This is a genomic window from Luteolibacter flavescens, assembly GCF_025950085.1.
Lineage (GTDB): Bacteria > Verrucomicrobiota > Verrucomicrobiia > Verrucomicrobiales > Akkermansiaceae > Haloferula > Haloferula flavescens.
Genome location: NZ_JAPDDS010000004.1, coordinates 285,427 through 343,097 on the forward strand (window position 1 = coordinate 285,427; position 57,671 = coordinate 343,097).

General features: G+C 65.1%; 47 protein-coding genes (2 of these 47 only partly in view). 21 read left to right on the top strand and 26 right to left on the bottom strand.

From position 1 onward, the window contains the following. From OKA04_RS09190 to OKA04_RS09235, 10 genes are all read left to right on the top strand, one after another. Window positions 1–1,810, top strand: the 3' portion of a protein-coding gene (locus OKA04_RS09190; protein WP_264500855.1) for a polysaccharide biosynthesis tyrosine autokinase. 374 nt of this gene lie to the left of the window's left edge; only the last 1,810 of its 2,184 coding nucleotides appear in the window; its start codon lies off the left edge, out of view; the stop codon is at window positions 1,808–1,810. Between the two features lie 43 nt (window positions 1,811–1,853). After that, window positions 1,854–2,420, top strand: coding sequence for a polysaccharide biosynthesis/export family protein (locus OKA04_RS09195; RefSeq protein WP_264500856.1), 567 nt, complete (start codon window positions 1,854–1,856; stop codon window positions 2,418–2,420). A 76-nt stretch (window positions 2,421–2,496) separates the two neighbouring features. After that, window positions 2,497–3,195, top strand: coding sequence for a PDZ domain-containing protein (locus OKA04_RS09200; protein ID WP_264500857.1), 699 nt, complete (start codon window positions 2,497–2,499; stop codon window positions 3,193–3,195). An 88-nt stretch (window positions 3,196–3,283) separates the two neighbouring features. Beyond that, a complete protein-coding gene (locus tag OKA04_RS09205; protein WP_264500858.1) occupies window positions 3,284–5,524 on the top strand; it encodes a carboxy terminal-processing peptidase in 2,241 nt (746 codons plus the stop codon). Window positions 5,525–5,544: 20 nt separating this feature from the next. Then, window positions 5,545–6,210: a YggS family pyridoxal phosphate-dependent enzyme gene (locus OKA04_RS09210; protein WP_264500859.1), complete on the top strand. Its 666-nt coding sequence runs from the start codon at window positions 5,545–5,547 to the stop codon at window positions 6,208–6,210. After that, a complete protein-coding gene (locus OKA04_RS09215) occupies window positions 6,207–6,509 on the top strand; it encodes a gamma-butyrobetaine hydroxylase-like domain-containing protein (protein WP_264500860.1) in 303 nt (100 codons plus the stop codon). Before OKA04_RS09210 ends, OKA04_RS09215 begins: the two co-directional genes overlap by 4 nt. Then, window positions 6,506–6,895: a hypothetical protein gene (locus OKA04_RS09220; RefSeq protein WP_264500861.1), complete on the top strand. Its 390-nt coding sequence runs from the start codon at window positions 6,506–6,508 to the stop codon at window positions 6,893–6,895. The genes OKA04_RS09215 and OKA04_RS09220 overlap by 4 nt, the downstream gene beginning before the upstream one ends. A 172-nt stretch (window positions 6,896–7,067) precedes the next feature. Beyond that, entirely contained in the window at window positions 7,068–7,595 is a 528-nt protein-coding gene (locus tag OKA04_RS09225; protein WP_264500862.1) for an RNA polymerase sigma factor, read from the top strand. Next, window positions 7,592–9,682, top strand: a complete 2,091-nt coding sequence (locus tag OKA04_RS09230) for an autotransporter domain-containing protein (protein WP_264500863.1) — start codon at window positions 7,592–7,594, stop codon at window positions 9,680–9,682. The genes OKA04_RS09225 and OKA04_RS09230 overlap by 4 nt, the downstream gene beginning before the upstream one ends. Window positions 9,683–9,750: 68 nt before the next feature. Further along, window positions 9,751–10,323, top strand: a complete 573-nt coding sequence (locus tag OKA04_RS09235; RefSeq protein ID WP_264500864.1) for a Uma2 family endonuclease — start codon at window positions 9,751–9,753, stop codon at window positions 10,321–10,323. An 84-nt stretch (window positions 10,324–10,407) separates the two neighbouring features. Here OKA04_RS09235 and OKA04_RS09240 read toward each other — a convergent pair whose 3' ends face one another. The 3 genes from OKA04_RS09240 to OKA04_RS09250 all read right to left on the bottom strand — a co-directional run bounded on the left by OKA04_RS09240 (window position 10,408) and on the right by OKA04_RS09250 (window position 14,856). Continuing rightward, window positions 10,408–11,850, bottom strand: coding sequence for a WG repeat-containing protein (locus tag OKA04_RS09240; RefSeq protein WP_264500865.1), 1,443 nt, complete (start codon window positions 11,848–11,850; stop codon window positions 10,408–10,410). 117 nt (window positions 11,851–11,967) lie between these two features. Next, window positions 11,968–13,596, bottom strand: a complete 1,629-nt coding sequence (gene abc-f / locus OKA04_RS09245) for a ribosomal protection-like ABC-F family protein (RefSeq protein ID WP_264500866.1) — start codon at window positions 13,594–13,596, stop codon at window positions 11,968–11,970. Window positions 13,597–13,638: 42 nt separating this feature from the next. After that, window positions 13,639–14,856: a hypothetical protein gene (locus tag OKA04_RS09250; protein ID WP_264500867.1), complete on the bottom strand. Its 1,218-nt coding sequence runs from the start codon at window positions 14,854–14,856 to the stop codon at window positions 13,639–13,641. 84 nt (window positions 14,857–14,940) lie between these two features. On the opposite strand from OKA04_RS09250, the gene OKA04_RS09255 reads away from it, so the two are divergent. After that, complete coding sequence (locus OKA04_RS09255; protein WP_264500868.1) at window positions 14,941–15,960, top strand: serine hydrolase; 1,020 nt, start codon at window positions 14,941–14,943, stop codon at window positions 15,958–15,960. 1,336 nt (window positions 15,961–17,296) lie between these two features. Here OKA04_RS09255 and OKA04_RS09260 read toward each other — a convergent pair. From OKA04_RS09260 to OKA04_RS09280, 5 genes are all read right to left on the bottom strand, one after another. Further along, window positions 17,297–18,397 carry a hypothetical protein gene (locus tag OKA04_RS09260; protein WP_264500869.1) on the bottom strand — a complete coding sequence of 367 codons (1,101 nt, stop codon included), beginning with the start codon at window positions 18,395–18,397 and terminating at the stop codon, window positions 17,297–17,299. Then, entirely contained in the window at window positions 18,394–19,692 is a 1,299-nt protein-coding gene (locus tag OKA04_RS09265) for an APC family permease (RefSeq protein ID WP_264500870.1), read from the bottom strand. Before OKA04_RS09265 ends, OKA04_RS09260 begins: the two co-directional genes overlap by 4 nt. Before the next feature lie 118 nt (window positions 19,693–19,810). After that, entirely contained in the window at window positions 19,811–20,356 is a 546-nt protein-coding gene (sufT, locus tag OKA04_RS09270) for a putative Fe-S cluster assembly protein SufT (protein ID WP_264500871.1), read from the bottom strand. A 79-nt stretch (window positions 20,357–20,435) separates the two neighbouring features. Further along, window positions 20,436–20,645 (bottom strand): hypothetical protein, encoded by a 210-nt coding sequence (locus OKA04_RS09275; protein WP_264500872.1) that lies wholly within the window; start codon window positions 20,643–20,645, stop codon window positions 20,436–20,438. Between the two features lie 313 nt (window positions 20,646–20,958). Beyond that, window positions 20,959–21,753 (bottom strand): YwqG family protein, encoded by a 795-nt coding sequence (locus tag OKA04_RS09280; protein WP_264500873.1) that lies wholly within the window; start codon window positions 21,751–21,753, stop codon window positions 20,959–20,961. A gap of 145 nt (window positions 21,754–21,898) precedes the next feature. On the opposite strand from OKA04_RS09280, the gene OKA04_RS09285 reads away from it, so the two are divergent. Further along, complete coding sequence (locus tag OKA04_RS09285; RefSeq protein ID WP_264500874.1) at window positions 21,899–22,819, top strand: magnesium transporter CorA family protein; 921 nt, start codon at window positions 21,899–21,901, stop codon at window positions 22,817–22,819. A gap of 326 nt (window positions 22,820–23,145) precedes the next feature. Here the strand turns inward: OKA04_RS09285 and OKA04_RS09290 are convergent, their stop codons facing one another. Both OKA04_RS09290 and OKA04_RS09295 read right to left on the bottom strand, forming a co-directional pair. Continuing rightward, window positions 23,146–25,386 carry a serine/threonine protein kinase gene (locus OKA04_RS09290; protein WP_264500875.1) on the bottom strand — a complete coding sequence of 747 codons (2,241 nt, stop codon included), beginning with the start codon at window positions 25,384–25,386 and terminating at the stop codon, window positions 23,146–23,148. 16 nt (window positions 25,387–25,402) lie between these two features. Next, the gene (locus tag OKA04_RS09295; RefSeq protein WP_264500876.1) at window positions 25,403–25,951 is read right to left on the bottom strand and encodes an ECF-type sigma factor; all 549 of its coding nucleotides are present in this window, start codon (window positions 25,949–25,951) and stop codon (window positions 25,403–25,405) included. 232 nt (window positions 25,952–26,183) lie between these two features. Here OKA04_RS09295 and OKA04_RS09300 point away from each other — a divergent pair, with 232 nt between their 5' ends. From OKA04_RS09300 to OKA04_RS09310, 3 genes are all read left to right on the top strand, one after another. Then, window positions 26,184–26,996, top strand: a complete 813-nt coding sequence (locus OKA04_RS09300; protein ID WP_264500877.1) for a hypothetical protein — start codon at window positions 26,184–26,186, stop codon at window positions 26,994–26,996. Between the two features lie 109 nt (window positions 26,997–27,105). Next, window positions 27,106–30,366 (top strand): thrombospondin type 3 repeat-containing protein, encoded by a 3,261-nt coding sequence (locus tag OKA04_RS09305; protein WP_264500878.1) that lies wholly within the window; start codon window positions 27,106–27,108, stop codon window positions 30,364–30,366. Between the two features lie 104 nt (window positions 30,367–30,470). After that, a complete protein-coding gene (locus OKA04_RS09310; RefSeq protein ID WP_264500879.1) occupies window positions 30,471–31,010 on the top strand; it encodes a sigma-70 family RNA polymerase sigma factor in 540 nt (179 codons plus the stop codon). A 386-nt stretch (window positions 31,011–31,396) separates the two neighbouring features. Here the strand turns inward: OKA04_RS09310 and OKA04_RS09315 are convergent, their stop codons facing one another. Together OKA04_RS09315 and OKA04_RS09320 are read right to left on the bottom strand one after the other, a co-directional pair. Further along, the gene (locus tag OKA04_RS09315) at window positions 31,397–32,065 is read right to left on the bottom strand and encodes a DR2241 family protein (protein WP_264500880.1); all 669 of its coding nucleotides are present in this window, start codon (window positions 32,063–32,065) and stop codon (window positions 31,397–31,399) included. Between the two features lie 2 nt (window positions 32,066–32,067). Further along, window positions 32,068–32,889 (bottom strand): CbiX/SirB N-terminal domain-containing protein, encoded by an 822-nt coding sequence (locus OKA04_RS09320; protein ID WP_264500881.1) that lies wholly within the window; start codon window positions 32,887–32,889, stop codon window positions 32,068–32,070. A gap of 103 nt (window positions 32,890–32,992) precedes the next feature. Between OKA04_RS09320 and OKA04_RS09325 the strand changes: the two genes are divergently transcribed. Next, the gene (locus OKA04_RS09325) at window positions 32,993–33,661 is read left to right on the top strand and encodes a lipoate--protein ligase family protein (protein ID WP_264500882.1); all 669 of its coding nucleotides are present in this window, start codon (window positions 32,993–32,995) and stop codon (window positions 33,659–33,661) included. 52 nt (window positions 33,662–33,713) lie between these two features. On the opposite strand, the gene OKA04_RS09330 is transcribed toward OKA04_RS09325, so the two are convergent. From OKA04_RS09330 to OKA04_RS09385, 12 genes are all read right to left on the bottom strand, one after another. Continuing rightward, complete coding sequence (locus OKA04_RS09330; RefSeq protein WP_264500883.1) at window positions 33,714–34,370, bottom strand: nitroreductase family protein; 657 nt, start codon at window positions 34,368–34,370, stop codon at window positions 33,714–33,716. Between the two features lie 19 nt (window positions 34,371–34,389). Then, window positions 34,390–35,493 carry an RnfABCDGE type electron transport complex subunit D gene (locus OKA04_RS09335; RefSeq protein ID WP_264500884.1) on the bottom strand — a complete coding sequence of 368 codons (1,104 nt, stop codon included), beginning with the start codon at window positions 35,491–35,493 and terminating at the stop codon, window positions 34,390–34,392. A gap of 6 nt (window positions 35,494–35,499) precedes the next feature. Beyond that, a complete protein-coding gene (locus tag OKA04_RS09340; RefSeq protein ID WP_264500885.1) occupies window positions 35,500–36,768 on the bottom strand; it encodes an RnfC family protein in 1,269 nt (422 codons plus the stop codon). Further along, complete coding sequence (locus tag OKA04_RS09345) at window positions 36,759–37,715, bottom strand: FAD:protein FMN transferase (RefSeq protein WP_264500886.1); 957 nt, start codon at window positions 37,713–37,715, stop codon at window positions 36,759–36,761. Before OKA04_RS09345 ends, OKA04_RS09340 begins: the two co-directional genes overlap by 10 nt. Continuing rightward, entirely contained in the window at window positions 37,696–38,025 is a 330-nt protein-coding gene (locus tag OKA04_RS09350; protein WP_264500887.1) for a hypothetical protein, read from the bottom strand. The genes OKA04_RS09345 and OKA04_RS09350 overlap by 20 nt, the downstream gene beginning before the upstream one ends. 736 nt (window positions 38,026–38,761) lie before the next feature. Next, a complete protein-coding gene (locus OKA04_RS09355) occupies window positions 38,762–39,271 on the bottom strand; it encodes a glycine zipper domain-containing protein (RefSeq protein WP_264500888.1) in 510 nt (169 codons plus the stop codon). A gap of 439 nt (window positions 39,272–39,710) precedes the next feature. After that, the gene (locus tag OKA04_RS09360) at window positions 39,711–40,934 is read right to left on the bottom strand and encodes an alginate export family protein (RefSeq protein ID WP_264500889.1); all 1,224 of its coding nucleotides are present in this window, start codon (window positions 40,932–40,934) and stop codon (window positions 39,711–39,713) included. A 628-nt stretch (window positions 40,935–41,562) separates the two neighbouring features. Further along, complete coding sequence (locus tag OKA04_RS09365; protein WP_264500890.1) at window positions 41,563–43,071, bottom strand: S10 family peptidase; 1,509 nt, start codon at window positions 43,069–43,071, stop codon at window positions 41,563–41,565. Between the two features lie 247 nt (window positions 43,072–43,318). Continuing rightward, complete coding sequence (locus tag OKA04_RS09370) at window positions 43,319–44,167, bottom strand: alpha/beta hydrolase (RefSeq protein WP_264500891.1); 849 nt, start codon at window positions 44,165–44,167, stop codon at window positions 43,319–43,321. 20 nt (window positions 44,168–44,187) lie between these two features. Next, window positions 44,188–45,261 (bottom strand): SGNH/GDSL hydrolase family protein, encoded by a 1,074-nt coding sequence (locus tag OKA04_RS09375; RefSeq protein ID WP_264500892.1) that lies wholly within the window; start codon window positions 45,259–45,261, stop codon window positions 44,188–44,190. A gap of 58 nt (window positions 45,262–45,319) precedes the next feature. Then, a complete protein-coding gene (locus tag OKA04_RS09380; protein ID WP_264500893.1) occupies window positions 45,320–47,533 on the bottom strand; it encodes a sialate O-acetylesterase in 2,214 nt (737 codons plus the stop codon). Window positions 47,534–47,591: 58 nt separating this feature from the next. Continuing rightward, window positions 47,592–48,206: a TetR/AcrR family transcriptional regulator gene (locus OKA04_RS09385; protein ID WP_264500894.1), complete on the bottom strand. Its 615-nt coding sequence runs from the start codon at window positions 48,204–48,206 to the stop codon at window positions 47,592–47,594. Between the two features lie 109 nt (window positions 48,207–48,315). On the opposite strand from OKA04_RS09385, the gene OKA04_RS09390 reads away from it, so the two are divergent. After that, complete coding sequence (locus OKA04_RS09390; RefSeq protein WP_264500895.1) at window positions 48,316–49,059, top strand: SDR family NAD(P)-dependent oxidoreductase; 744 nt, start codon at window positions 48,316–48,318, stop codon at window positions 49,057–49,059. 222 nt (window positions 49,060–49,281) lie between these two features. Here OKA04_RS09390 and OKA04_RS09395 read toward each other — a convergent pair whose 3' ends face one another. Together OKA04_RS09395 and OKA04_RS09400 are read right to left on the bottom strand one after the other, a co-directional pair. Further along, entirely contained in the window at window positions 49,282–49,596 is a 315-nt protein-coding gene (locus OKA04_RS09395) for an EF-hand domain-containing protein (RefSeq protein WP_264500896.1), read from the bottom strand. A 73-nt stretch (window positions 49,597–49,669) separates the two neighbouring features. Then, window positions 49,670–49,993: a hypothetical protein gene (locus OKA04_RS09400; RefSeq protein WP_264500897.1), complete on the bottom strand. Its 324-nt coding sequence runs from the start codon at window positions 49,991–49,993 to the stop codon at window positions 49,670–49,672. Between the two features lie 147 nt (window positions 49,994–50,140). On the opposite strand from OKA04_RS09400, the gene OKA04_RS09405 reads away from it, so the two are divergent. The 4 genes from OKA04_RS09405 to OKA04_RS09420 form a co-directional block, all read left to right on the top strand. After that, window positions 50,141–53,080: a family 43 glycosylhydrolase gene (locus OKA04_RS09405; protein WP_264500898.1), complete on the top strand. Its 2,940-nt coding sequence runs from the start codon at window positions 50,141–50,143 to the stop codon at window positions 53,078–53,080. Window positions 53,081–53,343: 263 nt separating this feature from the next. Continuing rightward, window positions 53,344–55,011: an arylsulfatase gene (locus OKA04_RS09410; protein WP_264500899.1), complete on the top strand. Its 1,668-nt coding sequence runs from the start codon at window positions 53,344–53,346 to the stop codon at window positions 55,009–55,011. Window positions 55,012–55,542: 531 nt separating this feature from the next. Beyond that, window positions 55,543–56,946: a sulfatase family protein gene (locus OKA04_RS09415; protein WP_264500900.1), complete on the top strand. Its 1,404-nt coding sequence runs from the start codon at window positions 55,543–55,545 to the stop codon at window positions 56,944–56,946. Window positions 56,947–57,086: 140 nt separating this feature from the next. Then, window positions 57,087–57,671: the start of a sulfatase family protein gene (locus tag OKA04_RS09420; protein WP_264500901.1), read on the top strand. Its footprint extends 810 nt past the window's final position; the window shows 585 of its 1,395 coding nt (coding positions 1–585); the start codon lies at window positions 57,087–57,089; its stop codon lies off the right edge, out of view.

A 57,671-nucleotide genomic window follows, 5' to 3' on the forward strand; every position in this document is an offset into this window, starting at 1 on the left:
GGGAATCGTGAGTGCACAGGATATCCGCGGTACATCGCTGATCGAGATCCGCGTGCGATACAACGATCCGAAGGACGCCCAGAAGATCGCCAAGGAAGTGGCCGAGGCTTACCGCTCGGGTCGTCTCAAGGAGCAAACCGATCGCTCCCAGCAGACGGTGGAGGAAATGCGGAAGGCCGTGACCGCCCAGCAGGACAAGGTCGAGGACAAGCGCAAGTTCCTCGCGCAGATCATCCGCAGCGAGCGCATCATCTACTCGGGTGACCAGAGCGTTTTCGGTGCATCGAAGGGCGTCAACAAGGCAGACGAGGCGGAGTCCGCCGCCCGTGCATATCTCGAGACCGAGCAGGAGAAGATCAAGCTTGAGAGCCAGATCGAGACCCTGCTGAAGTATACCGGCCCGCAGCTCATGAACTATGCTTCGGGTCTCAGCCTTCCCGACAACATCATCCCCAGGCTGCTTCCCGAGTATCAGGAAGCGAAGCGCGAGTATGATGCGATGGCGAGCCAGGGACGTGGCGAGCGCCACCCGATGATGCTTTCCAATGCCAAGCGGATCGAGGGCATGGACAGGGATTTGATCGAGGCGGTTGCGAATCTCCGCGAGACCCTCAAGGCCCAGCTTGCCTTGGCCGAGGAGCAGTTGGTCCGCCTCAAGGTCCAGATGGATTCGAAGGAAGAGGACGCGCTCAGGGCGGGTATCGCCGCACAGAGCTTCGTGGACGCGAAGAACGAATTCGAGACCGCTCAGGAACTCCTGCAGGAGCTGAAGCTGAAGCTCGTCTCGGAGGAGATGCAGACCAAGATTGCCGAAGAGCCGATCGTGATGCGCGAGGAGCCGGTGGTTTCCAACGTGGCCGTGAGCCCGAATATCACCCTGAACCTGGCCCTCGGCGCCGTGGTCGGCCTGGTCTTCGGCGTGGGTGTCGCCTTCTTCCTCGAATATCTCGATACCTCGGTGAAGTCGCTCGAGGACGTGGAGCGCTACTTGCAAGTGCCAGTGCTCGCCGTGATCCCGAAGGACGTGGGCGTGCTTTACAAGCAGAGCGGCATGAGCCCGGATGCGGAGGCCTACCGTATTTTGCGAACGAACATCGAGTTCAACCGCAAGAACCCGGAAGACAATGCGATCACCGTCGTTTCCGGTGGTGCCGGTGAAGGCAAATCGACCACGCTGGTCAATCTCGCCTACATCTGCGCGCAGGGCGGCTACACCACCCTGATGATCGATGCCGACCTCCGTCGCCCGCGTCTTCACACCTTCTTCGACATCAACAACTCCGTCGGTCTGACCAACTACCTGACCACGGAACTGATGCTGGAAGACGTGATTCTCCAGACCCCGGTGGACAACCTCTACTTCATGCCATCCGGCATCCTGCCTGCGGACGCCGCCGGCATCCTGAACAGCCGCCGCATGTCCGAGCTGATCCAGGACGTGAAGCAGCGCTTCGACCTGGTGCTGGTGGACTCCCCGCCAATCCTCGGCGTCAGCGATGCTTCCGTGCTCGCGAGCGAAGTGGACCTGACCATGATCGTCGTCCAGCACCGCAAGCTCCCCCGCAACATGCTGATGCGCGTGAAGCAGGCCGTGGAAAACGTGGGCGGCCACGTCATCGGCGTGGTGCTGAACAACGTGGATGTCCGCAGCGACAGCCAGTATCAGTACTACACCAGCTACTACACTTACTACGCCCCGGCGGAGTCCCAGCCGATGCCTGCACCTGCCAAGGGTGGCTCACAAGCACCGGCACCCCGCCAGCCGTCCCGCGGAAGTTCCTCGGACGATTCCAAGCAAGACCTGTATTAAGACCTTTGTTGACACCATGAACCATCAATCGAAAATGGGTTTTATGAAGCGACTCTTCCTTTTGCTCGCCTTCCTGTTCGCCTCGATGCCGGGCCTCTTCGCCCAGAATACCATCAGTGCCGGCCGCGCGATCCAGATCCACATCAAGGGCGTCCCGTCCGAGGACTCCACCCTCATCAGCGGGACCTACACCGTCTCCGACGGTGGCACCATCCGGATGCCGCTGCTGACCTCGACGATCCGTGCCGCAGGGCTCAGCGCCAGCTCGCTTGGCCAGAGCATCGAGGCTGCCTACCGTGCAGAGAAGATCTTCACCACTCCCGCGGTGAACGTCGTGTCGAACTCCGAGCAGGACCTTGAAGAGATCCTCGTCACCGTCGGTGGCCAGGTCCAGAGCCCCGGCCCGGTGAAATACTATCGCGGCATGACGATCTGGGAAGCGGTGCAGTCCGCCAAGGGCCCGACGATGTTCGGTGCCATGGGCCGCGTGAAACTGACCCGCGGCAAACAGGTCAAGGAATACGATCTGCGCAAGCCCGAGCACATGAATATCAAGCTCGAGCCGAAGGATAACATCAACGTCCCGCAGAAGGGTCCGCTGGGGAACTGATTTCCAGTCCCTGAGCCGAAGCGCCATGCGCCCGGTCCACATCATTCGTTTGGCCTTCGCCGGAAGCATCGCATGGATGCTTCCGGCGTCGGTTTTTGGTGAGGATGGCTTCCCTGCCGCGGCGCTGGAGCTGCTGGACAGCGAGGAATTCAAGGACCGCGTCCAGGGCGAGCAGGAACTGGTCGGATGGGCGCAGGGGAAGGGCGAGGCGGCGCTGAAACGCCTGATCGCCGAGACTGATGCCGCGACGGAGCCCGAGGTGCGGCTGAGGCTGCGCGACGTGCTGAAGGAGGTGGTGATCTCCACGCATCTCCTGAAGGAGGGCCAGGGCTACGTGGGCATCCAGATGAATGAGATAAATGTCGCGCCGCCCGGAAAGGACGAGCAGCGCGGCGGCATCTGGGTCACGTGGATCCACCCGGAGACCCCGGCGATGAAGGCCGGCCTGCAGGTCAATGATGTCATCATCGGCCTGAATGACATCAAGTGGCCGGCCGGGATCGGTGCCCGAGAGAGTTTTGCCACCGAGATCCGCCGGCTGAAGCTGGGAGACAAGGTGAAGTTGGAGGTGATCCGCGGGGAAGGCGTGCAGGAGATCGAGATGACCCTTGCCGCCCGTCCCCTGAGTGCGGAGCCGCTCGCCCGCCTCGCCCTCATGCGCGGAGGCATGGAAAAGGTGACCCCGGAGGAGGTCGCCAGGCTTGAGAGGGAGGCGCGCGATGCTTTCTTCCATCAATGGCAGGCGGCCCGCCGTGCCGGGGCGACAAAACCGTGAGGTTCTTTCCATCGCTTTTTAAAAAATCGACATTTCGCCCCTTCGTGCGACGCTCTCTCACTTGTTCAGCCCAGAATTGGTTCTCTCCATGAGCATTTCCCGTATTCGCAGAGCCGCCATGGCGGCAGTCGCCGCCGCCACCACGCTCACCGCTTGCGCGCAGCAGGCGAATTTCGACGAGGTCGGGCGCCAGATGGCGATCATGCTGCAAAACAGCCACTTCGCCCGGTTGCCTTTCAATAACCTGAGCCAGCGCTTCCTGGACGATTTCATCGCGGACCTGGACTCGGGCAAGAGCTACTTCACGCAGTCCGACATCGACCGCTTCAACAAGCAGTATGGCAAGGACATCTCCGCCATGTTGCTCCAGGAGAACAGCATGGTCGCCGCGCGTGATATCTACGACACCTTCAAGCAGCGCGTGGAAGCGCGCGTCGCCGAGACGAACCGCCTGCTGAAGGAGAATAACTTCGACTTCGCCAAGGAAGAGAGCATCGAGCGCAGCCGCAAGGGAGCCGCCTGGCCGAAGGACGAGGCGGAGGCCATGGAAAACTGGCGCAAGCAGATCAAGGAGGCCGTGCTCTCCGAGACCCTCCGCCGCGACATGATCGCCCAGATGGCGGAGAAGCAGGGCAAGCCGAATCCGGTCAAGAACGACAAGGATCCGAAGGAAAAGATCGCCCTGCGCTACGAGCGCTTCCTCCACAGCGTGGTGAAGGACGTGGACGACGAGGACGTGGCCGCCATGTTCCTCAGCTCGGTCGCGCGGTCCTTCGACCCGCACACCGACTACATGAGCACCCGCGAGATGGATCGCTTCCGCGATGGCATGCGGAACGAGCTCGTCGGCATCGGCGCCCTGCTGCAGGGCGAGGAAGACGGCGCGACGAAGATCATGGGCATCGTGGTCGGCGGCCCCGCCGACAAGCACGGCGTGCTGAAGCTGAATGACCGCGTGGTGGCCGTGGACCCGGATGCGGATGGCCCCCGCGAGATGGTGGACATCATGTTCATGAAGATCGACAAGGTGGTCGATCTGATCCGCGGCCAGAAGGGCACGCCGGTGCAGATGAAGGTGGAGCCCGCGGGCGGAGCGCCCGGCGAGACCGTCCTCATCAGCATCGTCCGCGACATGGTGGAGCTGAAGGACGAGCAGGCCAGCGCCGAGATCATCGACATGAAGTCCTCCGATGGCGAGAAGACCCGCCTCGGCGTGATCACGCTGCCTTCCTTCTACGCCGACTTTGACGAGGGCAAGACCCGCTGCTCCGTGGACGTGGAGCGCCTGCTGGAGCGCCTGAAGGAAGAGAATATCGACGGCCTCGTGCTCGACCTCCGCAACAACGGCGGCGGTGCGCTGGAGGAAGTCCGCCGCATGACCGGCTTCTTCACCCGCCGCGGCCCCGTGGTGCAGGTCAAGAACACCTTCGGGGAAATCCAGGTGAAGGAGTCCGACGCGAAGGACCCGATCTATGACGGCCCGATGGTGGTGCTGACCGACAAGAGCAGCGCCTCCGCCAGCGAGATCCTCGCCGGTGCGCTGCAGGACAACAACCGCGCCGTCGTGGTGGGCGAGTCCTCGACCTTCGGCAAGGGCACCGTGCAGCAGCCGATGGACATCGGCCGCATGCTTCCCTTCTTCAAGGCCCGCAACAAGGCCGGCACCCTGAAGGTGACCATCCAGAAATTCTACCGCCCGTCCGGCAACTCCACGCAGAACAAGGGCGTGGTGCCGAATGTGGTGCTGCCGAGCCTGACCGACGGGCTGGAAGTCGGCGAGGCCTACCTGGACCACCCGCTGGAGTATGACCGCATCCGCGTCGCTCCCGACTTCGCCCCGCTGAAGAAGGAAGACCTCTTCCTGCCCCGCCTGATGGAGCTCAGCACCGAGCGTGTGAAGGCTTCGAAGGACTTCTCCTACGTCATCGAGGACGTGACGAAGACCAAGGCCCGCATCCGCGAGAATACCGTTTCCCTGAACCTGGCCGAGCGTAAGAAAGAACTCGACGACATCGAGTCCCAGCAGCGCGACCGCAATGCCGAGCGCAAGACCCGCTTCGCCGAGGTGGAGAAGAAGGACAAGGATGTCTTCACCTTCTTCAAGCTCACGCTCGATGATGTGGAAAAAGGTGGCGATCTCCGCCCCTTCGACCCGAGCAAGGAGAACGAGGAAAACATGCGCCGTGCGAAGGACGAAGTCGCCGAGCTGGATGACACGCCGAAGTGGCCGAGCGGACTGGATCCCTACAAGCGCGAAGGCCTGTCGATCGTCGGCGACCTCGTGAAGATCACGCGTAATGCCCGGATGGCCGGGATGCTGGAGCGTTGATGGGCGAGTTGGCCGGACGCTTGGCCGCTTTGCGCGGACGCATTGATGACGCTTGCCGTCGCGCCGGTCGTGAGACCGGCGAGGTGACGCTGCTCGCGGTGTCGAAGACTTTTCCCGCCGAGGCGGTGCAGGAGGCTCATGCAGCCGGCCAGCGCTGCTTCGGCGAGAGCCGCCAGCAGGAGGCCGCGCCGAAGATCGAGGCGCTGCCCGCGGACATCGAGTGGCATTTCATCGGCGGCCTCCAGCGGAACAAGGCGCGGAAGGTGGTGACGGCATTCCCCGTCATCCACAGCGTGGATTCCCTGCGGCTCGCCGAGTATCTCGACCGCGTGGCGGGCGAGGAGGGCCGCCGACCGCGGATCTATCTGGAGGTGAATGTGGCGGGCGAGGAGAGCAAGGGCGGCTTTTCCCCGGAGGAGCTGCTGGCCTCCGCGCAGGAGTTGGCGGCTTTCCGCCACCTGCAGGTCGAGGGCCTGATGGCCATCCCGCCGGACGAGCAGTCGGAGGCGCGCCGCTGGTTTGCCGCCACGCGGGAGCTGCGGGATCGCCTTCGTGCGGAGTCCAGCTTGACCTTGCCCGGCCTGAGCATGGGAATGAGCGCGGATTTCGAGGACGCGGTGCTGGAGGGTTCCTCCATCGTGCGCGTCGGCTCCGCACTCTTCGGTTATCGTTCCTATCCTGCATGAGCCGCCTGCTGAATGTCCTGGTGATTGGCAATGAACTCGCCCTCGCCTTCGAGGATGGCGAGGAGCTTTACCTGCCGCTCGACATGCTGCGGCGCGCCTGCCCGTGTGCCGCGTGTCAGGGCGAGCCGGATGCGCTGGGGCGCGTGCTGCGGCCGGTCCAGCAGATCGGCGCTCGCGGCTTCGAGCTGCGGAAGAGCGAGGTGATCGGCGGCTACGCGATCCAGCTCTTCTGGGCGGACGGTCACTCGACCGGGCTCTACACCTTCGACTACCTGCGCCGGCTCTCCTCGCTGCCGTGAGCGAAAATCCCTACGCCCCGCCGAGCGCAGGTGCCATGCCGACACAGGCAGAGGACCAGCGCCCGGCGCTGAGGGAGATCGTGGTGGCGTGGGAAAAGCTGCGGATCTGGTACAATGCCATCCTGCTCGTCCCGGGGCTGGCGGTGGTGGCGATGTGGACCGGTCAATACGGGATGCCGCTCCTTTTCGGCCTGGTCTCGGCGGTCGTGATCGCGATCGGGGCGAATATCTGCTTCCTGCTCGGCCCCGCGGCGGAGCTCTACCTTCGCGCGATCTTCCGGCAGGGCAGGCCGCTGGGGCGCGGTCGGGCGCTGCTCTTCTGGGCGGGGGTGGTGGTGTCGCTCGGTGTTTTCGTCGTGGCGACCTTCGAGGTCTGGCTGCTCTGAAAGCGGACCGGGGATTTTTTTCGGGAAATTTCCAAGGAAGTGCGGTGAGGCCCGTCATGCACCGCGGCACCGGTGTCCCGGGGCTTCCGTTTTCCTCCCCCGCGATCCTATACTTCCGCCGCCGGTCCATCCCGGCGGCGGGGTTTATTTTCCTCTCCCAGCCTCCCTTCCGATGCCCGCCCTGACTTCCGAGCCTTCCGACGCCTGGCTGTTGGAGACCCTCGAGCGCTATGAAAAGCCGCTCCTGAAGTACGCGCTCGGGCAGTGCGGGGACCGCGAGATGGCGCGGGATGCCGTGCAGGATACCTTCCTCAGCCTGGCGTCCGAGGTGACGAAGGCGCGCCCGCAGAATCTCTCCGCGTGGCTTTTCAGCGTCTGCCGGAACCGCCTGATCGACATCCGCCGGAAGCAATTCCGCCTGGTGCCGCTGGAGGATGATCACTTGGAGCGCGACCTCGACGGTATCCCCGGGCCGTCCGCCCGGATCGAGACCGAGGAGAAGAACAGCGCGCTGCTGCGCATGGTGGAGTCGCTGCCGGAGCGGGAGCGGGAGCTGGTAAGGCTGAAATTCCAGGCCGGGCTCAGCTACCGGGAAATCAGCGAGATCACCGGCATCACGGAGGGCCACGTGGGCTACCTGCTGCACCACGCGGTGAAGGAGCTGCGAGAGCAGTGGCTGAAGGAGGGTCACGAGCGATGAGCGCGCCGGAGGACGATTTCGAAAAGCTGCTCGCCGAGGCATTCGCTTCCGACGGGGGCGAGCTGCCGCCCGGTGAGGCGGAGGCGGCCACGCTGGCGGGCGATGACGATTTCGAGCGGATGCTGGCCGAGGCGCTGGACCCGGGCGAGATCGAGCTGTCGTCGGCACAGCGCGGCGAGCTGCTGGCGGCGTTTGCGACGGCGGGCGCAGCGCCGGATGCTGCCGAGGCGGCAGCGCTGGAGGACTTCACCGCGATGCTGGCCGGAGCGCTGGATCCCGGTGAGATCGCTTTTGAAGATGGGCAACGCCGCGAGCTGATCCGCCAGATGACCGGCGCGGCCGCGGGGGACAATCTGACGGCATGGGCGCTGGGCGAGATGCCGCAGGCGGAGCGCGAGCGGCTGGAGCGGCGCATGGAGGTGAATGCCTCGCTGCGGGAGGAGGCGCTTTCCTACAGCCGGTTTTGCACGCGGCTGAGCGGGGCGCTGCCGGCGCTGGCCCGGCCGGGGTGGTGGGAGCGCGTGCGGCTGCGGAGCGTGGTCTTCGGCTCGCTGGCCCGCCCGGCGTGGGCGGCCGCTGCGGCGGTGGTCGCGCTGCTTCTCACCCTGATGCCCAGGCCGCAGGAAGGCTCCGGCGTGCCGATGGCGACGGGTGGGCAGGGCGGGGAAGCCACGCCGCTGGCCGGGATCGAGCCGCAGCCTGCGGGCGATGGCGATCCCGCACCTGTCGTGGAGGATGCCGGGCCGATGATCGCGCAGGTGGAGCCGGAGGTGTCGCCTGCGGTGCCGGTTTCTCCCGAGATCGCGGAGCCGGTGCCTGCGCCGATGTCGTTGCCGGTATCGGATCGCCCGGACATGCTGCCGGTGGTCGAGCCGGTGGCGCATGAGGTGGAGGCCTATGTTTTCGCGGACCCCGTCCTGCTACCCGAGCGCTCGGCCACGGCGTCCGTCTCGCCGGTGAGCCCGCTCGCGGAGCTGCCGGAGGTGGTGGGCAGCGCCGGGCTGATGGCTTCCTCCACCGGCACGGCATTGTCGGATGCAGGGCTGTCCGTCCCCTTCATGGAAGACGGCGTGCCGGGCGAGATGATGCTGGCCGTGAATGACTCCGCACTGCGCTCGTTCAGCAATAGCGACACGGAGATCGGTCCCGGGGACAGCGGCAGTGGCAGCGGGCCGGTCGTCAATCCGGAGCACGGCAGCGTGACGCTGGCAAACCTGCAGCCCTACATCCTGCCCGGCCTGCTGGGCGGTAGCACTTCCGGTCGGCCAAAGATCTCGGAGAGCGAGGGGAATCGCACCATTTCCGCGGACTTCCGCCTGCTGGATCTGGAGCTATCCCCCGGGAATAGCGTCGATGCGGAATCGTGGAGCGCGAGCGCCGGGATGACCTGGCAGCTCAGCCCGGAGTGGCAGGTCGGGCTGTCCATCGGCGGCATCGACTCGCGGCTCGAGGTCGAGGGATACGGCGATGTGGACGTGACCGGTGCAGCCTTCGGCGCGTCGCTGGATTGGAAGAAGGACGGCTACCACGCCGCGCTGGCGTACGAGGTCGGGCTCTTCGACCAAGAACTCCGCCGCATGAGCAAGGGCATCGCGCAGGCCGCGGACCAGGATGCGACGGTGCACCGGCTGTCCTTCTGGTTCACCCGCGAGTTTGAGGCGGGTGTCTGGCGGCACGGGCCGGTGGCCGGCTTCGATGCTTCATTCGGCACCCTCGACTCGTATCAGGAGGCGTATCCCGGCGGCACCATCATGGGCGAGCGGCAGTTCACCTCGCTGGTCACGCTGGTGGGCTGGCAGGCATGGGGTCGCTTTGAGACGCCGGCCGGTCCGGTCCTGCCGAATTTCGTCGCCGGGTGGCGTCACCGCCCGGTCGTCCCCGACTCGACCATCGGCCAGACGACGGTGGGTCAGAAATTCGCCCTCGATCCACAGGTGCCCGAGCGCGACTCCGTGCTGCTGGAAGGCGGCCTGCGCTGGCTGCCCGGCGATGGTGCCGTCTTCCTCGACCTCACCGGCAGCAGCGAATGGCGCGACGGCGGCGAGTCGGACAAGCGGCTGCTGCTGGAGGTCGGGGTGAGTTTTTGATCGGGCTGCGGGGACAGCAGGGGGGCGCGACCTTGACCGTCACGGATCCCTTCCCTAAGCTACGTGTCATGTCGTCTGCCTCGGTGATGCTTGAGAATCCCGAGATCCGTGCCCGCATTTCGCCGGTCACGGTCGCGCAGTATCATCAGTTCGCCGAGTTCGACGAGCATGGCCACCGGACGGAACTCATCCGCGGCATCCTGATCGAGAAGATGTCCAAGTCGCCCCTGCACGCCTCGGTTGCCCGCCGCTTGTTCCAGATCCTGCAGGACTCGCTGCCTGAGGGACACATCCTGCTGCGGGAGGACCCGCTCACCTTCGCGGATTCAGAGCCGGAGCCGGATCTGGCCATCGTCCGGGGAGTGGAGGAAGACTTCGTCACCCGTCATCCCTCGACCGCCGCGCTGGTGGTGGAGATCGCGGTCACCAGCATCGCCCTCGACCGGGAGAAGGCGGCGATCTATGCAGAGGCCGGGGTCGCGGAATACTGGATCATCCTGCCCGCCGAGCGCCGTGTGGAGATCTACCGCCGCCCGGAGGGCTCATCGTATCGCGAGTCGCGGGTGATGGAGGGAAATGGCTCCATCGCATGTGAGGCGCTGCCTTCGCTCCAGGTGGATCTGGCGGAAATCTTCGGCTAGGGCGTTTCACGCGACGCCGTAGCCGCTTGAGCGGGATGGTTGGGCTCTGTGGGTCGCCCGGGCCCTCGCTCTCCCGCTGCTCGGCTACTCCGGCCCCACTTCCAGGAAGAGAAGCCCGATCACCGCCGGTTGATGCTTTTCCAGAAACATGACCAGGTCCTTGCTCGCGAAGTAAGTGGCGAAATCTTCCGCCTCACCACCCCCTACGTCGCAGACCTGCATGACCACTGAGATTTCCTCGTTGGATAGTCCGAAGTCCATGCAGTCCGGCAGAGGCGCTTCATCCCAGATCCTGAAGCGGTCTCCGAATGCTTCATTGAGCCACGGACCGATCTCCTCGAAAGGATCCATGGTGGCGAAGATGATCGCGTTCACCACATCGCTCCGCTGGAAATCCAGGGGCAGTGCTTCCACGGTGCCGGGAGGCAGGAAATCGGAAAGCGGTGCCTTCACCTTGTAGGAGGGTCCATCCCATCGGTCGGTCTTCCATACGAAATCCCCCCGCCGGTTGATGTAGCCCTGCCAACCGTCCCGTTCGGCGTAGGCCAGCTCGCCATTGAAGTTCTCCGCGCCATCAAACTCGATCGGGATGAGCGGTCGCCCCTCCACGTCCAGAAAGCCCCGCTTCACCCCGCGCTTGACCATCACCATGCCGTCCCTCAGCCACACGACCTCGACGCCGGGCTCCAAATCAAGCTCACGGACGCATTGCCCCGTCCGGTCGATGACATAGGACCTGCCATCCTTGGTTCCGGTGGTGAAGCTCTCGCCCGGACCAAATTCCCAGAGGTGGTCGAACTCCGGCGGGATGACTTCCGCACCGCTGGGATCAATGCATCCCACCTTACCGCCTTTAACCACCCGGGCGAGACCTCCTTCGAAGGATGAGATCGACGTGTAGATACCCGGGGCGACAATGACCTTTCCTTCCCGGTCGATGACTGAATCGGACCACGAGTCGTCGTCACTCGTGGAAGTGATCACGCACCGCCCTTCTGAAAACCCTTGGGCGGAGAATTTACGATCCGGCGGAATGACAAACCCTCCTTCCGGATCGATGAACCCGGCTCGCGTCGGACCACAGGATGAGCCATCGGCACGAGGAAGGCAGACGCAGGCGACCCCTTCGGAAAAATCTTTCACATCCGCAAACTCTGCCGGGATCACGAGTTTCCCGGTGCGATCGACATAGCCTCCGCATCCGGTCGCATCCCCGACCCAGAATGTAGCCCGCCCTTCGTGGAAGTCCCCGTAGCTGTAGAAATTCAGAAACCCGGGGAACTTGAACCCGGGCGGAGCGCCAGGACCGATGACGAAGTCTCCCTTGGCATCGATGAAGCCGCTTTCCTCCCGCCGTTCGCCGTCCGCGGCCAGCATGACGGCCACCAATCCCTCCGAGAATTTTTCCACCCGGGAGAACCGCGGAGGGATCACCACCTCCCCGTCGGCATTGATGAATCCCCAAGTTCTGTCGACGGAGATCTTATAAAGCAAAGGATCCGTCGGCGTCGGGGAGGCGATTTTCATCGCTACCGCGAATAGCGCGAAATCCCCGCGAGCCACAGCCTTTTGTTCGCAGGCGAAAGCGGCAGGAGGGAGGGCACTGCGGGTGCCGGAGAAAGGACACCGCGCCCTCTCTTCCCATCACGCCGTCACCGCGCCGCGGTCGTCGTTCAGGCCGCTCTTCTCGAGGAAGTAGTCGTAGCCGCCGGTGTAGCGGGTGAGGACGCTGCCGGTGTCCGCGGCGTTGCGGTTGATGTGCAGCGTCGTCTCGGCGAGGTGGCGGATGAAGTGGACGTCGTGGGAGATGAAGACGAGCGTGCCTTCATACGCCTTCAGCGCGCTGACCAGCGAGTCGATGGAGAGGATGTCGAGGTGGGTCGTCGGCTCGTCCATCAGCAGCAGGTTCGGCGGATCGACGAGGAATTTCACCAGGTTGAGGCGGGACTTCTCGCCCCCGGAGAGGACGGAGCAGCGCTTCTCCACGTCCGTGCGGCGGAAAAGGAAGGACCCAAGGATCGCGCGGGCGTCTTCCTCGCGCAGCGTGGTGCAGCTCGCGAGCACTTCCTCGAGGACGGTATTGTCCTCATTGAGCGTCTCGGAGCGGTGCTGGGAGTAGTAGCCGAGCTTGGTGGCGTAGCCCACGTCGCGCTTGCCGCCATTGATGGGCAGCACGCCGGCGAGGATCTTGAGCAGGGTGGACTTGCCGGCGCCGTTCGGGCCGACGAGGACGATCTTGTCGCCGCGCTCGATGGTGAGGTCGAGGTCCTTGTAGATCTGCTTCTCGCCGTAGGCCTGGGCGACCTTTTGCAAGTCGATCACCTTCTGGTTCGAGCGGGGTGGCTGCGGGAAGGCGAACTTGAAGGGCTTGCGCGGGGCGCGCGGCTTCTCGATGCGCTCCAGCTTTTCGAGGAACTTGATGCGGGACTGCACCTGCGCGGCCTTCGAGCCGACCTGGCGGAAGCGGTCGATGAAGTCCTGGTGCCCTTCGATCTCCTTGTTCTGGTTCCGGTAGGCCTGCACCTTCTGCTCGTAGCGCGCCTCGCGCTGCTCGAGATAGGCGGAGTAGTTCCCGGTGTAGGAGATGAGTTCGGCGGCGTCCGGGTCGATTTCCACGACGCTCTCGATGATGGCGTCCATGAAGTCGCGATCGTGGGAGATCATCAGGATCGCGCCCGGGTAGTTCATCAGGTAGCGCTGGAACCAGAGGAGCGAGAGAAGGTCGAGGTGGTTCGTCGGCTCGTCCAGCATCAGCAGGTCGGGCTCCATCACCAGCAGGCGGGCGAGGTAGGCGCGCATGATCCAGCCGCCGGAGAATTCGCGGGCGGTCTTGTGGAAGTCCGCTTCCTTGTAGCCCAGGCCGTTGAGGACCTTCTTCGCCTTCGGCTCGAGCTGGTAGCCATTCAGCAGGTTGAATTGGTCCTGGGCGTGGGCGTATTCCGGGTCATCCGTGGTGCCCTTCGCCTCGTGCTCACGCAGGGCGCGCAGGTAGCCGACCATCTCCGGGGTGATGCCCATGGCGATCTCCAGCACGGTCTCGTCGCCCGGGTCGCCCGCTTCCTGGGCGAGGTAGCCGGTGATGGCGTAGTCGTCGCGCTCGATGGTGCCGCCGTCCAGCTCCTCCTGGCCGAGGATCATGCGGAAGAGCGTCGATTTGCCCGCACCGTTCGGTCCGACCAGGGCGATGCGTTCGCCCCAGTTGATCGAAAGCTCGGCGTCGCGGAAGAGCGTGCGGCCGCCGAGGGTCTTGGTGAGCTTGTGGATCGTGAGCACGGCGCGGGTGTAGGGGAGCAGAGCGCCGGGAGCAAGGCGCGATCACTCGAAGGCGCTGCTCAGCATGAAGTCTTTCCACGCCTTGTTCAGCGCGTCGGGGGAGTCATATCCCAGCCCCTTGGCGAAAGTTTCGGCGTCCGGGCACTTCTTGTCCTTCGCGGTGGCCACGAGGATCTTCCCGAAATCCGCGCGCCGGGTGGTGTCGGCGTGGATGAAATGCATCAGCCCCAGCCCGAAGCCCAGGTCGCGCGGTTCGGCCTCCGACCCGCGGGCCTTGAGGAAGGCGTCGATGTCCGGGGAGGCGCCGTCTTTCAGCAGCTTTTTGGTCAGGCCGGCCCAGTTTCGCCCGTTCTTGAAGCCCTCCACCCCGGCACCGCCGAAGCTGACCTCGGACTCGATCTTGCCGCAGATGAGCTCTTCCCGGTGGTAGTTGAAGCTCAGGCAGACCATCGCGAGCGAGTATTCGCCCCTGCTGCCCATATTGACGAGCAGGTGGCGAAGGATGTCGTCGGAGAGGAAGTGGATGCGCTGGGGCCAGGTCTTGCGCTGGGGCGCAGCGTTCTTCGAGTCGGTGCGGAAGATCCGCCCGCAGACCGTCAGGCCCGCCTCCTCCGAAAACTTGTCGTCCAGGATGAAGCCGGCGATGTCGTAGTTCACGAGGTTGAAGTGGACCGGGACGCTCGGGCTGTCGGACGCGTGCTTCTCGTGCCAGGAGGCGAAGACCTTCGCGTCCTTTTCGTCCGTGGCGAGGATGATGGGGAGCTTGCGGCCATCGAAAGCAGCGGCGATCACGGGGAGATCCGTGGCGATGTCCGCCCACAGGCGCTCCCCGGCTTCCGCGTAGGAGAGGAGCATGGCGGGGCGGACCTTCGCGCTGCCGGCGACGATGAAGTGCTCCGTTTCCAGCGTGTTCGGATACAGCACGGTGCCGATCTTGAAGCCCTCCGGCCGTGACTTCCACAGGGACGGATCGATGCGGGCGGTGGCGAAGCGTGCGCCGTTCGAGACCGGTGTAGCGGACGGGGCGGCGGGCTTTGCCGTCTCGAGGTGCTTCTGGTCGTCCGGACTGAGGGTGGCCTTCGGGATGGCCACTTCCTTGCCATCTCCCTTGCGGACCCAGACAGTGGTGGCATCTTGTTTCACGAAAGCTCCTTCCAGCTTGCGTCCTTTGGTGTCGGTCCACGTGCGGGCGTCCTGCGCGGCGGCATAGCCGAGAAAGAGCGCGAGGAGGGAAGGGGTGATCCGGAGGAGGGGAGTCATGGATTGGATCATGCATCATCAACCGCTTGGCACAACACGGAGTTGTGATCTTCACGGCAAATTCACCGTTCGCCTCCTGTGGTCATGACGATTTCCCGCCGCGGATTCCTGGGTGTCCTGACTGCTTCGGCCTGCGCGGGCTGTGCTTCTTCCTCGTCTTCCGCCAGTCATGGCGGGCGGACCATCCGGCTGGACCGTGCCGATGCGCTGGCGAGGCAACACGGGTGCCGGGGCTGGGCGGCGTGGCGGCGCGGCTCGCGGGTGGAGGGCTGGGAGATCTCCTATGAAGGCCCCATCCTCAGCATCACGAAGGCCCTCGCGGCCCTCGCCGTGACCCGCGGCGTGGCGGAGGGCTGGCTGGACCCGGGCGAGCGCGCGGCGGACACGATCCCGGAGTGGAAGGGCGACGCGCGGAAGCAGCGCATCACCCTGCAGATGCTGCTCCAGCAGACCGCGGGGCTGGAGGCCGGGGTGGCCGCGCTCTACCGGAATCCCACGGACAAGGGGCGGAATGCGGTCGCGCTGCGGGCGATCGATGAGCCCGGGAGCTTCTTCCGCTACGGCCCGGCGTGCTCCGAGGTGCTGGCGGAGTTGCTACAGCGGAAGCTTTCCGCGCGCGGCGAGACCTTGGAAAAGTATCTCCACCGCGCCGTGATGCGCCCGATCGGGCTGGGCAGTCCGGATTGGAGATCGGACAAGAAGGGGCGCTTCTATCTTTCCACCGGAGCTGAGCTGAGTGTGGACGAACTGGGGAAGCTGGGGCGCACGATCGCGCGCTTGCTTTCCGGCGATGGCGCGGACGGTTTCGATGCGGGGCACTTCGCCCGCGTGACCCGGGCGTCCGCGGCGAATCCGATGTATGGCGGCGGCCTGTGGCGGAATGCCGGCGGGCGGGAGATCGAGGTGGAAGACGCGCTCGATCCCGCGGCGTCCACGGGATTTTGGCAAGGCGCGGGGCTGTCGCGGAGCCAGCCGCGGGAGTTTTACGCGCTGATCGGCTCGTCCGGCCGGCGGGTCTTCATCTGGCCGCAGGAGCAAGTGGTCATCGCCCGCCACGGGGTCGCCAGATCGTGGCGGGATGGTGCGTTTTTGAGAGCGCTGTGAAGAGATGGCCGGTGATCGACGGTGCGTTATGGTGATCAGGGTCGCGATGGGTGGTCCGAATTTTTAGGGGCATACTGCTGTCCGACTTCTCAGGGCCAACGGCCCGACCATCTCTCAGCCCGGGCCAACGGCCCGGGTATGCGGCACCTGATCGGCGGCCGGAAGGGTCGCGATATGTGTGATCCGGATTTTCAGAACCGTGATGCGCGGTCCGGATTTTTGGGGCCATGATGCGTGGTCCCAATTCTCAGGGCCAACGGCCCGTCCATCCCTCAGCCCGGGCCATCGGCCCGGGTATGCGGCATCGCCTGATCGGCGGCCTATAGGGCCGCGATATGTTTCGGCGGGTCTCACCGGAAGGCCACGAAGCGATGGCCATGCGTGAAGACATTCCGTTCGGGGCACGGGCGGCGTTTTCCGATCCACCAGCCTGCCCCTTATCGCGGCCCTTTAGGCCGCCGACCCGTGTCGATCAGCCAACCCCGGGCGATGCCCGGGGCTGAGGGATGGCCGGGCCGTTGGCCCTGTGGAGCCCAGGGCGAGATCCGCCGTTAGAGGCAGGGCGGGCCACGGGTGAGATCTGCAGCGAAGGGTAGTTCCGTATCGTCACTCGTTAGCCCTGTGGAGGGATGGACGAGATCCGCCGCCAGAGGCCGGGCCAACCAAAGGTGAATTCGCAGCGAAGGGCTGTTCCTTACGATCTAACGGTCGGGCTGCGGTCACCGGTTGGATCATGGTCACCGGTCGGACTACGGTCGAATCTGTGATGCGACGCTTGGTCGTCCGGACATCATTCCGGGATTTCAGGGCCAACGGCCCGGCCATCCCTCAGCCCGGGCCATCGGCCCGGGTATGCGGCACCGTCCGATCGGCGGCCTGTAGGGCCGCGATACGTTTCGGCGGTTTTCACCGGAAGGCCACGAAGCGATGGCCATGCGTGAAGGCATTCCGTTCGGGGCACGGGCGGCGTTTTCCGATCCACCAGCCTGCCCCTTATCGCGGCCCTTCAGGCCGCCGACCTGTGTGGGCCGGCTACCCCGGGCGATGCCCGGGGCTGAGGGATGGCCGGGCCGTTGGCCCTGTGGAGCCCAAGGTGAGATCCGCCGCCAGAGGCAGGGTCAGCCAGAGGTGAATTCGCAGCGAAGGGCTGTTCCGTACGGTCACCAGTGCGACTACCACGAGTGCATACGGAGTTTTGAAGGTCTGACCTGCTTCACCGGACGGGCGCGCCTTCCGTCCAAGCCGGCTGAAGCCAGCACTCCCGGCTGCGCCGAGCCTGTGGCGCATTCTTCGCCGGGCCCCGGCTCTTCCTCCTCCGCCTACCGCTCTTCCCGGCCTACTTCTTCACCGCGATCATCAGGTTCGCCTCGTAGTCGCGCATGTGGTAGCCGGAGCCAAAGGGAATCCCCGTGGTGCTGGCCCCGGCATCATAGGCTGCCTTCAGGTCGGACTGGGCATGCTTGGCGAAGAGCGCGATGGGTGCCTCGTAGTCGCCGAAGAGGCGGACGTCCCACTTGCTGGAGTCATAGTAGCGGTACGGGATGCCGGAGTCGTCCTGCACCACGGCGCGGCAATTCCCCAGCACCCAGTCGCGGGCTCCGGAGAAATTCGAGTCGTGCATGAGATAGGAGGCCGCCTTGAAGTAGGCGACGCTGCCGCTGTAGCTGGAGAGCCAGCTCTTGTAGGAGGCATTGAAGCCGCCATTCGAAAGGTCGCCGGACACATAGATCGCGCGGCGATTCCCCCCTCCAGGCAGGCGGAAACGGATGTCCACGCCGGTGCGGCCGCCGGCATTCAGCGGCTCCACGCTTTGCACGTGCGCGTCCATCAGCGCGAGGCTGGCGAGCAGGATGGGCGTCACGCCGGGCATGGGGCCGCCCGCGAGGTCGTTCCGCATGTCCTTCGTGATGAAGTAGCCGTGTTTGAGCTGGGAATCCATCGCGACACCGAGACGGTTCAGCGAACCCATCACCGCGCCGGGGTCCTGATTGTCCAGATACGGCAGGCCGCCCGCAGGCTCCAGGCCGAGCAGAACGTAATTCGACGCCTGCGGGAAGAGGGCGATGGCGTGCAGCAGGTCCGGCCCGCCAAAGGGGTAGAGCAGCGTGCGCGGATCACCCGTGAGCGGGCGGATATTCGCCGCGGACCAGTCGCGCTGCTTGCCGGTGCGCTTCGAGGCAAAGACGCGCCAGTTCTGCGCCATCAGGTCGGCATGGCCCTGGTAGTTCCCGGTCTGCTGCATCTGGGAAAGCACCGCGCCGCGCTCGACCGGGCGACCGGCCAGGAAGCGGGCGACATCGTCCGGCGTCGCCTCGCCCTGCGCCTGGGTGAAGACCTGCGGGGCCGGGCCGAGCGTCTGGGTCTGCCCGCGCGGCGGCTCGGGCGTGCAGGAGGTGGCGAGGCAGGCAAGCGGCAGGAGGAGCAGCAGTCTTTTCATCTTCGGAGCATTTTGAGCGGGAACCACACAAGCGCAAAGGAAACTGCGAGTCCTACCCCCGCGAGTGTCAGCAGCGGCTCCTTCACGGCGGAGAAGACCACGATGAAAACGGACATCGCGAGGAAGACGAGCGGGGGCAGCGGATAGAGCGGCACCTTCACCGGGCGCGGCAGTTCGGGATGACGCCACCGCAGGACCATGCAGCCGACCACCACCAGCGAGGTGGAGACGGTCAGGCCGACCTGCGTGATGTCCATCAGGTGCCGCAGCTTTCCGGAGAAGAGATACACCAGCACGAGCGCCACCACGATCTGGAAGCCAAGCGCCAGCCGCGGCACCTCGCCCTTTGGCGTGAAGAAGGACAGCGACTGCATGTGGCGGCCCATCGCCGCCAGCACCCGAGGGCCCGCCCAGAGGAGCGCGCTCGCGGAGGCGAAGAGCCCCATGGCAAAGAGCGCCGAGATGATCCGCGCCGCCTGCGGGCCGAAGAGCGACGTGGACGCGATGTGGCCGACCGCTTCCTGGCCTTTCATCTCCTCGACCGGGGCGGCGTGGAGAAAGGAGGCATTCAGGCCGACGTAGAGGACGGTCACCAGCACCGTGCCCCAGAGCAGCGCGCGCTTCACGGTCTGCTGGGGATTGTGCCACTCCTCCAGCCCATAGACCGCGGCATTCCAGCCGGTGTAGGAGTAGGTCACGTAGAGCAGCGAGATGGCGAAGGCGGGTGTGATGAGCGTCGCGAAGTCCTTCCCCGGCTCCACCGTCCAGCGGATGTCACCCTCGCCGGGCAGCATCCACGCGGCGATGATGAAGGTGAGGATGAGCAGCAGCTTCAGGGCGGTGGCGATGACCTGCACCCGCGCGCTGGTGCGTGTGCTCACCGAGTGGGCGGCGGCTCCGGCGAGGATGACGATGGCCGCGGCATGATGGACCTCCATGCCGCCCCACGCCTTGTGCAGGTATTCGCCGAAGGCCAAGGCGGTGATCGCCGTGGGAGCCGCGAATCCCGCGAAGGCCGACAGCATCCCGGCCATGAAGCCGAGGCTGGGGTGATAGATGGAGCGGAGGAAGTGGTACTCGCCCCCGGACTTCGGCAGGAGCGCGGCGACCTCCGCGTAGCAAAAGGCACCGCACAGCGCGATGAGGCCGCCGAGCAGCCACAGCAGCAGGATCTGCGGTCCGGAAGTCAGGTCCGCGAGCTGGAATCCCAGCGACGTAAAGACACCGGTGCCGACCATGCTCGCCACCACCAGCGCGGTGGCGGCGGGGGTTCCGGCGCGATTTTCAGAGGGCACGCCTAACACAAATCACCAATCGGCGATCCTTCAATCACCAATCGGCAGGTGCCAAGAGGAATGCCGCCCGCACGAAGCGGCATTCCGGCGCATGGATGCGGACGGGTAAGGCGATCCGTCAGATCATCCCGAGCTTCATCTTGCCTTCCTCGGAGATCATTTCCTGATTCCAGGCAGGGTCCCAGACGAGCTCCACCTTGGCATCGTCGATGCCCTCGATGGTCATGATCTTCGCCTGTGCATCGGCGGCGATGACCGGGCCCATGCCGCAGCCGGGGGCGGTGAGGGTCATCTTCACGGTGACGACCTTCTTGCCTTCCTCCTCCTCGATGACGCAGTCGTAGACGAGGCCGAGATTCACGATGTCCACGGGGATTTCCGGGTCATAGACGCCCTTGAGCTGGGCCCAGACCTGCTCCTCCACCGGGGCGTCCTTCAGGCGCTCGGCCTCGGCCATCTTTTCCTTTTCCTTCTCGGTATCCACGCCGAGGGCGTCGGCGTCCTTTGAGGAAATCCGGGCGAGACCGGCGGAAGTGGCCACGGTGTAGGTGCCGCCGAGGCGCTGGGTGATGAAAACCGGGGTCCCGGCGGGCAGCGTGATCGCATCGCCGCTGGGGATCTGGATGGCTTCGACTTCGCGTGCCAGGGAGATTTCCTCGTGCATGCGGGGGAGTGTAGGCGGCTCCCCGGGCGGTGCAAGCGGGGAGGGTGGATGCTGCTTCAGTCCGCTTCCCGGGCCGGAGCTAGGCCTGCGGATCTGCCTCCGGAGGGGCGGGGAGCTTCTTGCGAAGGCGCTCGAGTTCCGACGGGGCGAGCCGGTCGGGGTTCTTCAGGTTCCAGCCGGTGCCGGCGCAGTAGTCGCACTTGCTCCCGGCGATCTTGCCCAGCATGTGGCAGGACGGGCAGGGGACTGCGATCCGGAGGTCGGTGCTGGAGCGCGGGAGATCGAGCATGGGTAGCGGGCAGGGCGGAGGGACGGGAGGATTCAAGCCCGGCGGGGAAGAGAGGGAAAGGATTTCAGGAAAGGGATTGGGCGGAGGTGGGAAATGAGGTCGGCCCAAACACACCGAAAGGGGATGAATCGCCACGGGCCGCACCTGGCCGCGGAGTGGCAACCTGGATATGCGGTGCGGTCCCTACTGAATCGGTATTGGGATGCCACTTTTAAAGCGACCTTGCCCGAGTGACTGATGGATAGTGGAAGGCTAGGCCAAGTCGGAACGCGGCTACGCCATTGGCGTCAGCGATGATCTTCCGGGAGACGATTCAGAAGCATTGGAGAATCATCCAAGTCCGGGAAAAGTCGCCTGAACGGGCATCTTCCTCCCGGATCCAAAAATAGACTTTTCCCGAATCGCACCACATCAGGTCGAGTTCTTCATCGGAGTCCACCTGCAGCAGCAGTCGCCAGTCGGATGCTCCCGCGGCAAGTCCTTCGGCGCGGGGATCCTCGTATCCGGAGGGTTCCCCCACGTATATGCCGTTCGAAGCCAACTGGCATTCCAGCTCCATTTCGGCATTCTGGATCGCTTGTGCGTGGGAGCTCATCTGGTGGGCGGGATTCGGCCCAACCAACGACTGGAGATGTTCGTCCAGCCATTCTTCTTGTGAAAAGGTGAATTCGACGTGGTTCAGCGAAGGATGACGCGATGGTGGAGGTAGATTGGCTTTCTCAAAACGCAGGTGCTTCATCGGCAGTCGGCGCTTCTTGGGCAGGGTTGCTGGTGGGGAGGCAAAGCCTTCGCTTCCATCCGCCGTCAGGTGAATCACCCGCCAGCCACCGAGATCGGCGGGGTCAAAGCCCCATGGCGTGTCCTTCAAATCGCAGAAAAACAGGAGTTTTCCCTGCTTCGGCAGCCACGGCAATTCCTTGCTGACATTGGCCAGATGAATGCATGCCAGAAATGCAAGGGGGCGACCTTTCCAGCGTGGCCACTCCCCGGTGAAATCCGCAGGAGGCATCCCTCCCAGATACGATTTGGTCGTTCTTTTGGTATGCCGCAGAAGCAATCCGGGAAGCGAAAGCCGCTCGATCAATTGGTGGAGCTTCTTGTTGGTCATAGGACATTTTCTATCGGGAGCGGATACCGAAGGCAAGATCCGGTCGATTGTCCCGCGGAGCCTGCTCTGATGCGCCGCAGTCCGGGAATTCCCGTCCTCCGGGGCCGTGCGTTGACATTCGCATGGGGCGGGGCTTCTTGGAGGCATGCTCCGGCGCTTGGAAATCGTTGATCGCAGGTTGTGCGAGTCGGTGGCGGAGGATGCGCGTATCCTGCTCTTCATCACGCCGGATGAGGCGGAGCGGAGATTCCTGACGGATGAGCTGGGGATCGATCCTCACACGCTGGCGTCGGCCAGCGATCCGGACGAGCTGGGGCGCGTGGAATTCGAGCCGGGGCATGCGGCGATCATCTTCAAGCGGCCGAAGCAGTACTGCGCGGACGACAACTTCTTCTTCAAGATCAGCTCGGTGGGGATCTTCCTCTTCCGCGAGCGGCTGGTCTTCGTGGTGGCGGAGGATAGCCTGCGCTTCGAGGGGAAGCACTTCCAGCAGATCAATAGCCTGGAGGAACTGCTGCTGAAGGTGGTCTTCCGCTGCATCTGGCACTTCGAGGAACACTTGAAGGTGTTCAACATGATCGCCGAGGAGCTGGAGCACAAAGTGAACCTCTCGATGGAGAACAAGCACCTGCTGCACATGTTCACGCTGGAGAAGAGCCTGGTGTACTACCTGAATGCGATCAGCAGCAACGGGCGGGTGATCGAGAAGCTGAAGGCCTTCGCGACGCGCTTCCGCTTCACGTGCGATGATGTGGAATTCCTCGACGACATCACCATCGAGAACGCGCAGTGCCACGAGATGGCGACGACCTACAGCCAGGTGCTGGCGAGCCTGGTGGGCGCACGGGTGAGCGTGGTGAGCAACAACCTGAACGTGCTGATGAAGCGGCTGATGATCGTGACCATCGGCCTGATGCTGCCGACGGCGGTCTTCAGCATCTTCGGGATGAACGTGCAGCTCCCCATCGATGAAAGCAGCGGCGCATTCGGCTTCTGGATCATCATCGTGCTGGCGATCCTGTCCGGGGCGGCGGTGTTCGTGCTCTACCGGTGGAAGAAGCTTTGAGGATTGTTTCGGTTATTTGTTAGAGTGATTTGTTAGAGGGTTTTTGAGGGGAGGTGTTTTGGTGGGGCGGGCTTTTGATGCACCGCGAGAAACGCGAAAGGGCGCGAAATTTGAGAGGCTAGGAAGAGGTCCTGATTCTAACAGGTCTCGCGGAATTTCGCGTTTTCCGCGGTTCGGTCTTTTCTTGGAAGACGGTGGGATGGCTGCGCTTCTGGGAAGATGTGCTCAAGCGGGCTGGGGGATGATGAAGGGGCGGGACGCCCCTTCAACGGACTGGGGCAAGATGCCCCAGCTACTTTTTTTAATGCCCCGTTTTGGATGCCCGGCTACTTGGGGTGTTCGGGGGATTCGACGGGGCCTTCGATGCGTTGGCCGGCTTCCTTGACGAGGAGTTCGGCGATGACCCAGTCAAACCAGTAGGGGGGGATGGACTTGCCGTTTTCGAAGTCCTTGCCGGCGCACGTTTCGGTGAGGTCGCGGGCGCGCTGGAGTGCGGCCTCGGCGAGGGCGGTGTGGCCGAGGTCGTGGTGGACCATGGCGGCCACGGCTTCAAGGGAGACCTCGCAGGAGCTTTTCCGCGAGGGGATGCGGAGGCCGGTGCCGCAGGCGCGCATGGCCTCGGGGCCATTCCCGTCGCGGAGGTGGAAGAGGGAGAGCGAGAGGGCGGACCAGGGCGGGCAGGGGGTGCGGAGGGGGTCGCCCATGGTGGCCACGTCGCGCCGTAGCCGCTCGATCATGCTGCGGGGTGCAGGGTGGATGAGGCAGACCTTCAGGAGATGCTCGGCCTTCTGGTCGCCATCGGCGGGGGCGTAGAGGGCCATCACCTCGTCGCGGAAGGCGCGGTACTCCACCTCGTCCGCGCGGAGGAGGGCGGCGGCGATTGCCATGAGGTCGTCGCCTTGGAGGATCTTTTGCGGGACGTCGAGGCGGTTCGCCTGGCGGAGGAGCTGGAAGCACTGGTGCGCCTGATCCCAGCTTCCATTCTCGGAGTTCCAGTCGCCGAGGGAGCGGAAGACGGCGGCGGCCTCGAGCGAGGGCTCGATGGAGGAGAGGGGATACTCGCGGCGTAGCGCGTCGGCTTCATCGATGCGGCCCTGGTCGAGGAGGAAGGCGGTGCGGGCGACATTCGAGCGGGCGTCGGCCTGCTTGCGGAGGCGGTTCTCCTGGTTGCGCGCGGCCTGTGCCTCGTTCTTCAGGCGGAGCTGCTCGGTGGCGTTCCTACGTTCGCTCTCGTACTTCGCGGCGGTGATGGCGAGGCTGGTGACGAGCATCGTCACAAGGACGACAGCGGCACCGAAGGCGAGGCGATTCCGCCGGACGAATTTCGCGAGGACATAGACGCGGGATGGCGGTCGGGCGGCGATGGGCTGGTAGCCGAGGAAGCGCTTGATGTCCGTGGCCAGGGCATTCGCCGTCTGGTAGCGGCGTGTGCGGTTCTTCTCCAGAGCCATCATGACGATCCAGTCGAGGTCTCCCTCGACGTAGCTGGCGAGCGAGGAGGGATCGGTGCCGCGCTCGGTGGCGAGCGGGCGCAGGCGGTCCGGCGGGAGCTTCGCGAGGATCTCGGAGGGGCGGAGGGTTTCCCAGGTCAGCAGGGTCTTGCGGATCTCGGAGAAGGTGGGGCCGGAGGTGGTGGTGCGATCGATGGGCGTGGCACCGGTGAGCAACTCGTAGAGGAGGACGCCGAGGCTGAAGATGTCGCTGCGGGTATCCACGTCGATGCCCGTCATGGCGACCTGCTCGGGGCTCATGTAGGCGGGCGTGCCGAAGAATTGATCGTGCGCGGTGATGGCCTCGCGGCGTGCGGTGTCCGAGGACTTCGCGATGCCGAAGTCGATGATCTTCGGGACATTCGCGCCGTCCTGCCGGGTGACGATCACATTCGACGGCTTGATGTCGCGGTGGATGATGCCCTTCTGGTGGGCATGCTGGATGGCATTGCAGACGAGGACGAAGAGCTCGAGTCGCGCGCGGCAGTCGAGCTTGTGGCGATTGCAGTAGGTGGTGATGGGCTCGCCGGTGACGAGCTCCATGGCGAAGTAGGGCTTGCCCGTGGGGGTGGTGCCGGCGTCGAGGACCTTCGCGATATTCGGGTGGTCCATGAGGGCGAGCGCCTGCCGCTCGATGTCGAAGCGGGCGAGGGCATTCGGATTCTCCACCTCCATGCGGACGATCTTCAGCGCGACGCGGCGGCAGATGGGGTGCTCCTGCTCCGCCTCGTAGACAACGCCGCCGCCGCCCTCGCCGAGGCGGGAGATGAGGCGGTAGGGGCCGAGCTTTTCCGGCGGTGCATCGTCATCGATGAAGCGGCGTGCGACGATGGGCCGGCCGTGGTGGGTCTCGGAGAGGATGGTGGCGGTGACGCGGGCGCGCTGCTCGCGGGCCTCCAGGAAGAAGGTGGCGGCACCGTCGGCAGCCTCCAGCAGGCCGGTCATCTCGACCTTCGCGGCCTCGCGGTTTTCGAAGACGCGGTCGAGGAAGACGCGGCGCGAGGCGGGGTCGTCCAGCGAGAGTGCCACCTCCATGATGGCGCTGCTGATTTCCTCGTCGATGTCGGCTGGGTTCATGGGTGCCGGGTGTGAGTCAGCGCTGGTGGTCTTCCTGGATGAGGCGGTAGAGCTTCGCCTTTGCAAACATCCACTGGCGCTCCACGGAGCGCATGCTGCGGCCGGTGACCTGGCTGATCTCCTCGCTGCTGAGGCCGCCGTAAAATTTCAGGAGGACGACCTTCGCGGAGTAGGGGTCGATCTTTTCCAGCTTGGTGAGGCAGTCGTGGATGAGGAGGATGTGGGAGTCGTCCTCGAAGACTCCGGCGTCGAGATTCTCCGGCGGGCGGGTGCGCTTCTGGCGGGTCTGGGCGCGCACGCGGTCCACCAGGATGCGGCGCATGGCCTGGGCGGCGGCATTGAAGAAGTGTTCCTTGCTTTGCCACATCTTCCCATCGATCTCGGAGAGGCGGAGCCATGCCTCGTGGACGAGCGCGGTGGGCTGGAGGGTCTTGCTGGCGCTCTCCCGGTCGAGGCGGAAGGCAGCGAGGCGCCGGAGCTCGTCATAGACGACGGGCATCAACTCCGCGGAAGAAAAGCAGAACTCGTCCGCCCTGATCTCCGGGCATCCGGTGGTCGTTCCCATTCCCTCACGGGTTATGCGGGAGGGAAAGCCGGGGCAAGCGGAAAGGGCGTCTGCAAAGGGGGCGGCGGGGGCGATGTGGGATTTTTGATATCCGGTGAAGTTTTTTGGCGGGTTTGTCGGGCGGACGTCGGAGTGAGGGATGGAGGCGCACCAACCCTGTGCGCCGCCGGGGCGCGTGGAGACACGGCCCGAACCCAGAAATCCAAGACCCAGACCCCGACCCAAACCCACCGTGAAACCTTCGTTTCTCCCCCTGTTTCTCATTTCCGGCCTTCTCCCTTTGGCAAGCCAGGCCGCCCTCATCGCCACCGAGAGATTCGACTACGCGGACGGCTCCGTGGTCGGCCAGACCGGAGGCACGGGCTGGAACTACGAGCGGAATGACGAGCCCGCCGCGCCGCCGCAGTCGCCGTCGAACTGGAACAATGAGTTCGGCACGCACTCGATCGTCTCGTCCGCGCTGGTGACGAATTCCGGCGGCGTGCGCCGTGAATTCGGCGGTGCGACCGAGGGCACGGGCAGCGACAGCAACGAGCGCGAGGGTGCCTTCCGTGCGAGCGGCACCATGTTCTTTTCCGTGAGCTACACGGCGGTGACGGCCGGCCAGTGGAGCGGCGTGAGCTCGTATGACTTCAGCGGCCCCGGCGCGGAGAAGATCTTCTGGGGCGCGCCCGGCGGCGGGAACAACGGCGCTTTCTTCGGCATCGACGTGAATGGCAGCGGCCAGACGATCAGCACCATCCCGGTGGTGACGGGGCAGACTTACACGCTCGTCGGCATGCTGGACTTCGACGCGGACGTGGTGGCGCTGTGGGTGAATCCTGACTCGAACGACACGGCGACCTCCTACGATGTCTCGCGCCCCTACACCGGTGGCAACTGGTCCACCGCGCTGCGCCTCGCCTCCGGGAACCAGGTGCGCTGGGACGACCTGCTGGTGGGAACCAGCTTCTCCGACGTGGTCGCGGTGCCAGAGACCTCCGTGCCATTGCTCGGCCTCGCGGGTGCCGCGCTGCTGCTGAAGCGCCGCCGCCGTGGCTGCTGAGGCGGTCCTAGCTCCCCCACATGACCGCGCGCATCCCGCACCCCAAGTGCGGCGGCGCGCGGTGCTTCATTTCCTTTTCCCCGAATACCCAGACCCAAACCCAAGACCCATGAAACAAACGATCCTCCCGCTCCTGATGACCGGGGCGGCCATCGTTCCCCTCCAGGCTCAACTGGTGGGAACGGAGACCTTCACGTATGCCGATGGACCGCTGGCCGACAAGAACGGCGGCACCGGCTTCGACTTCAACAACATCACCGACATCCACACGGGCACGAAGTCCGACTGGGATGTCACGGGCGGCACGCCGACGGTGACGAATGGTGCCTTCGTGACAAACAACACGGGCGCGAAGCGCGAGTACAACGGCCCGACGGAGGGCTCGGCGGGCGGCGAGGGCGACGATACCGAGCGCTCCGGCGCGGTGCGTGGCACGGGCCGCGTCTTCTACCGTTTCACGATGAAGCGGAATCCGGGGACGCCATGGGCTGGCGCGAGCAGCATGGACTTCGGCACGGAGCGCGCCTTCTTCGGCATGCCGGGCGGCACGGGCGTGACGGGCCAGGTCGAGTGGGGCTGCCAGATCGCGGGCAGCACGACGTATCGCACGGGCATCGCCGCGGATGACCAGACGCACACCTTCGTCGCGCTGCTGGACTTCGACTACGACCGCATCGCGCTGTGGGTGGATCCCTCGGCGACGGATTACTACGATCCGGTGAATGGCTCGCACTCGGCAGATGCGGTGGGTTCCTTCACGGGGAACAACTGGTCCACGGCGGTGCGCCTGGCCTCGGGCGGCGTCACGACTTTCGACGATCTCTCGGTGGCTCTCGATCCGGTGAGCGCGGGCCTGAAGGACTTCACGGATGTGGACCAGGACGGGCTGCCTGCTTCGTGGGAGGAATTCCACGGGCTGGATGACAATGACGACGGCACGGTGGGTGAGACCTCGCCGGGCGCGAAGAACGGCCCGAACGGCGCGCTGGGCGACCCGGACGGCGACACGATCACGAATGCGGTCGAGTTCGCGGACAAGACCTTCCCGACTTCATCCGATACCGATGGCGATGGCCTGGATGACAAGCGCGAGAAGACGCTGGGAACGAACCCGCTGCTCGACGACACGGACGGCGACAATCTGACGGACGGCTCCGAGGTGGACATGCTGCTGACGAACCCGCTGAATGCGGACACGGACGGCGGCGGCACGGCGGACTTCACGGAGACCGCGCTTTCCACAAATCCGCGCGCGGGTCAGGGCGCGGATGATCCGGACACGAATGGCAACATGCAGCTCGTGGGTCTGGAATACTTCGACACCTACGTGGACGGGCCGATCTCGGGCGCGTCCGAGGGCATCGGCTGGGACTATGACAACAGCGCGCTCGGCGAGACCTTCCTCGGCCACACGACGCTGGCGAGCGCGTGGACGAATGTGACGGGCACGCCGGTGGTGCAGGCCGGCACGCTGCTGACGCAGGAGAGCGCGGTGCGCCGTGCCTTCCACGGCGGGACCACGCGGCCCGCGGCAGTGGTGGGCGAGGCGGCGGGCTATTGGCGCGAGGATGCCGCGGGCACCGGCGTGAATGGCAGCGATGTGCTCTACATCAAGGTGAACATCACGCGCCAGGCGGGTGCCACGTGGAGCGGCCTGAGCCTGTATGACTTCGGCGCGGAGAAGGTCTTCCTCGGCGTGCCGAGCGGCCTGAGCCCGCGGGGCGTGCGCGAGTATGCGATCGAGCAGACACCGGGCGGGCCGATCACGAAGTTCTCCGGCGTGCCGGCGGTGACGGCCACCCCGGCGACGCTGGTGGCGCGCTATGACTTCGTGGCCTCGCGCGTGGACCTGTGGGTGAATCCCGACCTGGACTCGCCCGAGTCCTCGACGCCGATCCTGGCGACGCTGAACATGCCGACGGCGCACATGAGGGGGACCTCGATGCGCCTGGGCTCCGGCGGCTCCGGCACCACGGGCTGGGACCAGCTCGTGGTGGCCACCACGTGGGACACGCTGAGTTCCCTGCCATCCGACCGCGACGGCGACCGCATGCCGGATGCCTACGAGCTGATCTGGGGCTTCAATCCCGACGTGAACGATGCCGACGAGGATGCGGACAATGACGGCCGCACGAACCTCCAGGAGTATCGCGACGGCACGAACCCGACCGACGCCGACTCCGACAATGACGGCCTGACCGATGGCGAGGAAGCTGCCGCCGGAACCTCGCCGCTGGACCCGGACGCGGACCGCGACGGCATCCTGGATGGAGACGAGGTGAAGGTCCACGGCACCGACCCGCACAAGGCGGACACGGACGACGACGGGCAGACCGATGGCGGCGAGATCCAAGGCACCGGCGGCGTGACCTCCGATCCCACGGACCCGAATGACACGGTCGGCGCACCGCTCGGACTCATCGGCATGGAGGACTTCGCCTACACGGACGGCACCATCGAGGGCCTCACGGGTGGGACGTACTTCGACTATGAGAACTGGCTCTTCAACGGCCCCTTCGTCGGCCACACCTCGACGACGTCCGACTGGGACGGCACGGCGGCGGTGGCAGGCGGGAAGCTGGTGACGCGCGAGACCTATGCGTATCGCGACTTCAACGGCCCGACGGAAGGTGCGGGGAACAACGAAGCACCGACCGATGCCCGCATGGGTGCCGTGAACGATGATGCGAACTTCCTCTCCAGGGTGGTTTACTTCAAGACGACGATGACGCGCCGCGCGGGTGCGGTGCTGAGCGTCTTCGGCCCGGATGACTTCAATGCGGAGCGCCTCGGCTTTGGCGTCGTGAACAACGGTGGCCCCTCGCAGTGGGGCATCCGCGTGGGCAATGAATCGACCACGGACGGCGGCACGCTGGGCGTGGTGGACGGACAGACCTACACGGTGGTGGGCAAGCTGGACTTCACCGGGAACCGCCTGACGATGTGGGTGGACCCGAACCTCGGCACCACCGAGGCGGCGAATCCGGCGCGCGTGACGCGTGTCTATGAAGGCACGAACTGGACGAGCGGCGTGCGCTTCACCTCGACCGGCACGGGTGACACCGAGTGGGACGACGTGGTCGTGGCGAATACCTGGGCGCAACTGGTCGGCGAGAACGACGATGCGGTGCAGCTCCGCGTGACCGGCTTCGACCGCGTGGCGGGAACGATGAGCCTGATGGCGACGGGTATCCCTGCGGGCGAGACCTTCCACCTGCGGAGCTCGACGAACCTGCAGTCCTTCGTGCCGCTGGTGCCTGCGTTCAACTTCAACAGCAACACGCCGCAGCCCTTCGTGGTGCCGGTGGCCCCGGGCACGGTGCCGAAGCTCTTCTTCCGCGCGGAGGAAGGTGCGTCGCCCGCACCGTGAGCTGCGGATTGACTGACCGACTGATGATTCACGGGCCCGCCTCGCAGGGATGCGGGGCGGGCCTTTCTCTTTTTCCCCTGCACCCGGTGGCGAGCGAGCCAGCCATGAGAGATCACGCGTTCGAGAGCCTGCTGGTGGAGCACCAGCGGTCGCTGCTGCTTTTCATCAAGTCGCAGGTGGCGAACCATCATGAGGCGGAGGACCTGCTGCAGCGGACGAATGTGATCCTGTGGCAGAAGCGGGGGAACTTCGAGGAGGGGTCGAATTTCCGGGCGTGGGCCTTTGCCATCGCGCGGCTGGAGATGATGAACCAGCTCCGCCAGCTCCAGCGGGACCGGAAGGTATTCACGGACGAGGAAGCGGGCGAGCGGGTGGCGGATGCCACGTCGCGGACGGCGCACGGGGACGAGACGTCATTGATCGCGCTGAGGGATTGCCTGAAGCGGCTGCCGCCACGGGACCGCGAGCTGCTCTTTGTGCGATACTCGACGGATCGTCCGCTGAAGGACTATGCGGAGAACCTGAGCCGCAGTCCCGGCACGCTGAAGGCGCGGCTGCACCGCATCCGCGAGCGGCTGAGGAAGAGCATCATGATCCGCCTCCGCGAGCTGGAGCCGACGATGGCGGGCGGCGCGGTGGATTGAGCCGCGAGGGTGTGCGGAAAGGGGAGAGATGGCGCCTGAAAGTGGCTGGGGCATCCTGCCCCAAGCCTTTGCACGGGTCTGGTGGCGGAGGCTCGCCGATGAGGAGGGTGGACGTTCCGTCCACCCGGGTCGACGGAACGTCGACCCTCCTCAGGGCAGGCCTGCGTGGCGGGACTTTCGAGGGCTTCGGGCTTTCTTTGATGGACCGCGAAAAACGCGAAAAGGCGCGAAATTTTAAAGGCAGGGGGAGGGAGGGCAGCGTCTAACAGGAGAAGAAGGAGCCGGGTCTAACAGGTAGTGGCGCGCTCCCTCGGCAAGGCTTGGGGCAGGATGCCCCAGCCACGGTCTCCGGGCCTTTGGCTTTCCCAACTCTCAACCCTCATCCATCAACTCTCAACCTTCTCCGCCTTCGCATCGGACTCCGCCTTCGAGGCCTTGCGGGCTTCGGCGACGAAGTGATTGCAGGCCTCGCGGCAGAGAAGGGGGAGCGCCCGGGTGCGGTCGCGGTCTCCGGGGATACCGTCGTAGCGACTGGCCTCGCTGTCCTCGAGCGGGGTATCGGCGTCGATCTGCCAGAGGATCTTTTTCACACAGCAGTTCGCGGGGCCGCAGACCTCGCGGACGAGCGCCTGGGCACCGGTGTCGCTGAGATTCCGGGCAAAGCGGTACATGCCGGTCTGCCGGTTGAGCTTGTCACGCAGGTGCTCGACTTCCAGGCGGCCATCCTGCTGCGCGAGCCACAGACCGACGGCGGCGGGGTAGAAGAGATCGAGCGCCTGGAGAAGCTCCGCATCATCGGCGAGGTGGAGCTGCCAGCCACGCTTGAGGGATTGCTCGGCCTTCGTGAAGCGGTAGCGGCCGTCCTCCGTCCAGGTGGAAATGTCGCGCGCGGCTGCTGGACCGTGGTGGTTTTCTAGCAGATCGGCAGCGGTGTCTCCGTCGTCAATGTGGCGGAGCACGTGGCCGGCGCCACCGGCCTGCGGGAGGATGGCGACCTGGCCAATCTGGCAGATGCCGCCGGCAATGGCTTCGGTGAGGCGTTCGGAAAGCTTCATCGTCATTTGGGGAGGAGGTGTTTCGCGTCGAAGTCGGAGACCTGGTCGAGGATCACGTCGGCGAGGTGGCGTTCGGTGCCGATGGCGGAGGAGTAGTAGAGGGTCTTGCCCTGAAGGTGGTGGGGATTGTGGCGGAAGACCTCGCGCTGGCTGGCGGCCTCGCCGGGCTCGGCCTCGAAGCCGAGGAGCACGGGGATATCCTGGTAGCTGTGGAGGCCGTCCGCGATGAAGAAGGGGACAACGACGACATTCGGCGTGGTGGCGAGGGTGGCCCAGTCGGCGATGAGGGGCGCTTCTTCCATGTAGGCGTCGAGCACCTCGGCGTAGCCGGCGCCGGAGGACTTGATGAGGGCCACCTGGTCCTTGATGGCCTTGGTGGAGTTCTGGTTCAGCCCGGTGCCGTGGCCGACGATGAAGAGGGTGGTTTGCGCGGGGTCGGCATCGGGGGCCACTTCCTTCGCGCGGGCGAGCAGCAGCCCGGTCATGGAGGGGTGGACGCCCACGGGGAGGGTGTAGTGCCAGGTCTTCCCGGCGCGGCGGGTGGTGGGGCCGTCGAGGCGGAGCTCGCGGGGGATCACTTCCTGGGTGAAGTAGCCTTCGCTGATGAAGTCAGGGACGACATAGACTTCCTCGGCATCAATGAGATACTCCGCCTCGCGCATGGAGGGCTCCTCCTTCCAGAAGCAACAGTGGACCTCGCCGAAGGCACCGAGCCGACGGATCTCGTCGGCATGGTCGAAGTAGGGCGTGGAGGAGTCCGGATTCTCGGTGGAGCCGTGGCCGACGATGAGCAGGGCGGCGTGCGGCTTGGGAGTGAAGGGCATGGGGGAAAGGGTGCGCGGCACGGGGCCGTGCGCAAGTCTCGGTTTCCCCCGGGGTGGTGCTTGGCGCTTGGAAGAGACGGGCGGGGCGGGCAGGCTCCGCGGCGTGCTGCCTCATCTCCAGCTCTGGCCCGACCCGACCCCGCGCGATGGCCCGGAAAACATGGCCGTGGACCAGTGGCTGGCGGAGACGTGCGAGGTGCCGGTGCTGCGCAGCTACCGGTGGCTGCCGGGCTGGGGGAGCTACGGGTATTTCGTGAAGACGGCGGACCTGCCCGACCACGGCGGGGACCTGCGGTGGGTGCGGCGCTGGACGGGCGGGGGCATCGTGGACCACCGGGCGGACTGGACCTACACCCTCTTCATCCCGCGTGGCCACGCGCTGGCAGAGGCGCGGGGGGCGGAGAGCTACCGGGTGATCCACGCCGCGCTGGTGACGGCACTGCGGGCGGGGGGCGTGGAGGCAAGGCTCTCCGGCGAGATGCCACCGGCGGCCGGCGGGGAGTGCTTCCTCCAGCCGGTGGAGCACGACGTGCTGGACGCGGCGGGGCGGAAGATCGCCGGAGCGGGGCAAAGACGCACCGCCAGGGGTCTGCTGCACCAGGGGTCGGTGGCGGTGTCTGCCCCCGGCGAGTCTCTTCATGCTCAGGCGCTTGCTTTGGCCACGGCGCTTGCAGGGCAGGTGAGCGAGCGGGAGTTTTTCCCGGATACCGGTTGGCTGGAGGAAGTGGTGGCGGACAGATTCGGCAGCGCCGCGTGGCAGGCGCGGAGGTGAGGTCGCCACCCTCCCACCTCCGAGATCCGGGCAAAGAACACTCAAGACCGGCTCACCGGATGATCTTCACGCGGTCGCTGTAGCGGATCGGGGCGGTGGGGGATTCGGCGGCGTGGCCGAGGGCGACGTTGATGGTGACCTGATGGTCCGTGGGGATATTCATCAGCTTCAGCAGGTCGGCATTTTCCGGCAGGTTCAGGATGGGGACCAGCGAGCCCAGCGGGCAGGTGCCGAGGCCGAGGGCGGCGGCGGAGAGCAGGATATTCTGCAGGGTGATGCCGATATCGAGCGTCGCGGTCGGGATGTCCTTGTCCCCGGCGATGACGATGAGCGTGGGGGCGCTGTGGAAGATGCTGAAGCCGGGCTCGCGGTATCGCGCGGCGCTGCCCTGGAATTCCTTCCCTTGGGCGAATCTCAGGAAGCGCTTGTTCACCTCCGCCAGGATGTCCGGATTCTGCACCACTCGCATTTCCCACGGCTGCTTGTTCAGCGCGCTCGGGGCGTAGATGGCGCAGCGCATGATCACGTCGAGCTGCTCCTGGCTGACCTGCTCGGTGGTGTATTTCCGGATGGAGCGGCGCGTCATCATGTTGTCGATGATGGCGTCCCTACTAGATCCCTCGTAGGTGACCTTTTCCGGCTGACGTTTCTCGCATCCGGCCAGGGCGGGCACGGCGGCTCCCATCAGCAGCATTTTTCTCCGGTTCATAAATCCTGGTGTCTTTCGTTCAAACGGGGTTCCCGACCTGCTTCCCCGCGATCAGGCGGAAATGGCAGGCCGTGTAGAGGATGTAGCCGCAGACCAGCCACGGGATCATGCCCATGCGGTCCATGGTGATGACGGCCAGCACGGCGAGCGCGATCATCCCCGTCAGCGGAAGGATCTCCGCGGCCCGTGCCCGCCAGTCCGCCGGCTCGCCCCAGGTGCGCGGGCGGAAGGCGAGGCTGATCGGACGGGCGAAGGCATTCAGCGTGAGGATGGCGAAGGAGACATACTCGTGGCGGATGCCGCCCTTGACCATGACGAACATCGCGCCGCCCATCATCGCGCCGTAGTAGGCCTTGCCCGCCGGAGTGGTGGGGCTGGAGGGCATGTCCGTGGCCATGAAGATGGTGCCGAGGAGGATGCCCGCCATGGAGTAGCGGATGGCATTCTCCGGAGCACTCATGTCGCCCAGCCACACCAGCGCCATGAAGGTGCCGAGCAGCGCGAGCGGGATGTGCCACGAGATGCGGTGCCGCAGCAGCAGGTAGAGGCCGCCCAGCGCGATGCACGCGAGCGAGCATTCGCCGACGGCGCCGCCGGGCCTGAAGACGAGCGAGGCGAGGTAGCCATCGACGCCCGAGGGCTCGATGTGCGGGAAGAGATCGCGCGTCGAGCGCTGCACCAGGTCCGCCGTCTTCCAGATGTCCGGCGAGGTCATCACGGAGGCGAAGAAGACCGACATGAACTCCCGGCCCACGAGCGCGGGATTGAAGACATTCTTCCCCAGTCCGCCGAAGACCAGCTTGCCAAACAGGATGGCCGCGGCAGAGCCGAATGCCACCACGGGCAGGGGCGTCGCAGGCGAGAGCGTGAAGACCAGCAGCAGCGACGTGATGACCGCGGACCCGTCCAGGATGCTCGCGGGGCGGCGCAGCAGCAGCGTGGAGAAAAGCAGCTCCGTCACCCAGGCCGCGGCGATGGCGGTGCCTACCTGCCAGAGGACCACGCTGCCGTAGGCCCACCACGCGGCGGCCAGCAGCGGGAGCAATGCCAGTATGACGTCCAGCATCACCACCTGCACGGTGTGAAAGCGGGGCTTCAGGTGGGGGCTGCGGCTACGGCTCATCTAGTACTAGGCGCGTGTGAGATCGCGCAGGGCCGCCTTCCCCGCGTGGATGCTTTCCATGAGCGGCACGTCGCTCGGGCAGGCGTATTCGCAGGCGCCGCACTCGATGCAGTCGGGCAGGTGCAGGCCGGTCATGGCGTGCGTGTCGCCCCTTGACTGCGCGCGGGCGAATTCCACGGGCATCAGCCGCTGCGGACAGACGTCCACGCACAGCCCGCACTGGATGCAATTGTAGGCGGCCAGCGGCTTCCTGCGCAGCACCAGCAGGCCGCCTGCGCCCTTGTGGACGGGCGTGTCCGGCGACTCCAGTTCCACGCCCATCATGCCGCCGCCGAGGATGATGCGCTGCGCCTCCGGGTCCCAGCCGCTGCCGGTCTCGCGCAGGATGTGGCCGACCGGGGTGCCGATCTTGACGTGGAAATTCCCCGTCCGCGGGCTGCCCTCGCCGGACACGGTGATGACGCGGCCGATGTAGGGGCGGCCCTCGTGGAGGGCGCGGTGGATCGCGCGCACGGTGCCGACATTGCTGACCAGCACGCCGTGCGCGGCGGGGATGCTGCCCTTCCTCAGCTCCAGCCCGGTGACGGAGCGGATGAGCTGCAGCTCGCCGCCCTGCGGGTAGGTGTCCGGCACGATGTGGACTTCCAGCGGCACGCCGAGGCGCGCGGCCGTTTTCAGCAGCGGGCGCTTCAGGTCCTTGTTCTGCCGCTCGATCGCGATGACCAACCGCGCCGCGCCGGTGACGTTGCGGATGACCTGCGCGGCCTCCAGCAGCGGCTCCGCTTCCTCTTTCATCACGGCGTAGTCCGCGCTGAGGTAGGGCTCGCACTCGACGCCATTCAGGATGACCGTGGAGATCGCGCTGCCGCCGGTACGATACTTCAGGGCGGCGGGAAAGCGTGCGCCTCCCGCGCCCTCGATGCCGTGATCCAGCAGTGCCTGGAGGAAATCGTCGGGCGCGAGTGTGCCGGGTGCGGCCTGCCGCGATGGCTCGGCTTCATCCTCGCGGAAGTCATTCTGCAGGCATAGTACTTCCTGCCCGGCGATGGTGCGGACGCCCGTGATGATGCCGGATGCAGGTGCGTGCAGCCGGGCGGCGAAGACTCCCGTGCTCTCGGCGACGAGTTGGTACTTCTTCACCGCATCGCCCGCCTTCACCACCGGGGTCAATGTCCCACGGTAGCTGCCGAGCGGCAGGTGAAACTCCGGCGGATCCGCGATCACGGCGATCCCGTGATGCTTCGTGCGCTTTTTCAGTGAAGGGATCAGAAGCATGCGCGGCTCGTGGTGCGGTGTCCGTGATCCGACAGGTGGAAGTATTCGAAATCGAAGCGCTCGCCCACGGCTCGTGCGACTCCCGCCAACTCGTCATCACGCACGGAGAAGAGCGCGGTGGACAGCGCGTCGCCGAGGAAGGCATCGCGCGTGCGCACGCCCACCTGCACGGTCGCGGAGGGATGGCCGGTGCGGGAGTCGAGGATGTGCCCGTAGCTCTTCCCGCCGATGACGAGCTTGTTGTGAGCGCGGGCGGAGAGGCTGAAGCATTCGTTCGCGATGGCGATGCGTCCTTGGAAGATGCCCGGGAGATCGGGATGCGGGAGGTTCACCTTCCACGTCGCGTGGCGCTCGTCATTCAGCGCCATGATGGTGCTGCCGCCGGCATTGATGATCGCGTCGGTGACGCCCTCGGCTTTCAGGAATCTAACGACTTCATCCACCGCGTGAGCTTTCAGGAAAGAGCCGGTGATGATCTCTTGGCCACGTGCGATCTTCACACGATGGCCGTCGATTTCGATCCGGCGGTGGTCCACGCGTCGCAGGGTTTCATGCAACGCGGCGGCATCGGGAATAGCGTGCCCGGCGGTGCGGTAGAAGCCCCACAGGCGGATCAGCGGCATGCAGGTGATGTCGTAACTGCCATGGGTGAGTGAGGAGATCTCGCCGAGCGTGCGGATCATCTTCACGCAGGTCTCGTCCACCTCGACCCACTCGCCCGCGTGGCGATTGATGCGGCTGAAAAGCGAGCCGGGCTGGTGGGAATTGTATCGCGCGTCGATGCGCTCCAGCACTTCGAAGCATCGGTCGAGCAACGCCTCGCCGTGATGGGCGGGCAGCTTCACCTTCACCTGGCAGTGGAAGATGCGGCGCGTCTGGAAGCGATAGGTCGTGGCCTTTGTCTCCGCTGCCGACGCCGTGGAGTCGTCAGAAAGTATCAGAGGCATTTTCGTCGTCGTTCGTTTCCGTGCCCGAGGTGCGTGCCGGCCGGAGCGCTTTGAAATTCACGCGGCCGACGTGCATGGTGCGGAAGTAGGTGTGGGGATTTCGCAGATCCCCGGTGGCGGGATTGCGGACCAGCACCTGGGTTTCGAAGGGCTCGCTGGAGGCGATGCGTGCTTCTTCCGCTTGTTTGCGCGTGGCTTCCTTCGTGCGCTTCTCCTCGCGGATTTTTTCCCACAGGTCGCGATTGCCGAAGACGAGGAGTCCGAGGCTCGCCGCGTAGAGCAGCGCGTGACCGGGTTGGATACGTAGCATGCGGAGGAGAGTCGGTGGATGTGATTCACGCTGCCACGCCGACACGGAAGGGAGCCCGGTGCGTGCGGTTGGCAACCAGGGTCTCCATAGAAGAGGCGCGGGTGTGGATCATTGCGCCCCTAAGAGCATGGCGGTCCCGGGTTATTCCCCGGCGAGTGAGGGAATGCGGGTATCCCCGTAGGTGTGTGTGGGAAGGGAATACAGGTGTCTCCATGGCCGCGTACGGGTAAAGGAATGCGTCTTCGGGATCTCAGGGCCAAAGGCCCGGTCATCCCTCAGCCCGGGCCAACGGCCCGGGAACGTGTGGGCCCGTAACGGCGGCCTGAAGGGCCGCGATATCTGTCAGCGGGTCTCAACCGAAAGACGACAAAGTGAATGCCCAGCATGAAGGCGTCCCGCGCGGATCACGGGTGGCATTTTCCCGATAGACCGGCGTGTCTAATATCGCGTCCCTTCAGGCCGCCGACCTCTGCGATCAGCAAACCCCGGGCGATGCCCGGGGCTGAGGAATGAACGGGCCGTTGGCCCTGAAGAAAGAGGCGAAAGAGGACCGGGATTTTAAGGCAAGAGGACCGGGATTTTAGGGCCGAAGGCCCGGCCATCCCTCAGCCCGGGCCAACGGCCCGGGAAATGCGCCGTGTGATCACGGCGGCCTGAAAGGCCGCGATACCTTCGGGCCTGAAGAACGAAGCCCGGCTGGAACGCTATGCACGCCGCGGCCAGGCTTCCCCCTAACTCAATGCAAGCTCCCCTCCACACGCTCCCAGCTCGCGCGGGTGGCTTGGCGGGCGCGGTTCCACGTCAGGCGCGATGCTCCCTTGTTTGCCTCCCACTCCTTCTCAAGTTCGGGCTCGACCTCGTGGAAGGGGATCTTTCTCACCCCGGGGACGTGTTCCCAGCCCATGCGGTAGGCGGGCTGATAGTCCTCGTATCCCAACTCGGGATCCGCCCATGGCTGGGAAGCGTGGTGCTCGCGCCAATGCGCATCCTCGACCGTGGGGTCGATATTCTCCGCGATCGCCTTGCCCGCAACGGCTCCGGCGAGTCCACCGACTGCTGCTCCGACCGCCGCACCCACGGGACCTGCCACGGCACCCAATGCGGCTCCGGCGAGCGCGCCACCCGTGGTGCCAACGCCCACGCCGACGGGATGGCTGCCGGGTTCACCGGTGATCGGATCGGGATTCAGGTCGAGCTCGGGCTTCTCCGCGACGACTTCCGCTTCGATGACATCTTCGTGTTTCATGGCAGTAAGAGGTTGGTTCATGGGTTCGACGACAAAGGAGCGGGTTGCTCCTTTGATCTGATGCCGATGTCATCGCAACCTGCATGCCAAGGGACTGTGCACGCTATTGCCGTGCTTTATCCTGTAGCCCCGGCGCAATTTGCCCCGGCGTCCCGTGCACATGGCCCCGCGTGGCAAAACATCGCATGCCCTGCGGATCGGCATTGAAAGCACGCGCGCCCGCCGTAGTTTCCCGGCGCCATGCTGCAAGGTGCTGGAGCCGCGGTGCTCACCGTGATCGTGATTGTCGCGCTGCTCGCCCTGGCGCGGCTCATCACGAATTGGATCGTGGACTGGTGGGAATAGATCGCGTGAAGCCGCTTTTCTAACAGAAAAGAAAAACGCCGCGGGTTCGTGGTCCCGCGGCGTCGTGATCGATGAAGGTGGGGCGAGCCGAGCTTCAGAAGGTATAGCTCAGCTCGACGCTCACGCGCGTGGTGGACTTGTAGAGCGCGTCACTGGTGTCGAAGTAGCCGAGCTTGCCGAGGGCGGTGAAGTGGTCGTCGAACTTCTTCGCGAGCACGGAGTCGAATCCGAAACCGAGGTCGTTGCTGATGGCATTGTCGCCGAAGATGTGGGCGACATTCGTCCACTTGATGCCCCAGAAGATGGGGATCATGTAGCTGGCGTAGGTATCGGTGAGGCCGCCGTGGGTACCATTGATGCGGCGAGCATCGGTGGCGTCGGCATAGCCATTGAAGGCGTGGACGGTGCAGAGCGGCGTCTGCACGCCGGCGTCCATGTGCTCCACGCCGAGGAGGAGGACCTGGTCGCCGAAGTTCTTCGTGACAGTGAAGTGGGCATAGAGGCCTTCCTCATTGTTCAGCGGGCCCGCCTCGTCCTGATACGCGAGCTCGCCGTAGAGGGTGAGACCGGCCACCGCTCCCTTGGCGCTCAGGCCGTAGGTCTGGTTGTCCCAGCCGACGGTGACGCCGTCGTCGAAGCTCATGTCGTAGATGTAGCCGCCGAGGGTGAGGCCCTTGATGCCAGTGTAGGAGGCATTGAAGAGGTGGATCTCGCCGGGTGCATTCTCGAAGATGCCGGTAGCGTCCTCGCCGAAGACGCGGTTCACCTGGTCGATGAAGGTGTAGTTCAGCGTGAGGCCGGGGATGGAGCTGTTAGAGAGCGAGATGGCGTCGTAGGTCTGCTCGTTCTGACGCCAGCCGACATTGCCGACGAAGGCCGCATTGTCGTAGATGATGCGCTGGCGGCCGAGCTTCACCGTGGTGTCAAAGCCGGTGTACTGCAGGTAGGCCTGGTTCAACTCGGCATTCTCGGGATCGTTGATGAAGGAATTCCGCACGTCATCCGGGTCCACGCCGGGAGCACCGCCGTAGTAGTCATCGATGACGGCCTGCGTGAACTCTCCCTCGACGAGCGCGGAAAAGCCGTGCCACGCCTTTGTCTTCAGCCCGATGCGTTCGCGGATGGTGAGCGCGTGCGAGGGATCGAGCCCGTCCACGTCGGCGAATTCATAGCGCGCGCGGATGTCGATGATGGGCGTGACCCATGGCGCGTCCTTCGCCGCGGCGATCTCGGGCGATGGGGTGGGCGTGCCTGCCCGGGCGATGACAGTGGTGGCGGCGAGTGCCAGCAAAGGGGAGGTGGTGAGGTGGATTTTCATCGTGACTGACTTTCGTGAGACGGGAGGTGGCAAAGCCGGAGCCTTGCCAAGGAGGGTGGTGTGATGAAACCGATGCGTGCGAAATATGACGGCTGGAGATGAATGAGGCTCATCCCGCGGGGAAACAAGGGGGATTCGCGGGGAGGGGGATGGTGGATGGTGGATGGTGGATGGTGGATGGTGGATGGTGGATGGGAGATGGTGGATGGGAGATGGTGGATGGGAGATGGGAGATGGGAGATGGGAGATGGGAGATGGGAAGGGTGCCGCAGGCGGAGCGCTGGCTTTAGCCGGCGAGTATCATTCGCAGGTGCCGAAGCCGGTGCCCCCGCTTCCATTCATGCTTGGGCCTCTCGCCTCCCCATCCCCTCTTCATCTGTGTCTATCCGTGTTCATCAGTGGTTGAAAAAAGCGGCAGTCAGGGTGACTCGGGCGGAATGAATTCCGCGTTCCCAGGGGTGGGCGAGGCGGGCTTTGCACGGAGACGTGTTGGGGCATTTTGGGGGTCGCGCGGCACGCGGGGTGAGGCGGGCCGGTTTGATGACCGGCGCTCCCAGTAGGGGAAGAAAAAGGCCGCCCGGGATGGGGCGGCCTTTTGAGATCAGAGAGGGAGACTTGCCGGGTGGGATTACTTCTGGCCGGCGTTGATGAAGTCCACGAGGTCCTTGCGGCCCTTCGCGAGGTCGGGCGGATTCAGGTAGAACATGTGGCCCGCCTCATACTGGGTGTAGCTGATGTTCTTCTTCGCGGCTTCCGGCAGGTCCAGCAGGTGGGAGACGGAGTAGAGGATGCCATCCGGCGGGGTGGCGAGGTCGGCCATGCCGCCCATGACGAGGATGCGGAGGTGGGGATTGTCCCGCATGGCCATGGCCAGGCGGTTGCTCATGTTCACGTGGCCATTGCCGCTGCCCATCTTCCACGGGTGGACCTTCGAGGTGAGGATCTCGTAGGGCGACTCTTCCTTCCAGCCGAGGTCGCTGCCGAGGTAGGAGAGCATGGTAGTGGAGTAGGCGCCGAGCGCGAGGGAGAAGGAGGGATCATACTCCGGCATGTCCGACGAGGCATCGGTGGTCGGCCAGGCGACGCGGGCGTCGAAGCGGCCGAGGACCTTGCCTTCCTTTCGCAGCAGCTCGCCGCGGAAGCGGGTGGGGTCGATGCGCAGGTTTGCCTGCAGGAACATCTCCGCGGGGAGCGTGGTGAGCGCGGAGAGCTTGTCGGCGATGGCCTGGCGCTTCTCCGGCGCGAGGGTATTCCCGGCGAGCAGCGCCATGGCGTACTCGCCCTTCGCGAATTCGCGGGCCTCCTTCACCAGCGCATCGCGGTCGCCCTTCAGCTTGCCGTGATAGTGCGCGACGGAGGTGAAGAGCGGGAGGAAGACCTGATAGGAAAGGTCGTCGCCCTGGCCGGAGGAGAGCGTGCGGAAATCCAGCAGCGAGGACAGCAGCACCACGCCATTCAGCGACATGCCGTAGCGCGACTGCAGGTGAGCGGACAGCCCGGCGACGCGGATGCCGCCGTAGGACTCGCCGAGCAGATACTTCGGCGAGGACCAGCGCTGGTGCTCCGTGACCCAGCGGCGGATGAAGTCGCTGAGCGACTCGACATCGCCGTCCACACCGTGGAATTCCTCCGGCCTGCCGTCCTTTTCCACGCGGCTGTAGCCGGTGGTGACGGGATCGACGAAGACGAGGTCCGCCACATCGAGGATGGAAAATTCATTCGAGACGAGGCGCGCGGGCGGCACGGGAGCCTCGGTGCCATCGCCGGGCAGGTCCACGCGCTTCGGTCCCAGGGTACCGAGGTGGAGCCACACGGCGGAGGAGCCGGGGCCGCCATTGAAGGCGAAAAGCACGGGGCGCTTCGAGACGTCGGCGACGTCCTTTTTCACGTAGCTCACGTGGAAGACGGAGGCGCGCGGTGAGCCGTCGTCCTTTTCCAGCACCAGCTTCGCGGTGGTGACCTGGTAGTCGATCTTCTTGCCGTCGATGGTGACGGAGCCGTCGCGGATCACCGGCTCGGCGGGCTTTTTCTGCTCCTTCGGTGCCTCGGGCTTTGCCTCAGGCGGCGGGCCGGGCGGTCGTTCCTGGGCGGTGGCGAGGATGGTGGACAGGGCGAGGAGCAAGAGGGACGGGCGCATACGGGATCGGAAACTAGAAGGTTCGGGTGGCTTGTCGATGGGAGAAGCGACGGGCCAGCGGGCATTCATCCAACTTTCCGGGCGGGGGGAGCTGTTAGTGGCGGGGCTCTTGCGATCCGGGGCGATGGGTGATGCGGGTGTTTCCTGTGGGGTGGGGTTGGGAGAGGGCTGAAATTTCGGGCGGAGGGGCGATGGGGGTGCGTGGCCTCGCCCTGCCGAAGGGACGCAGTCCCTTCGCTACGAATCGCTATAAAGACCGGAGCCAGGTGAGGGCGGCGTCGGGCCAGGCCTTTGCGTCGCGGTCGCTGCGGAGGCCGTAGCCGTGGCCGCCGGTGGGGTAGAGTAGGAATTTGTGCGGGCGCTTCGCCGCGGTGAGCGCGGCATCGTAGATCTTGCTGCCGCGGACGAAGCCGGGGTCGTCCTCACTGTGGACGATCAGCGTGGGCGGGACATCCGCCTGCACGTCGAGGCTCGGGGAAAGCCCGCCTTTCCCATCATCGAGATACGCGGGATACACGAGGATGGCGAAGTCGGGACGGCAGGCCTGCTTGTCGATGTCATCGACGGCTGCATAGGCACGCTGCCCGAAGCGATTGCTGGCGCGGGCGGAGAGGTGGCCGCCCGCGGAGAAACCAATGACGCCGAGGCACTGCGGATCCACGGACCACTCCGCGCCGCGCGAACGGACGAGGCTGAGGGCGCGCTGGAGATCCTGCAGCGCGCCGTCGCGATTACCCGGTGCGCGATACTTCAGGATGAAGGCGGAGATGCCGTGCTTGTTCAGCCACGTGGCGATCTCCGTGCCCTCCTTGTCCATGGTGAGCCAGGTGTAGCCGCCACCGGGGCAGACGATCATCGCGGGCGCGTCCTTCCCCTCCGCGGGGTAAAAGCTCAGCGTGGGGCGGCTCACGTTCGTCACGCGCACCGCATCCATGCGCTCGGGCGAGTGAAGCGCCTGCGCTTCCTGCGTCGCGCGGCCCGGCATTTTTCCCTCCGGCCAGAGGTCGAGCGTGACGCGCGCGGATTTCAGGACCGGGAGATCCTGGGCGGACATCGCGCCGGTGAGGAGCGAGAAGATAAGGAGCGGGAGCTTCATGTGAATGGGAAGGAGGCTTGTCATTTATCTTCCGCCTTTGCCTTTGCGCGGGCTTGCTCCAGCAGTGCGTGGACGGTCGGCCACGTGACGGCGAGGCTCGGCTCGGCCTGCGGGTGGATGCCATCGGCCACGGACTTTTCGAAGCGCTCGCGGTCGTCCTTCATCATCTTCGCCCAGGCCGGGAAGTGGTCGGCAAGGGGGAGGCCGTTTTCTTTCGCGTAGCTACGATAGACATCGTAGTAGGACTCCAGCTCGGGCCGGTCGGTGGCGTATTTCTTCGCCGGATTCGATGGCGAGTCCCAAGCGGGATTCATGGTTTGGAGGACGATGTCCACCTGCGGATTCTGCCCGCGCAGGGACTTCACCATCGCGTCGAGATTTGCCCGGGATTTCTCGCGGGAGATCTTGTGCTTGGTCGCGGCGTCATTGGCGGAGAATTCGATGAAAACGAGGTCGGGCTTCCGGTCCAGCACGCGTTTCTGGAGATTGGCCACGCCCCAGTTCGAGTGCATGCCCGCCTGCGCGGCATTCGCGAAGGTGACCTGGCCGGGGAATTCCTTGTCGAAGTATTCGCGCAGCGCCTTCGCCCACGCGCCATTGATCGAGAGACTGGTGCCATACACCACCACGGTCTGCTTCTCACTGGCTTGCAGGCGCTTGAAGACATTCACGGGGAGCGGGGCTTCCGCTGCGGGAATGGTATCCCGGTCTCCGGATTCGGGAGGAATGGACACCTGCATTGATCCATCGGCGGAGAAAGCGAATGAAGTCACAGGGATGGAAACTTCCAGGCCCTTCACCGGGCGATGGGCGGGAGTGGTCATGAGTCGCAGGTAGCTGATCTTTCCAGTGCTCTTTTCCATGGTCGCGACGAGGTCCAGGCCTTTCCTCAACGGGTGATATCGTGTTTCGAGATCGGGATTCTCGCGGGTGGAATAATGCCGCTCTTCGCCTGCCGCGCCGTGCATGGCCAAGGTCTCGGCGGCGGACGCGTAGCTGCTGCCGGGGGTGATCATTCGTGCTTCATCAGCCCGCAGTTGAAGGATCGCGGAAAGGAAGACGGCGGTTCCTGTCAGGATGGTTCCGGGCTTCATCGGTCCTACCTCTGGGCGGTTTCACGCCCAGAGGAAAGCTGGAAGTCATGTCACCCCGTCACGGGTCCGTGCGGAAGGGCGCGGCGGGCAGGCCGGCGGAGTTCCGGAGATTCGCGGAGGAAGGATTGTCCGCCCAGGCGTAGCGGACGTAGGCGGGGCGCGGGACTTCGGGGCTGGACACGATGACCTTGTCGCCGTCCTCGATCTCGGCATCGGCCCAGACGAACTTGCGGTCGTCGCCCGCGATGGCGAAGTGCCTCAGCGCGCCGTCCTTTGCCACAAGCCCGTCCGCGATGTGGTCGAAGTGGAGGACCACGCGCCCGTCCTCGATCTCCGACATCCTGAAGACGGGGCCGGAATGGATGACATCCTTCCTACCATAGGCATCGTACATCGCGAGTCGCGCGAGACGCAGTCCGACGTCCTGCTTGTTCCGCGGGTGGACGTCCTTCTCATCACCGATGTCCAGGGTGACGGCCATGCCGGTGTGGGGCAGGGCGAGCGTGGATGCCTGCGCCTCGCGCATGGTGGCCAGGCTGCTGTCCGCGGGCTGGTCCTTCACCGCCTTGTGCGAGGCTAGCTGGACATACAGGAAGGGGAAATCGCCCAGGCCCCAGCGCGTGCGCCAGTCCGTGACGAGCGCTCGCTGGAGCGCGGGGTAGAGTTGGCGCGTGCCCCCGTTCGACTCGCCCTGGTACCAGATGACGCCGCGGATGCCGTAGGGGATGACGGGTGCGATCATGCCATTGAAGAGCACGGCGGGATTGTGTTGGTCGCGGAGCGGGTCGGGGTGGGCAGGGGCGCGGCCCTTGCGATCGGAGGCGAGCCACCGGGTCATGGCGTTGCCGTATTTCTCGAAGGACGCCGGATCATCGCGGTAGGCGATGAACTTCGTCCGGAAGGCATCGCGCAGGGGCTTGAGCGCGGGCTCCCCCGCGAGCTTGTCGCTGCTGATCCATGCCTCCGCAGTGCTGGCCCCGTAGGCGCAGGTGATGAGGCCGACGGGCACGCCGAGTTCCTTCTGGAGCTCGCGGGCGAAGAAGTAGGCGACGGCCGAGAAGTCACCCGCGGTCTGCGGCGTGCATGCGGTCCATGTGCCCTCGATCTCGGGCTGCGGGTCCTCGCGCATCGTCCACTCGGCCTTGAACTCGCGGATCCGCGGGTGATCCGCAGCGGCCACCTCGCGCTCCCAATCCGTCACGCCGGCGAAATAACGCTTTGCTGTTTTCGCGAGCGTGAAGTCCATGTTCGACTGGCCGGAGCAGAGCCACACCTCGCCGACCAGCACGTCCTTGAAAGTCCGCTCACCCGCACCCGTCACCTTCAGCACATGCGGCCCGCCCGCGGGCAGCGGTGGCAGGTCGATGCGGAAGTTCCCGTCCTCATCGGACTTCGTGCTGACATTGTCCCCGTCGATGCTGGCGACGACGAGGGTGTCCGGCGCGGTCTTCCCCCACAGCGGATTCGCCTTGTCGCGCTGGAGCACCATGCCATCGCCGAAGATGCGCGGCATCCAGAGGCCGGTGGCGAGCAGATGGTCCGCGAGATCGGTCTTGAGCAGCGCATTTGCCAGCACGGAGGCGTTCAGCTCCGCGCCCGCGGGAGCCGGATGCGTGTGGTCTCCCGGGGCGAAGATCGCGGTCGTCCTTTCCTTGCCGAGCGGCTGGTAGCGGTCGGCGAGAAGCGAGTGGAAGTCGATGAATGTCGCGCCTTCCTTCTCCGCGGACTGTCTTGCCCACAGACTGTAGCCATCGGTATCGCGGGTGATGCTGCCGCCCTTCCAGATATTCCGCGGGATCGGCGAGAGCACGATGGGTGTCGCGCCCTTCTCCTTCGTGTCGGCGATGTATTTCCGGAGATACCAGCCGTAGCTGCGGACGGTCTCCGGCTTGCCATCGGTCTTGCGGATGATGTCTTCGGTCTCGTCGCCGGTTCCCTTGAGCGAGGCCCGGCAGCGGTCGTCATTGATCGGCCCGCCGTCATTGTGGCCGAATTGCATGAGGACGAAATCGCCTGCGCGGAGGTTCGCCATCACCGCGTCCCAGCGGCCTTCTGTTAGAAACGTGCGACTGCTGCGCCCACCGATCGCCCGGTTCACCACCTCGATTCCCGCGGGGTCGAAGTGCGCCACCAGCGGATCGCCCCAGCCCTTCTGACCCGCGGTGTGGTTCCGCACCGTGGAGTCGCCGATGATGTAGAGCGTCGGCTTCGCCCAAGCCGCCGCGGTCAGGAAAGTGCAGCACGCGAGGATGAGGCGCAGTGGATTTAGCATCCCGCGACGATGGAGGAGGGGAGGGGGCTTGTCGCGTTACCTGTATGGGGGAGGGAACTCAGGGGGAGCCGGGCCAGGCCTGCATGGCGAGGGTGGCGATGGCTTCGAGGTCCTTCGGCGTGGCACCGTCGCGGGCCTGGATGGACATGCCCTGCTGGACGGTGACGTAGAAGCGGGCGAGCGCTTTCACGTTCGTGCCGCGGGGGAGGTCGCCCTCCTTGATGCCGCGCTGGAGGCGCGCCTCGAGAAGTTGTTGCGATTTCTTCCGCTCGCTGAGGACGATCTCGCCGAGACCGGTGACACCCTCGCTGGCGACGGCGGAGAGGACGACCATGCAGCCGCCGGGGCCCTGCGGGCAGGCGAGGGATCGGGCGGAGCAGCGGAGGAAGGACTCGATGCCATCACGCGCGGTGGGGCCGGACTCCAGCGCGGCGGTGAGCATCGGCATGCCACGCTCGCCATAGTGTCGGATGGCCTCGGCGTAGAGCTGCTCCTTGCTGCCAAAGGCGGCGTAGAGGCTGGGCGAGCCGATGCCCATGGCCTCGCACAGGTCCGTCATGGAGGCGGCGGTGAATCCCTTCTGCCAGAAGACGCGGGTGGCCGCCTCCAGTGCCGCGGTGCGGTCAAAGGAGCGGGGTCGCCCGCGGGTGCCGGTGGTGGATTTCTCGCTCATGTCACTATTTCTGTGCCGATCAATCTATAAATCGGTTGACGTCCGGCGGCAAGCGGATAAGGACTTCTGTGTCGAACGATACAGAAATAAGAATCACAACCAAGAGATCATGAGCACTTCATTGACAGGCAAGCGGGCATTGGTGACGGGAGCGAGCCGTGGCATCGGCGCGGCGATCGCGAAGGCGCTGGCGGCGGAAGGCGCGAGCGTGGCGATCACCTACGAGCGCTCCGCGGAAAAGGCGGCGGAGGTGGTGAAGGAAATCGAGGCAGCGGGTGGCAAGGCCGTGGCCTTCGCGGCGAACAGCGCGGACCCGCAGGCGGTGCGCGGCTCGATCGACCAGACGGTGGCGGCCCTCGGCGGGCTGGACATCCTGGTGAACAACGCGGGCATCGCGCGTCAGGGCAGCTTCGAGGAGATCTCACTGGAAGACATCGACGCGCTGCTGAACGTGAATGTGCGCGGCGTGATCCTGGCGAGCCAGGCGGCCATCCCGCACCTCGGCGAGGGCGGACGCATCATCAGCATCGGCAGCGGCCTGGGCGAGCGCGTCCCATTCAGCGGGGTGACGGTGTATTCCGCGACGAAATCCGCGCTGCGCTCGCTGACGGCGGGTCTCTCCCGTGAGCTGGGGCCGAAGGGCGTGACGGTGAATCTGGTGCAGCCGGGCTCGACGGACACCGACATGAATCCCGCGGACGGCGAGGGCGCGGCGGCGCAGAAGAGCGCCATGTCCCTGGGCCAATACGGCACGCCGGAGGACATCGCCGCCGCGGTGGTCTTCCTCGCCGGACCGGGTGGGAAGCAGATCACGGGCACCACCATCACGGTGGATGGCGGCGCGATCGCGTGATGCGCCGGGTGAGGTTCTTGTGGAGTGAAAGACCGGGGCTTCCTTTTTCGGGGTCTCCGGTCTTTCTTTTCTCGGGAACTACGGGAGACGCCGTAGTTGGATTTGATCAAGGATTGGCGCAGGCGGAGCGCTGGCTTTAGCCGGCGAGTATACTTCGTAACCCCGGCCCGGCGTGGCAATACTCGCCGGCTAAAGCCAGCGCTCCGCCTGCGGCGCCTTGAATCACTTCGAGGTCTTTCCCTCGGCTTTCCCCTTTCCCTTGGCCTTTGCCTTCGGCTGGGCCTTGAATTCCTCGAGGGTCAGCTTGCCGTCCTTGTCCTTGTCCTTTCGCTTGAAGAGCTTCTCGCGCTTCGTGGCGTCCTTTGCGCCGCGGAGGAATTCTTCCTTGGTGAGGTGGCCGTCCTTGTCGCCGTCCTTCTTCTTGAAGACCTTCTGCGGGTTCGGCTTTTTCTTCGCTGCTCCGGTCTCTGGTGCCGCGGTCACGGCGGGTGCGAGGATGGCAAGCGAGAGGGCGATGATGGCTGTGATCGATTTCATGAGATGATGAGGAAACGTGCTGCGGCGTTGTCGGCCGTTCGATCAATGATTTCGCGGGACGCGCGGGTGTTCCTCAAAGTCCGAGCAAATCCTGGATCTCCGATTTCGAAAGCGCGCGGTCGCCGTTCTTGTTGAAGCGGTCGAAGCGCTTTTCGCCCCTCGCCTTGTCGGGCTCGCCGGTCAGGAATTCATCGCGGCTGAGCGAGCCGTCCTTGTTCTTGTCGCGGTCGCGGAGGAAGCCCTGGATGGCGTCGCGTTTCCTCTCCCGTGCCTCGCGTTCCTTCTGCTCGCGCTTTTGCTCGGCGATGTCGCGCTTGCGCTGGGCGGCACGGTTGGGCTTCGCGTCCACGGTCACCATGAGTGACGCGAGGATCAGCAGCAGGGTCGTCGCTTTCATGGCAAATGGCACGGTGAGGGGATCTCTCGCCCGGTTCCACCGGTTCACCCGGTGATCCGGGAAATCCAGCGACATTTTCCCACCGGGTGGTGGGAAAATGTCAGAATTCGCACGCCACACTTCCGCGTGTGGCGAAATTATCCGGTCATGATCCTGCGGAAGTCCTTGCCCCTGCTGTTGCTCGCCCTCGTCGCGGTGCCCATCCCGGCCATCGCGTGGCAGGCCGCGCCGGGGTCGATGCTCACCGAGTGGGGCGAAAAGCTGACCCCGGAGTCCGCCTGGCGCGAATACCCGCGGCCCGCACTCGCCCGCGAGCAGTGGACGAACCTGAACGGCCTGTGGAACTACGCCATCACGCCGAAGGACGCGCCCGCACCGGAGTCGCTGGCGGGCGAGATCCTGGTGCCCTTCGCCATCGAGTCGGCGCTCTCCGGCGTCAAGAAACGCATCACCGCGAATGACGCCATCTGGTATCGCCGCGATTTCGAGCACACGACAACGCCCGGCAAGCGCGTCGTGCTGAATTTCGAGGCGGTCGATTGCCAGTCCACCGTGCGCGTGAATGGCGAGGAAGTGGGAACGCACACGGGCGGCAATTTGCCATTCTCATTCGACATCACCGACGCGCTGAAGGCGGGCAAGAACACGCTGGAGGTGAAGGTGACCGACGCCACCGACACGGGCTACCAACTCCACGGCAAGCAGGTGACGGAGCCGCGCGGAATCTGGTACACACCGGTCAGCGGGATCTGGCAGACGGTGTGGCTGGAGGAGGTGGCGGCAAATCACATCACCGCGGCGAAGATCACGCCGGCGATTTCCGGAAAGGTGGAGATTTTCCTGACCACCTCCGGCGAGGCGGTGGAGGCGACGGTGATCGCGACGCTGGATGGAAAGGAAATCGCGCGCGCCACCGGGCCATCCAACAAGATCTCGCTCGCGATCCCGGAGCCCAGGCTGTGGTCGCCGGAGTCGCCTACGCTTTACGACCTCACCATCACCGCGGGCGAAGACACGGTGAAGTCCTACGTGGGCCTGCGCGAGACGACCATCGCGAGGGACGAGGCCGGGCACCTGCGCTTCCTGCTGAATGGCAAGCCGGTCTTCCACTGGGGCACGCTGGACCAGGGGTGGTGGCCGGATGGTCTGCTGACGCCGCCGTCCGATGCGGCGATGCGCTCGGACATCGAGTTCCTGAAGGCGGCGGGATTCAATACCATCCGCAAGCACATCAAGGTCGAGCCACGGCGCTACTACACGCACTGCGACAAGATCGGCATGCTCGTGTGGCAGGATCAGGTTTCTTCGGGCACCGGGCAGGGCCGGAAGAAGGAAGGCTCCAGCAGTCCGCCGTGGACCCGCCTCGCGCCGAAGCCGGTGGATGCCGTGTGGCCGGATGACGCGCACGCGCATTACATGAAGGAGCTGAAGGGCATGATCGACCTGCTCTACAGCCACCCGGCGATCGTGCAGTGGGTGCCCTTCAATGAAGCATGGGGCCAGCATCGCACGATGGAAGTGGGCGAGTGGGTGGTGCCGTACGACACGACGCGGCAGATCAATATCGCGTCCGGCGGGAATTTCTGGCCGGTGGGCCACATCGTCGATGAACACCGCTATCCGCACCCCGGCTTCCCGCTGAATCAGCCGAGACGCTTCAAGGACTACGTGAAGGTGGTGGGTGAATTCGGCGGCCACGGCTTCCCCGTGGAGGGTCACCTGTGGGACCCGAAGGCGCGGAACTGGGGCTACGGCGGCCTGCCGAAGGACAAGGACGAATGGCTGGAGCGCTACAAGACCTCCATCCGCACGCTGGCGGACCTGAAGGCCAAGGGCGTCGCCGCCGGGATCTACACGCAGACGACGGACGTGGAGGGCGAGATCAACGGCCTCATCACCTACGATCGCAAGGTGCGCAAGCTGACTCCGGAGACGCTCGCCGCGATCCATCGCGAGGCGGCACTGCTCGATGGCACGCGCACTACTGCCGCTGCGCCCCGGCAGGAGGGCAGCACCGGCGAGATCTTTCCATCACCGGAGGCCGCACCGATCCTGCCCGCGATGCCGCGCGCGGAGATCGAGGCCGGGCTGGCGAGCCACGACCGGGCGCTCTACATCAAGGAAGGCTGGATCCGAGATCCCTACATCACCCTCGGCCCGGATGATCACTACTATCTCACGGGCACGACGCCGGACGAGAATGACCCGCGCGAGAAGAGCGATCCCTACAACGTCGGCCTCGGCGACAATTCCATCGTGGGCAAGACGGTGCGCGTGTGGAAGAGCAAGGACCTCGTCGAGTGGGAGTATCTTGGTACGCCCTTCACGCTCGAGGACAGCGTGCGGGTGAGGAAGGGGAAGTTCGTCTGGGCACCGGAACTCCACTGGATGGGTGACCGCTGGGCGCTGGTGCATTGCCCCGCCGCGAGCGCGAATTTTTCCCTGACAAGTGGCGCTGAACTGAAGGGCCCGTGGACGCATCCGATGAAGCGGAAGCTGGGCGAGAAGCATGATCCCTCGCTCTTCAAGGACGGGGACACGTGGTGGATGCTGTGGCAGAATACGATGATCGCGCCGCTGTCGGCGGATCTCGCGAGCTTCACCGCGGAGCCGGTGCGGATCGATCCCGCAGGCAGCCGCCCGGGGCCGAAGGGGCAGCCGATCAGCCGCATCGGCCACGAGGGCGCGACGATGATCAAGGTGGGCGACAAGTATGCCCACATCGGCACCGCGTGGTCCACGGACCAGGGGCGGAAGGGATCGTACAATCTCTACTACTGCACGGCGGACAAGATCACCGGACCCTATGGCGAACGGAAGTTCGCGGGGCGCTTCCTCGGTCACGGCACGCCCTTCCAGACCCGCGATGGCAAGTGGTGGTGCACCGCGTTCTTCAATGGCAACGTGCCGCCGCTGCCGCGCGAGGGCATCGAGACGCGCGATCTCTCCGGGACGGCGCAGACGATCAACCAGCGCGGCGTGACCATCGTGCCCATGGAAATTCGCATGAAGGACGGCGACGTGTGGATGCGCGCGAAGGACGCCGCGTATGCAACCCCGGGACCGGATGAAGCACAGAAATTCTGAAACAAGTGATGGAACCGCGCTGGCCATAATTACCAAAGGTAGCTGGGGCATCTTGCCCCAGTCCGTTTCAGGGGCGTCCCGCCCCTGTTTTCCGGTTTCCGTCACCCTTCCTGTTTTATTAGGCACCTTCCAATTGTTTCCCGATAGATACCTGAAGAAGAGGGGCGGGACGCCCCTCCAACGGACTGGGGCGAGACGCCCCAGCTACGGCGAGAACCCCTGAGACACCCACGGCCTGACTTCCTGCGAACCAACCTTTTCCCATGAAATCCGCACTCCTGCTTTCCTGCCTGCTCTCCGTCCCGCTCGTATCAGACGCGGCGGAGAAGAAGCCGAATGTCGTCCTCATCATGGTGGATGACATGGGCTACTCCGATCTGCCCGCCTGGGGCGGGGAGATCGACACGCCGAACCTGAACGCGCTGGCGAAGGACGGCCTGCGCTTCACGCAGTTCTACAATTCCGCGCGCTGCTGCCCCACGCGTGCGACGCTGATGACCGGCCTGCACCCGCACGAGGTGAGTATCGGCCACATGACCGGCGAAAATAGTAATGGTGACAACTCGGTGCCCCCATCCTACGCGGGAAATATCAATGACTCATGCGTGACGCTCGCGCAGGTGGCGAAGAGTGCGGGCTACGCAACCTTCATGACCGGGAAGTGGCACCTCGCGGGGAAGGACCAGGGCGATTGGCCGCTGCAGCGCGGATTCGACCGCTACTACGGCTGCCTCGCCGGGGCCACGCACTATTTTCACCCGGTAGGCCCGCGCATCATGTACGATGGCAATGAGCCGGACCGAAATCCGAAGAGCACAACGGACCGCCCGTTTTACACCACCGACGCCTTCGCCGATCATGCGCGGAAGTTCATCGACGAGCACGAGGCGGGAGCGGAGAAGGAGAAGCCCTTCTTCCTCTATCTCGCCTTCACCGCGCCGCACTGGCCGTTGCATGCGCACGACCAGGAGCTGGAGAAGTATCGCGGGAAGTATGCGATGGGTTGGGACAAGCTCCGCGAGCAACGCTTCGCCCGGCAGCAGGCATCCGGCCTGATCCCCGCGGGCTGGAAGATGTCCCCGCGTGATCCCGAGGTGCCGGCGTGGGATTCGCTCGATGAGACGAAGCAGAAGGAGTCCGCGGACCGCATGGCGGCGTATGCCGGGATGATCGACCGCGTGGACCAGAAGATCGGCGACCTGATCGGCACGCTGAAGAAGCACGGCGCGTATGAGAACACGCTGATCATGTTCCTCTCCGACAATGGCGCGTGCGCGGAAATGTCCATCATCGGCAAGGGCGACCCGGTGAAGGATCGCGAGCCGGGCACGGACTGGGCGAGCCCGAGCTATGGCAAGGCATGGGCGAATGCGTCCGCGACGCCCTACCGGCAGTACAAGCACTTCGCGCACGAGGGCGGGGCGAATACGCCATTCATCGCGCACTGGCCCGCACGCATCAAGGCGGGGCGCGATTGGTATCGCGAGCCCGCGCAATTGATCGACCTGATGGCCACGGTGGTGGACGTGACCGGCGCGACGTATCCTAAGGAATTCGAGGGTCACGCGATTCTCCCGGCGGATGGCATTCCGCTGACGCCCGCATTCGATGGGAAGTCGCTCGCCCGCAAGGGGCCGATCTTCATCGAGCATGAGAACAATGCCTTCGTCCGTGACGGCGAGTGGAAGCTGGTCGGCAAGGGCGTCTCGATGCCGCGCGGCATCCAGCGGAACAAGTGGGAGCTGTATCACATCACCGCGGACGGCACCGAACTGAATGACTTGGCGAAGCAGCAACCGGAGAAGGTCGCGGCGATGTCTGCCCAATGGGAAACCTGGGCGGCAAGGGCTCACGTCTATCCGAAGCAGAAGCCGGGGCAGAGAAAGCAGCAGCAACAACAACAGAAGAAGCAACAGGAGCAGAAGAAATGAACGAGTGGGGTGCAGGTGGGGAGGGCTCCTCAAGAGCGCCAGCCCTCTCCTGGGAGCGCCGGTCATCAGACCGGCCCGAGTGGTCCCTCACCGGCTGCTACATCGCAAAAGCCCGCATCGCCCACCACTGGGAACGCGGAATTCATTCCGCCCGAGCTCCTCGCCGGCAAGGTCCCACCCGCCCCGCCGACCAAGGGTAAACAACAATACCGAATCACCATCCAAGCCGGTCTGATGACCGGCGCTCCCAGGAGTGCCGGTCACGTCATCCACGATATCCCTAGTAGCTGAAGCACCTCGCCGCCCCCCCTGGGAGCGCGGGCCACTGGCTCGCAGAAGCACCGTGAGACATCCACCACAAGATTTGGTCCACACCGCCCTCAAGCCTCCTTTCACCCCACCCTTCACCACCGCCGCCATATCGCTTCTGCGGGCCGGTGGCTCCGCGCTCCCAGTATAAGCCCACCGCAGAGCGCCCGATTTCCATCTTCCATCTCCCATCGTCCATCCACGATCTTCCATCTCACTTCCATGAAACCCTGGATCACCCTCATCGCGGCCGTCATGCTCTCGCCGCTGCTGCGCTCGGCGGAGAAGCCGAATATCCTCGTCATCATCGCGGACGACTGCACGCACAGCGACCTCTCATTCCACGGCGGACAGAACGCAAAGACACCGCACCTCGATGCCTTCGCAAAGCAGGGCACCGTCTTCGAGCGCGCCTACCTCGGCATGGCGATGTGCGCGCCTTCCCGCTCCGAGCTCTACACCGGCCGCCTGCCGCTGCGGAATGGCTGCGCCTGGAACCAAGCGACGAGTCGCCCGGGCACGAAGAGCATCACCCACTATCTCGGCGATCTCGGCTACCGCGTCGGCCTCGCGGGAAAGACGCACATCAAGCCCCGCAGCGTTTACCCCTTCGAGGAAGTCCCCGGCTTCGACGAGAACTGCGTGCGCGACCCCACCCTGCCGCACGATCTGGAGGGCTCGCGGAAATTCATCACACGCGATGAAAAGCAGCCCTTCTGCCTTGTCGTCGCCCTGACCGAGCCGCACGCACCTTGGGTGATGGGCGATGCTTCCCAGTATCCGCCGCGCTCGCTGAAGCTGCCCGGCTACCTCGCGGACACGCCGCTGACGCGCCAGAGCTACTCGCGCTACCTTGCCGAGGTCACCTACATGGACGGCCAGGTCGGCGAGTTGCTGGAGATGCTGGAAAAGACCGGCAAGGCGAAGGACACGCTGGTCCTCTTCACCAGCGAGCAGGGCGCGCAATTCCCCGGCTGCAAGTGGACGAATTGGGACCTCGGCCTGCACACCTCCATCGTGGCCCGTTGGCCGGGCGTGGTGCCTGCCGGTCGTCGCACCCCGGCGCTGGTGCAGTACGCGGACGTGGTGCCGACCTTCATCGAGATCGCCGGTGGCAAGCCCGAGCCAAAGGACTTCGACGGCACCAGCTTCGCCGCGGTGCTACGCGGGGAGAAGGACACGCACCGTGAATACGTGGAGGGCATGCACAACAACTATCCGGAAGGCCCGCCGTATCCCATTCGCTCCATCAGCGATGGCGAGTGGCGTTACATCCGGAATCTCACCCCGGAGCGCATCTACATCGAGAAGCACCTGATGGGCCGCACGGAGCACAATCCGTACTGGGGCACGTGGGTCTTTTCCTCCACAGAGAAGCCGAAGCACCTCCACCTCGTGGAGCGCTTCATCAATCGTCCCGCGGAGGAGCTGTATCACACCGCTCAGGACAATTTCGAACACAAGAACCTCGCGAACGATCCGGCACATGCGGCGGTGAAGGCGCGGCTCTCGGCGGCGCTCGATCGCTATCTGAAGGACCAGCTTGATCCCGGTGCGGTGCTCGATACGCCGGAGGCATTCCAGGCTGCACAGGACCTGAAGCCGAACTTCCCCGGGAAGGAATAAGACCGTGGCTGCGGCATCCTGCCGCAAGCCTTGCACCAGTCCGTGGAAGCAGGCCGCAAGCCCTGCAGATGCACATGAAGGCTTGCGGCAAGATGCCGCAGCCACTTTTCCCTGAATTTCAATCCAAGCCTGGCACTGCCATGAAACCATCCCGCACCATCGCCCTCATCCGGGGCATCCTGCTTGTCTTCTCGCTCGCCACCTTGCACGCCGAGCCGGAAGCGAAGCCGCAGCAGAAGCCGAACTTCGTCCTCATCATCGCCGATGACTGCACGTGGAGCGACCTGGAGATCCACGGCGGGCAGGCGAAGACGCCGCACCTGATGAAGCTCGCGGCGGAGGGGATGAAATTCGAGCGCTGCTTCCAGAGTTCGCCGACGTGCTCGCCCACGCGGCACAATCTCTACACCGGGCTGCACCCCGTGAAGTCCGGCGCGTGGCCGAACCACACGATGGCCTATCCCGACGTGAAGAGCATCGCCCACTACCTGCAGGCGGGCGGGTATCGCACGCATCTTTCCGGGAAGACGCACATCCAGCCGAAGTCGGTCTTCCCCTTCGAATACTCGGCGGTGAAGAAGAACCCGGATCTAACAGCCATCCGCCAGCTCTTCACCGAGTGCGGGGAGAAGAAGCAGCCCTTCCTGCTCATCGCCGCGTCCACGGAGCCGCATTCGCCGCACAACAAGGGCGACGCCAGTAAGTATCCGCCGGGGAAGATCAAG

Bases quoted from the DNA above. Each gene is read 5' to 3' on its own strand.
- OKA04_RS09195 (WP_264500856.1), top strand. From the start codon at position 1,854: ATGAAGCGACTCTTCCTTTTGCTCGCCTTCCTGTTCGCCTCGATGCCG.
- OKA04_RS09200 (WP_264500857.1), top strand. From the start codon at position 2,497: ATGCTTCCGGCGTCGGTTTTTGGTGAGGATGGCTTCCCTGCCGCGGCG.
- OKA04_RS09205 (WP_264500858.1), top strand. From the start codon at position 3,284: ATGAGCATTTCCCGTATTCGCAGAGCCGCCATGGCGGCAGTCGCCGCC.
- OKA04_RS09215 (WP_264500860.1), top strand. From the start codon at position 6,207: ATGAGCCGCCTGCTGAATGTCCTGGTGATTGGCAATGAACTCGCCCTC.
- OKA04_RS09225 (WP_264500862.1), top strand. From the start codon at position 7,068: ATGCCCGCCCTGACTTCCGAGCCTTCCGACGCCTGGCTGTTGGAGACC.
- OKA04_RS09230 (WP_264500863.1), top strand. From the start codon at position 7,592: ATGAGCGCGCCGGAGGACGATTTCGAAAAGCTGCTCGCCGAGGCATTC.
- OKA04_RS09235 (WP_264500864.1), top strand. From the start codon at position 9,751: ATGTCGTCTGCCTCGGTGATGCTTGAGAATCCCGAGATCCGTGCCCGC.
- OKA04_RS09240 (WP_264500865.1), bottom strand. From the start codon at position 11,850: ATGAAAATCGCCTCCCCGACGCCGACGGATCCTTTGCTTTATAAGATC.
- OKA04_RS09250 (WP_264500867.1), bottom strand. From the start codon at position 14,856: ATGACTCCCCTCCTCCGGATCACCCCTTCCCTCCTCGCGCTCTTTCTC.
- OKA04_RS09255 (WP_264500868.1), top strand. From the start codon at position 14,941: ATGACGATTTCCCGCCGCGGATTCCTGGGTGTCCTGACTGCTTCGGCC.
- OKA04_RS09260 (WP_264500869.1), bottom strand. From the start codon at position 18,397: ATGAAAAGACTGCTGCTCCTCCTGCCGCTTGCCTGCCTCGCCACCTCC.
- sufT (WP_264500871.1), bottom strand. From the start codon at position 20,356: ATGCACGAGGAAATCTCCCTGGCACGCGAAGTCGAAGCCATCCAGATC.
- OKA04_RS09275 (WP_264500872.1), bottom strand. From the start codon at position 20,645: ATGCTCGATCTCCCGCGCTCCAGCACCGACCTCCGGATCGCAGTCCCC.
- OKA04_RS09280 (WP_264500873.1), bottom strand. From the start codon at position 21,753: ATGACCAACAAGAAGCTCCACCAATTGATCGAGCGGCTTTCGCTTCCC.
- OKA04_RS09285 (WP_264500874.1), top strand. From the start codon at position 21,899: ATGCTCCGGCGCTTGGAAATCGTTGATCGCAGGTTGTGCGAGTCGGTG.
- OKA04_RS09290 (WP_264500875.1), bottom strand. From the start codon at position 25,386: ATGAACCCAGCCGACATCGACGAGGAAATCAGCAGCGCCATCATGGAG.
- OKA04_RS09295 (WP_264500876.1), bottom strand. From the start codon at position 25,951: ATGGGAACGACCACCGGATGCCCGGAGATCAGGGCGGACGAGTTCTGC.
- OKA04_RS09305 (WP_264500878.1), top strand. From the start codon at position 27,106: ATGAAACAAACGATCCTCCCGCTCCTGATGACCGGGGCGGCCATCGTT.
- OKA04_RS09310 (WP_264500879.1), top strand. From the start codon at position 30,471: ATGAGAGATCACGCGTTCGAGAGCCTGCTGGTGGAGCACCAGCGGTCG.
- OKA04_RS09315 (WP_264500880.1), bottom strand. From the start codon at position 32,065: ATGAAGCTTTCCGAACGCCTCACCGAAGCCATTGCCGGCGGCATCTGC.
- OKA04_RS09320 (WP_264500881.1), bottom strand. From the start codon at position 32,889: ATGCCCTTCACTCCCAAGCCGCACGCCGCCCTGCTCATCGTCGGCCAC.
- OKA04_RS09330 (WP_264500883.1), bottom strand. From the start codon at position 34,370: ATGAACCGGAGAAAAATGCTGCTGATGGGAGCCGCCGTGCCCGCCCTG.
- OKA04_RS09335 (WP_264500884.1), bottom strand. From the start codon at position 35,493: ATGAGCCGTAGCCGCAGCCCCCACCTGAAGCCCCGCTTTCACACCGTG.
- OKA04_RS09340 (WP_264500885.1), bottom strand. From the start codon at position 36,768: ATGCTTCTGATCCCTTCACTGAAAAAGCGCACGAAGCATCACGGGATC.
- OKA04_RS09345 (WP_264500886.1), bottom strand. From the start codon at position 37,715: ATGCCTCTGATACTTTCTGACGACTCCACGGCGTCGGCAGCGGAGACA.
- OKA04_RS09350 (WP_264500887.1), bottom strand. From the start codon at position 38,025: ATGCTACGTATCCAACCCGGTCACGCGCTGCTCTACGCGGCGAGCCTC.
- OKA04_RS09355 (WP_264500888.1), bottom strand. From the start codon at position 39,271: ATGAAACACGAAGATGTCATCGAAGCGGAAGTCGTCGCGGAGAAGCCC.
- OKA04_RS09360 (WP_264500889.1), bottom strand. From the start codon at position 40,934: ATGAAAATCCACCTCACCACCTCCCCTTTGCTGGCACTCGCCGCCACC.
- OKA04_RS09365 (WP_264500890.1), bottom strand. From the start codon at position 43,071: ATGCGCCCGTCCCTCTTGCTCCTCGCCCTGTCCACCATCCTCGCCACC.
- OKA04_RS09370 (WP_264500891.1), bottom strand. From the start codon at position 44,167: ATGAAGCTCCCGCTCCTTATCTTCTCGCTCCTCACCGGCGCGATGTCC.
- OKA04_RS09375 (WP_264500892.1), bottom strand. From the start codon at position 45,261: ATGAAGCCCGGAACCATCCTGACAGGAACCGCCGTCTTCCTTTCCGCG.
- OKA04_RS09380 (WP_264500893.1), bottom strand. From the start codon at position 47,533: ATGCTAAATCCACTGCGCCTCATCCTCGCGTGCTGCACTTTCCTGACC.
- OKA04_RS09385 (WP_264500894.1), bottom strand. From the start codon at position 48,206: ATGAGCGAGAAATCCACCACCGGCACCCGCGGGCGACCCCGCTCCTTT.
- OKA04_RS09390 (WP_264500895.1), top strand. From the start codon at position 48,316: ATGAGCACTTCATTGACAGGCAAGCGGGCATTGGTGACGGGAGCGAGC.
- OKA04_RS09395 (WP_264500896.1), bottom strand. From the start codon at position 49,596: ATGAAATCGATCACAGCCATCATCGCCCTCTCGCTTGCCATCCTCGCA.
- OKA04_RS09400 (WP_264500897.1), bottom strand. From the start codon at position 49,993: ATGAAAGCGACGACCCTGCTGCTGATCCTCGCGTCACTCATGGTGACC.
- OKA04_RS09405 (WP_264500898.1), top strand. From the start codon at position 50,141: ATGATCCTGCGGAAGTCCTTGCCCCTGCTGTTGCTCGCCCTCGTCGCG.
- OKA04_RS09410 (WP_264500899.1), top strand. From the start codon at position 53,344: ATGAAATCCGCACTCCTGCTTTCCTGCCTGCTCTCCGTCCCGCTCGTA.
- OKA04_RS09415 (WP_264500900.1), top strand. From the start codon at position 55,543: ATGAAACCCTGGATCACCCTCATCGCGGCCGTCATGCTCTCGCCGCTG.